At 42.1% G+C, this 57671-nt stretch carries 32 protein-coding genes, 2 tRNA genes, 3 rRNA genes and 2 pseudogenes (1 of these 39 running past the window's edge); 29 read left to right on the forward strand and 10 right to left on the reverse strand.

The genetic code is table 11. The annotated features are described in order from the left end of the window. From dnaA to ACFN7Z_RS00025, 5 genes are all read left to right on the forward strand, one after another. Positions 1-1380 carry a chromosomal replication initiator protein DnaA gene (gene dnaA / locus ACFN7Z_RS00005; RefSeq protein WP_004697428.1) on the forward strand — a complete coding sequence of 460 codons (1380 nt, stop codon included), beginning with the start codon at positions 1-3 and terminating at the stop codon, positions 1378-1380. A gap of 110 nt (positions 1381-1490) precedes the next feature. Next, positions 1491-2639, forward strand: coding sequence for a DNA polymerase III subunit beta (gene dnaN, locus ACFN7Z_RS00010; protein WP_395442313.1), 1149 nt, complete (start codon positions 1491-1493; stop codon positions 2637-2639). Between the two features lie 15 nt (positions 2640-2654). Then, positions 2655-3737, forward strand: coding sequence for a DNA replication/repair protein RecF (gene recF, locus ACFN7Z_RS00015; protein WP_279699878.1), 1083 nt, complete (start codon positions 2655-2657; stop codon positions 3735-3737). A 52-nt stretch (positions 3738-3789) separates the two neighbouring features. Beyond that, positions 3790-6261 carry a DNA topoisomerase (ATP-hydrolyzing) subunit B gene (gene gyrB, locus ACFN7Z_RS00020; RefSeq protein WP_178905112.1) on the forward strand — a complete coding sequence of 824 codons (2472 nt, stop codon included), beginning with the start codon at positions 3790-3792 and terminating at the stop codon, positions 6259-6261. Between the two features lie 169 nt (positions 6262-6430). After that, entirely contained in the window at positions 6431-6799 is a 369-nt protein-coding gene (locus ACFN7Z_RS00025) for a hypothetical protein (RefSeq protein WP_005401770.1), read from the forward strand. A 640-nt stretch (positions 6800-7439) separates the two neighbouring features. Here the strand turns inward: ACFN7Z_RS00025 and ACFN7Z_RS00030 are convergent. Then, entirely contained in the window at positions 7440-9380 is a 1941-nt protein-coding gene (locus tag ACFN7Z_RS00030; protein ID WP_279699881.1) for an ATP-binding cassette domain-containing protein, read from the reverse strand. A gap of 250 nt (positions 9381-9630) precedes the next feature. Here ACFN7Z_RS00030 and ACFN7Z_RS00035 point away from each other — a divergent pair. The 4 genes and pseudogenes from ACFN7Z_RS00035 (at position 9631) to erpA (ending at position 13537) form a co-directional block, all read left to right on the forward strand. Next, a pseudogene (locus ACFN7Z_RS00035) lies at positions 9631-10585 on the forward strand (putative solute-binding protein). 254 nt (positions 10586-10839) lie between these two features. Further along, positions 10840-11850, forward strand: coding sequence for a putative solute-binding protein (locus ACFN7Z_RS00040; protein ID WP_058870657.1), 1011 nt, complete (start codon positions 10840-10842; stop codon positions 11848-11850). Positions 11851-12081: 231 nt separating this feature from the next. Next, positions 12082-13083, forward strand: a complete 1002-nt coding sequence (locus ACFN7Z_RS00045; protein ID WP_373430799.1) for a putative solute-binding protein — start codon at positions 12082-12084, stop codon at positions 13081-13083. Positions 13084-13201: 118 nt separating this feature from the next. After that, entirely contained in the window at positions 13202-13537 is a 336-nt protein-coding gene (gene erpA, locus ACFN7Z_RS00050) for an iron-sulfur cluster insertion protein ErpA (RefSeq protein WP_004697409.1), read from the forward strand. Between the two features lie 61 nt (positions 13538-13598). Here erpA and ACFN7Z_RS00055 read toward each other — a convergent pair whose 3' ends face one another. The 5 genes from ACFN7Z_RS00055 to grpE form a co-directional block, all read right to left on the reverse strand. Next, positions 13599-13973, reverse strand: a complete 375-nt coding sequence (locus ACFN7Z_RS00055) for a hypothetical protein (protein ID WP_005401765.1) — start codon at positions 13971-13973, stop codon at positions 13599-13601. Positions 13974-14087: 114 nt separating this feature from the next. After that, positions 14088-14999, reverse strand: a complete 912-nt coding sequence (locus ACFN7Z_RS00060; RefSeq protein WP_395442318.1) for a matrixin family metalloprotease — start codon at positions 14997-14999, stop codon at positions 14088-14090. Between the two features lie 83 nt (positions 15000-15082). Continuing rightward, on the reverse strand, positions 15083-15907 hold the full coding sequence (locus tag ACFN7Z_RS00065; protein WP_058870660.1) for an OXA-211 family carbapenem-hydrolyzing class D beta-lactamase OXA-651: 825 nt from the start codon (positions 15905-15907) through the stop codon (positions 15083-15085). 113 nt (positions 15908-16020) lie between these two features. After that, positions 16021-17961: a molecular chaperone DnaK gene (dnaK, locus tag ACFN7Z_RS00070; protein ID WP_058870661.1), complete on the reverse strand. Its 1941-nt coding sequence runs from the start codon at positions 17959-17961 to the stop codon at positions 16021-16023. Between the two features lie 119 nt (positions 17962-18080). Further along, positions 18081-18629: a nucleotide exchange factor GrpE gene (gene grpE / locus ACFN7Z_RS00075; protein ID WP_058951459.1), complete on the reverse strand. Its 549-nt coding sequence runs from the start codon at positions 18627-18629 to the stop codon at positions 18081-18083. A 924-nt stretch (positions 18630-19553) separates the two neighbouring features. Between grpE and ACFN7Z_RS00080 the strand changes: the two genes are divergently transcribed. Further along, positions 19554-19781 carry a hypothetical protein gene (locus ACFN7Z_RS00080; RefSeq protein ID WP_114837304.1) on the forward strand — a complete coding sequence of 76 codons (228 nt, stop codon included), beginning with the start codon at positions 19554-19556 and terminating at the stop codon, positions 19779-19781. A gap of 135 nt (positions 19782-19916) precedes the next feature. Here the strand turns inward: ACFN7Z_RS00080 and ACFN7Z_RS00085 are convergent, their stop codons facing one another. Then, positions 19917-20465 carry a hypothetical protein gene (locus tag ACFN7Z_RS00085; RefSeq protein WP_333654461.1) on the reverse strand — a complete coding sequence of 183 codons (549 nt, stop codon included), beginning with the start codon at positions 20463-20465 and terminating at the stop codon, positions 19917-19919. 199 nt (positions 20466-20664) lie between these two features. Between ACFN7Z_RS00085 and ACFN7Z_RS00090 the strand changes: the two genes are divergently transcribed. Next, positions 20665-21738 (forward strand): alpha/beta hydrolase, encoded by a 1074-nt coding sequence (locus ACFN7Z_RS00090; protein ID WP_395442322.1) that lies wholly within the window; start codon positions 20665-20667, stop codon positions 21736-21738. A gap of 46 nt (positions 21739-21784) precedes the next feature. Here ACFN7Z_RS00090 and ACFN7Z_RS00095 read toward each other — a convergent pair. Further along, a pseudogene (locus ACFN7Z_RS00095) lies at positions 21785-22453 on the reverse strand (acetoacetate decarboxylase family protein). 96 nt (positions 22454-22549) lie between these two features. Between ACFN7Z_RS00095 and ACFN7Z_RS00100 the strand changes: the two are divergent. The 17 genes from ACFN7Z_RS00100 (at position 22550) to ACFN7Z_RS00180 (ending at position 53925) form a co-directional block, all read left to right on the forward strand. After that, positions 22550-23119 (forward strand): peptidylprolyl isomerase, encoded by a 570-nt coding sequence (locus ACFN7Z_RS00100; protein WP_004697389.1) that lies wholly within the window; start codon positions 22550-22552, stop codon positions 23117-23119. 426 nt (positions 23120-23545) lie between these two features. Then, positions 23546-25083 (forward strand): 16S ribosomal RNA (locus tag ACFN7Z_RS00105). A 61-nt stretch (positions 25084-25144) separates the two neighbouring features. Beyond that, positions 25145-25221 (forward strand) — tRNA-Ile (locus tag ACFN7Z_RS00110). Positions 25222-25289: 68 nt separating this feature from the next. Beyond that, positions 25290-25365: transfer RNA gene (locus ACFN7Z_RS00115), tRNA-Ala, on the forward strand. Positions 25366-25785: 420 nt separating this feature from the next. After that, positions 25786-28679, forward strand: a 23S ribosomal RNA gene (locus tag ACFN7Z_RS00120). Positions 28680-28856: 177 nt separating this feature from the next. Next, positions 28857-28971, forward strand: a 5S ribosomal RNA gene (gene rrf / locus ACFN7Z_RS00125). Together the 16S, 23S and 5S rRNA genes with 2 tRNA genes alongside form the textbook arrangement of a ribosomal RNA operon. Positions 28972-29340: 369 nt before the next feature. Then, positions 29341-30699 (forward strand): MFS transporter, encoded by a 1359-nt coding sequence (locus ACFN7Z_RS00130; RefSeq protein WP_004691886.1) that lies wholly within the window; start codon positions 29341-29343, stop codon positions 30697-30699. 140 nt (positions 30700-30839) lie between these two features. Beyond that, positions 30840-31400, forward strand: a complete 561-nt coding sequence (locus ACFN7Z_RS00135) for a DUF4256 domain-containing protein (RefSeq protein ID WP_395442666.1) — start codon at positions 30840-30842, stop codon at positions 31398-31400. A gap of 968 nt (positions 31401-32368) precedes the next feature. Then, on the forward strand, positions 32369-33847 hold the full coding sequence (locus tag ACFN7Z_RS00140) for a sodium-dependent transporter (protein WP_281964097.1): 1479 nt from the start codon (positions 32369-32371) through the stop codon (positions 33845-33847). A 10-nt stretch (positions 33848-33857) separates the two neighbouring features. Further along, entirely contained in the window at positions 33858-34001 is a 144-nt protein-coding gene (locus ACFN7Z_RS00145; RefSeq protein ID WP_081313279.1) for a methionine/alanine import family NSS transporter small subunit, read from the forward strand. A gap of 323 nt (positions 34002-34324) precedes the next feature. Beyond that, a complete protein-coding gene (locus ACFN7Z_RS00150) occupies positions 34325-36976 on the forward strand; it encodes an isopeptide-forming domain-containing fimbrial protein (RefSeq protein ID WP_395442325.1) in 2652 nt (883 codons plus the stop codon). A gap of 15 nt (positions 36977-36991) precedes the next feature. Then, entirely contained in the window at positions 36992-39655 is a 2664-nt protein-coding gene (locus ACFN7Z_RS00155; RefSeq protein ID WP_395442327.1) for a hypothetical protein, read from the forward strand. Continuing rightward, complete coding sequence (locus tag ACFN7Z_RS00160; protein ID WP_395442329.1) at positions 39642-43496, forward strand: hypothetical protein; 3855 nt, start codon at positions 39642-39644, stop codon at positions 43494-43496. The genes ACFN7Z_RS00155 and ACFN7Z_RS00160 overlap by 14 nt, the downstream gene beginning before the upstream one ends. Before the next feature lie 500 nt (positions 43497-43996). Then, positions 43997-44491 carry a hypothetical protein gene (locus ACFN7Z_RS00165; protein ID WP_395442331.1) on the forward strand — a complete coding sequence of 165 codons (495 nt, stop codon included), beginning with the start codon at positions 43997-43999 and terminating at the stop codon, positions 44489-44491. Between the two features lie 46 nt (positions 44492-44537). Further along, positions 44538-47267 carry a hypothetical protein gene (locus ACFN7Z_RS00170; protein ID WP_395442333.1) on the forward strand — a complete coding sequence of 910 codons (2730 nt, stop codon included), beginning with the start codon at positions 44538-44540 and terminating at the stop codon, positions 47265-47267. Between the two features lie 161 nt (positions 47268-47428). Next, positions 47429-53374 carry an SdrD B-like domain-containing protein gene (locus ACFN7Z_RS00175; protein ID WP_395442667.1) on the forward strand — a complete coding sequence of 1982 codons (5946 nt, stop codon included), beginning with the start codon at positions 47429-47431 and terminating at the stop codon, positions 53372-53374. Next, entirely contained in the window at positions 53374-53925 is a 552-nt protein-coding gene (locus tag ACFN7Z_RS00180; RefSeq protein WP_078425152.1) for a hypothetical protein, read from the forward strand. The genes ACFN7Z_RS00175 and ACFN7Z_RS00180 overlap by 1 nt, the downstream gene beginning before the upstream one ends. 86 nt (positions 53926-54011) lie before the next feature. On the opposite strand, the gene rsmB is transcribed toward ACFN7Z_RS00180, so the two are convergent. Further along, positions 54012-55316, reverse strand: a complete 1305-nt coding sequence (gene rsmB / locus ACFN7Z_RS00185) for a 16S rRNA (cytosine(967)-C(5))-methyltransferase RsmB (RefSeq protein ID WP_395442336.1) — start codon at positions 55314-55316, stop codon at positions 54012-54014. Continuing rightward, positions 55316-56275 carry a methionyl-tRNA formyltransferase gene (gene fmt, locus ACFN7Z_RS00190; protein ID WP_395442338.1) on the reverse strand — a complete coding sequence of 320 codons (960 nt, stop codon included), beginning with the start codon at positions 56273-56275 and terminating at the stop codon, positions 55316-55318. The genes rsmB and fmt overlap by 1 nt, the downstream gene beginning before the upstream one ends. A 470-nt stretch (positions 56276-56745) precedes the next feature. Between fmt and ilvD the strand changes: the two genes are divergently transcribed. Continuing rightward, a protein-coding gene (gene ilvD / locus ACFN7Z_RS00195) for a dihydroxy-acid dehydratase (protein ID WP_130235515.1) crosses the window boundary here: on the forward strand, positions 56746-57671 show its 5' portion. 904 nt of this gene lie beyond the right edge of the window; the window shows 926 of its 1830 coding nt (coding positions 1-926); the start codon lies at positions 56746-56748; its stop codon lies off the right edge, out of view.

Below are 57671 nucleotides of genomic sequence, written 5' to 3' on the forward strand. Positions count from 1 at the left end.
ATGCTTTGGACGGACTGCTTAACTCGCTTGCGACAAGAGCTATCTGGGAATGTCTTTACAATGTGGATACGCCCTTTAGTTGCAGAAGAGTTAAATGACACACTACGTCTTTATGCTCCGAATCCCTATTGGACACGTTACATTCAAGAACATCACCTAGAATTGATTACAATTTTAGTGGAGCAGCTCTCTGAAGGGCGTGTACGTAAAGTTGAAATTTTAGTCGATTCACGCCCGGGTGCAATTTTATCTGCGAGTGAGCAACCTGCAACGACGACTGCAGCTTTAGAGTCTGCTCCAGCACCTGTTGTGCGTCCGAAAAAAGAAAAAGAAGAAGGGAATTCTAAAAACAGCCGTAAACGCCAGTTAAATCCTTTATTTTCCTTCTCACTTTTTGTGGAAGGTCGTTCAAACCAAATGGCTGCTGAAACGTGTCGTAAGGTTTTAACCCAGTTAGGTGCTTCTCAGCACAATCCCTTATTTTTATATGGCCCGACTGGTTTAGGTAAAACACACTTAATGCAAGCAGTGGGCAATGCCTTGTTGCAAGCCAAACCGAATGCACGTGTCATGTATATGACGGCAGAAAGCTTTGTTCAAGATTTTGTTAGTTCTTTACAACAAGGCAAAGTGGAAGAATTTAAAAAAAATTGCCGATCTTTAGATCTATTGTTGGTCGATGATATTCATTTGTTGGCGGGTAAAGAGGCGAGTTTAGTAGAGTTTTTCTATACTTTTAACGCACTTTTGGATGAATCTAAGCAAATTATTCTGACTTCAGATCGCTATCCAAAAGAATTAACGGAATTAGATCCACGTTTGGTTTCACGTTTTTCATGGGGCTTGTCGGTTGGGGTTGAGCCACCTGATATTGAAACCCGTATTGAAATTTTGCTGAAAAAAGCAGAAAGCAATGATGTGGAATTACCGAGAAACTGTGCGTTATTTATTGCGCAACAAGTGGTTGCAAACGTACGTGAATTGGAAGGTGCGCTAAATAAAGTGGTGGCTATTTCGCGCTTTAAGGGCACAGCGATTGATTTGGATGTTGTGCGTGAGTCATTAAAAGACGTCTTGGCCATTCGTGCACGGACCATCAGTACTGAAAATATTCAACGTGTGGTGAGTGAGTACTTTAGAATCCCACTCAAAGAGTTGGTTGGGCCCAAACGGACCCGTATTTATGCTCGCCCACGCCAATTGGCAATGGGCTTGGCACGTGAGTTAACTGGCGACAGTTTCCCTGAAATTGGTATGGCCTTTGGCGGTCGAGATCACAGTACCGTCATGCATGCTTGTGAAAAAGTTTTAAGTCTGCGCGATGAAGATCCGATCTTCAATGAGGACTATAAAAACTTGCAACGCTTGCTGCAAAGTTAAGCAAAATTGCTCAAATTCTATTCTTGCAATGCGGCATGTTCTGCCGCATAGTACACTGCTAAAAACACATTTATTTATTATTTTATCTTCAGTTTTTCGAGGAATGTATCGTGCGTTTAAAAATCGCGAAAGAAAGCTTACTTAATGTTCTATCACATGTCGTAGGAGCGGTTGAACGTCGCCATACTTTAAACATTCTTTCAAATGTTAAAGTGCAAGTGAGCCAAGCGTCGTTGACGATTACAGGTTCAGACTTAGAAGTCGAATTGGTTGCAAGTACCCCTCTTGCAGAAGGGGCTTGTTTACAAGCGGGTGAAACCACGGTTCCTGCACGTAAGTTGATGGATATTTGCAAATCTTTACCGACTGCAGCACTGATAGACCTACAAATTACTGAAGATCAACGTTGTATCTTAAAGTCTGGTAATAGCCGTTTTGTGTTGGGGACTTTACCCGCTGAAGATTACCCGTTATTGACCACAGAGAACACGCAAGGCACGCAAGTTGCGGTGACACAGCGTGAATTAAAGCATTTATTTGAAAAAACTGCATTTGCTATGGCGGTGCAGGATGTGCGTTTTTATCTCACGGGAACCTTACTTGAAATTGATAATAATCAACTGCGTGCAGTGACAACAGACGGCCACCGTTTAGCGTTATGTGAAACTGTTGCTAGCTCAAATGCAACTCAGCTGATTCAAGCGATTGTTCCACGTAAAGCAGTGGGCGAATTACAGCGTTTATTGAGCATTGAAGATGAACAATTGGCGTTGTTGATTGGTCGTGAACTATTGAATGTGACCATTTCTATTGCCAGCCGTGACAAAGAACAAGGGGATACAACGGTTCGTTTCACCACTAAACTGATTGACGGTAAATTCCCTGATTATCGCCGTGTGATTCCACGTGGTGGGGATAAAAATGTGTTAATTGCACATGATGTTTTTAAGCAATCTTTACAACGTGTTTCGATTTTAAGTAATGAAAAACTACGTGGTGTGTTCTTAAATTTTGCCGCAGATACTTTGCAGCTACGTGCCAATAACCCAGAGCAAGATGAAGCTGTAGAAGATTTGGCGATTCAATATAATAATGCGCCAATGGAAATGTCGTTTAATGCCCAATACATCTTGGAAGTCCTAGGCGCATTGGATGGCGATGATGTGTCAATGACGATGACTGAAGCCAATCAATCGGTTCTGGTACAAGACCCCGCCCACCAAGATCAGACCTATGTGGTCATGCCAATGCGTGTTTAAGTCCTAGGTTCAGGCATGCAAATCACGCGTTTAAATATCGAACGTGTTCGAAATCTCAGAACGGTTGCTCTCCATGGATTGCAACCGTTTAATGTTTTTTATGGACAAAATGGTTCAGGTAAAACCTCAATTTTAGAAGCCATTCATCTGTTGGCGACTGGGCGTTCCTTTCGGACCCATATTCCGAAACACTATATTCAAACCGACACCCAAGACGCGATTGTCTTTGCCCAATCCAGTTCTGAAAAAATAGGGATGCAAAAGCTGTTGTCTGGTGAACAGCTCATCAAGGTCAATGGCGACAACATTGCCACTCAAGGTCAATTGGCTAAAATTCTTCCTTTGCAACTGATTGATCCGCAAAGTACCGATATTATTGATCATGGTGCCAAGCCTAGACGGCAACTATTAGATTGGCTGATGTTCCACGTGGAACCTGAGTTTTATCATGCATGGCAATATTATTCACGGGCATTAAAACAGCGTAATAGTTTACTTAAAACACGACGGAATCTAAGTCTGGCAGATTTGGAGCCGTGGAACAAAATGCTCAGTGATTATGGGGAAATGTTGCATTCGCAGCGCGTCAGCATTGTAGAGCAGTGGAAGGCCTTTTTTGAGCAAGATTTAAAACACCTGCTACCAGATATCGAGGTTCAGTTAGAATATAGCCCTGGCTTTCATACCGAGTTAGGGTTACTGAATGACCTGCAAAGTCACCATCAAAAAGACCTTGAACGGCGCTATACCGAGTATGGTCCACACAAGGCAGATTTACGTTTAAAAACAAGCCTTGGCGATGCCGATGTAGTGCTGTCACGAGGACAAAAAAAGCTGTTAATCATAGCCTTAAAACTGTCACAGATTGCAATGCTACATGCTTGTAATAAGGAAACTGTGGTATTATTAGATGATCTGACAGCAGAATTAGATTTAACAGCACAACAACGTTTAATTGAGCGATTGAGCCAACTGGGTAGTCAAGTTTTTATTACCACTTTAGAGTATGAATCAGTCAAAAATCACTTACATGATTTATCTATTTCTTATCAATTATTCTGTGTTGAAAACGGTCAAGTTCAAGTTGTCGCACAATGATTTTAGATTTTACCCATCACGGGATAGACCTATTTTTCGCTAGGGAGAAACCATGAGTTCAGAAGATCAACAAGCTGCTTCTCAAACGGAACAAACCACAGAAAAAGCTTATGATTCCTCTAGTATCAAAGTATTACGTGGATTGGACGCAGTACGTAAACGTCCGGGTATGTATATTGGTGATACGGATGATGGTTCAGGCTTACACCATATGGTGTTTGAGGTGGTGGATAATGCGATCGATGAGGCGCTTGCAGGTCACTGTGATGAAATTTTGGTGACGATTCACGAAGATGAATCTGTAAGTGTATCGGACAATGGGCGCGGTATTCCGACCGATATTCACCCTGAAGAAGGGGTTTCTGCCGCAGAAGTGATTTTGACCATTCTGCACGCGGGTGGTAAGTTTGATGACAATAGCTACAAGGTTTCAGGTGGTCTACATGGTGTAGGCGTATCAGTTGTGAATGCCTTGTCACGTAAGTTGGAATTGACCATTCATCGTGCAGGTCATATTCATCAACAAGAATATAAACACGGTGATCCTGTTTACCCACTGACTGTTGTGGGAGATACGGATACGACAGGAACAACTGTCCGTTTTTGGCCAAGTGCTGAAACTTTTAGCCAAACCATTTTCAATGTTGATATTTTGGCGCGTCGTTTACGTGAATTGTCTTTCTTAAACGCGGGCGTGCGCATTGTTTTGCGTGACGAGCGTATTCATGCAGAACATGTGTTTGACTACGAAGGCGGTCTGTCTGAGTTTGTGAAATATATTAACCAAGGCAAAACCCATCTGAACGACATTTTCCATTTCACCGTACAGGCTGAAAATGGCATTGGTGTTGAAGTGGCGTTGCAGTGGAATGATACCTATCAAGAAAATGTACGTTGCTTTACCAACAACATTCCACAAAAAGATGGTGGAACGCATTTAGCGGGTTTCCGTGCGGCATTAACGCGTGGTCTAAACAGCTACATGGAAAACGAAAACTTACTCAAAAAAGAGAAAGTAGCCGTTTCTGGTGATGATGCCCGTGAAGGTTTAACCGCGATTGTTTCAGTGAAAGTGCCTGATCCAAAATTCTCTTCACAAACCAAAGAAAAGTTGGTTTCAAGTGAGGTGAAACCTGCGGTTGAACAGGCAATGAATAAATCATTCTCTGAATATTTGCTTGAAAACCCGCAAGCTGCAAAATCAATTGCAGGCAAAATCATTGATGCGGCACGTGCCCGCGATGCGGCACGTAAAGCGCGTGAAATGACGCGTCGTAAAAGTGCGTTAGATATTGCAGGCTTACCAGGTAAGCTGGCTGATTGCCAAGAAAAAGATCCAGCATTGTCTGAATTGTATCTGGTCGAGGGTGATTCTGCGGGCGGTTCAGCTAAACAAGGCCGTAACCGTAAGATGCAAGCGATTTTACCGTTGAAAGGTAAAATCCTAAACGTGGAACGTGCGCGTTTTGACAAGATGATTTCATCTCAAGAAGTCGGCACCCTGATCACGGCATTGGGTTGTGGTATTGGTCGTGAAGAGTACAATCCGGACAAATTACGTTATCACAAAATCATCATCATGACCGATGCTGACGTGGATGGTTCGCACATTCGTACCCTATTGTTGACCTTCTTCTTCCGTCAAATGCCTGAACTGGTGGAACGTGGTTATATCTATATCGCTCAGCCACCACTGTATAAGCTGAAAAAAGGCAAGCAAGAGCAGTATCTTAAAGATAATGATGCGCTTGAAACCTATTTAATTTCAAACGCGATTGATGAGCTTGAATTGCATATCAGTGACGCTGCACCAGCAATCCGTGGTGAAGCTTTAGCGAATGTGATTGCAGACTATCAAACATCTCAGAAGAGCCTACAGCGTTTAACTGTACGTTATCCTGCCAGTGTCTTAGATGCGTTGATTTCGGTTGAAGGCTTTAAGCTTGATCAAAACCATGACCGAGCTTATGTTGAGCAGTGGGCTGAACAAGTGCGCAGTGCTGTGGCAGAGATTCAACCGAGCTTGCGTCCTGAGTTAAGCTTAGAAACGTTTGAAAAAGAACTGGCAGAGGGTCAAAAGATCGAGACTTACTTACCTCGTATCACCATCTATGTACACAATCTGCCGCACAGCTACTTATTAGATGCAGGCTTATTGGGTTCTGGTGAATATGCCCGTTTGTTGAAAAACTCCAAGAGTTGGTTCACGTTGTTGGAAGATGGCGCATACCTACAAAAAGGTGATCGCAAGATTGCAGTTACTAACTTCCATCAGGTATGGCAGCATATTTTATCTGATTCCCGTCGTGGCATGATGATTCAACGCTATAAAGGCTTGGGTGAGATGAATGCGGACCAGCTTTGGGAAACGACTATGGATCCTGAAAACCGCAACATGTTGCAAGTTACCATTCAGGATGCGATTGAAGCCGATCGTATGTTCTCTTGTTTGATGGGTGACGATGTGGAACCACGTCGTGCATTCATTGAAGAAAATGCATTGAATGCGGATATTGATGCCTAAGCGCTTTACAAAATAAGCCAAAAAAGCACCCTACGGGGTGCTTTTTTTTACAGCATTTCTTATGATTTTGAATAAAATATAAGCAATGCACACTGTTATTAAACTGACTTATAGCGATGTCATGATGTGAGTATCAAGTCTTTTGCACAGTGCAAAATGTGAGGTCATTATGATGGATAATCAACTAGAACAAGTACGTGACATTTGGGTGAATGCATTTTTTACGGGCAATTATGAAGTTTTAGCTCAATATGAAGATGAGCATTTTAAGGTGGTCTATGAGCAAGCTGATCGTGTGGAGAGTAACTATACGCGCTATGAAAAGATCGCACATGCTGTGAAAAATGGGGTTTGGAAACCTCAAAAACCCGATGTCGAATTTGAAGAATTTGAGTTTAACCGTGACCAAACACGCTGTCAGGTCTTGATCGGTTTGGTTGAAAATCGCCAACAAATCCAAGAAACATGGGTCTTCGATCAGGGATGGAAAATACAAGAATTACGGTTTTTAAAGGCGCAAAGAGCCGTATTAAATTAAGGAAAAAGAGCGCAAAAAAGAGTATGGATTTGCCTAAAACAACTGAATAAATAAACAACATTAGCCTGTGGATAAATAAAAATAGCACTTTATATCAGTTGCTAAAATACGTATAATTTTATCCACAGTTGCTTTAAGTATGGTTTTTAAATTTAAAACCATACGTTATTTTTTAAATTTAAATCGGATCTTTTAAATTTATTCCCTCTTTTTAAATTCAAAACTTATTGTGTTGAAAGGTGCATGTCTGAACATGATGGATATTCGCTGTCTGTTGTGAAGGTTGTATTTGGCTTTAAGCTGTGAAATGCATGGAAATAGGACTGTATATAATTGAATATTCAATTAATTAAGCTAAATTAAACAATCAAATTTTTTGCTTTTTAAGAATATCTAAACAATAAAAATCAATCAATTTATCGCTTTATTTATTAAGAAATAATTTTAATTTCAATCACTTATGATTTCTTAAAATGCTCAGACTATTTGGGTGCATTTCCTATTGAGTTATATGCATAGACCGAAAAGGCACGTTTTTCGAGATCGATTGGTGTTGCAGCAAAGTAAATCAATCAAAATGGTTAAGACATAAAAATGCCCGCCATGCATAAACAGAGCGGGCAGGGTGTATGAGGAAAGATTATTCGTTTTCGAATGAGCTTTCGAGCTCTTCAAGTTCCATCATTAGCTCTAGCATTTGTTCTTCAGCTTCACTGACTTGGTTTTTAAGTTCGGTTTGCTCATTCATCAGTTTCATGAGTTCATCTTTGCGTGCAGTGTCATATAGGCCAGCATCACCGAGTAAACTTTCAATGTCGAGTAAACGTGGCTGGTGTTTTGCCAGTAAGCTTTCACATTTTTCGATATTTTTACGAATCGGACGCGTTTGTTCACGGCGCTGTGCAGCTAATTTACGCTGCGCTTCTTTATCAACCTTTGAAACCATAGTTTTTTGAGTGCTGACTTTAGACACGATCGGCGCTACGATTCCACCTTGTTTAATCATTTCTAGGCGTGCTTGGCGTAACCAGTTGGCATAATCGTGAAGATCGCCTTCAAATTCGGTGGATTTTCCAGCATGGACTAAAATGAGGTCATCACACACGCTGGCAATCAGTTGGCGTTCATGCGAAACCAAGACCACAGCACCTTCATAGTCTTGTAAAGCCATGGTCAGGGCATGGCGCATATCTAAGTCTAAATGGTTGGTCGGTTCGTCTAGAATCAAGACATTGGGACGTAACCACACGATTAAAGCCAATGCCAAACGTGCACGTTCACCACCTGAAAAGCTCTCGCAAGGGGTATCCATTCGCTCGCCACTAAAGCCGAAGCTGCCTAAAAAGGCACGTAAGGTCGCTTCACTGATTTTTTTATCCGCAATGCGTGCCAATTGCAGCATTGGGCTGGCCGACTCATCCAGTGAATCCATTTGATGCTGTGCAAAATAGCCAATATTCAGCAGTTCTGAGGCTTTGCGTTGTCCTGCCAATAAAGGTAAATCACCGACCAAGGATTTGATTAAAGTTGATTTACCTGCACCATTCATCCCCAATAAGCCAATTCGGCTCGTCGGGGTGATTTGTATGTTGATATTGGTGGCAATCAGTTTATCACCATAACCAATATCAGCCTGTTCTAGAGTGAGCAGTGGTGAACTCATTTTGGTGGGTTCACGGAAGCTAAAGGTAAATGGGGTATCGACATGCGCGGGGGCAAGCAGCTGCATCCGTTCCAGTTGTTTAATTCGGCTTTGTGCCTGACGTGCTTTAGTAGCTTGGGCTTTAAAACGGTCAATATATTTTTGAATATGTGCTCGTGTTTCGAGCTGCTTTTCATAGGCTTGTTGTTGTTGTGCCAAACGTTCAGCACGAGTGGTTTCAAAGGTGGAATAGTTGCCGCTATAGAGGGTGAGTTCTTGATTTTCGATATGTAAAATACGGTTGGTAATGGCATCTAAGAAATCGCGGTCATGCGAAATTAAAATCAGGGTGCCCGTATAGGCATTTAACCAATCTTCTAACCATAAAATAGCATCGAGATCTAAGTGGTTGGTCGGTTCATCCAGTAATAATAGATCCGAACGGCTCATCAGGGTACGCGCTAAGTTTAAACGCATCCGCCATCCACCAGAGAAACTCGAAACCAAGAGTTGGTTTTGATGTTCCATAAAACCCAGACCCGCCATAAGCTGAGCGGCTTTAGCGGGCGCGGAATAACCGTTAATCTCATCGAATCGGCCATGTAAATCAGCCAGTTCAGTGTCAGTTAACTGTTCAGGATGGTTAAGCTGTTGCTGAATGTTCCAATATTCTTCATCACCAGTCAGGACGAAATCAATTGCAGCCATATCTAAGGCTTTTACTTCCTGCGCCATGTGCGCCACTGTCCATACGGCAGGGCGGCTTAGGGTGCCATCATCAGGACCTATCGAGCCTAAGAGCGCAGCAAACAGGGTTGATTTTCCAGCACCGTTGACACCGGTAAGACCAACTTTCCAACCCGGATGGATTTGCATGGAGGCTTTTTGAAATAACACTCGTCCACCACGGCGCAATGAAACTTGATCAAGCTGAATCATGGAACTATCAAATATCAGAAAAAGGTGAGTCTATTCTAATGGATGCGTCAGCAAAAGACTAAACATTCAAAATTTATCTGAACTGAAATCTTGAATAGCTGCTTTTAAGGGGAGGATGAAGCCATTTGACCTGTATTGAGGAATAGCACACAGATATATTTTCCCAGTAAAACAAAAAAATGAATGTATAATATTGAAAATAAAAGTATTTTTTATTTTATCGACGCTAGCACTGTGCGCTTTCTAAAGTATGGTGCAAGCGAAGCGGCAGGTGTGTGTCTTCGACGTACTGGGTAAAGCAGGGGAGTTTAATAAATTTTTAGAAGAATGGGCTTTGGTCAGTAAAAAATGGGGCGCACAGGTACAGTTGATTTCGTTTCAGGACGAAGACTTGGCCGATAAAGCCTTTCAAAATGATAAATGCGATGCGGTGTATATGACCTCGATGCGCGTGCGTACGTATAACAAGTTCGCTGGTTCGATTGATGCCTTAGGCGGAGTGCCAAGCAATAAAATTGCACAAAAGGCCGTGGAATATGTACTCGATCCTCGTAATACCAAGCGCATGACCACCACATTACAAGGTGAAAACTATGAAGTTGCAGGCATTGGCTTAATTGGTTCAGCTTATATTTTTGTCAAAGACCGAAATTTGAATACTATTGAGAAAGCACAAGGTAAAAAATTTGCCATCCTGCATTAGGACCGGGCCCAACGGGTGATGGTAGAGCGAGTGGGCGCTGTACCTGTGATGTCGGATATTTCCAATTTTATAAAAAAGTTTAATACAGGCGAAGTCGATGTGGTTGCTGCACCTGCATATGCCTATAAACCCTTAGAAATTGAAAAAAGGTCTAGGCTCTAAAGGGGCTATGCTTAACTTTCCCGTAGTCAATGTCACTGCAGATTTAATTGTCAGACCCGAGCGTTTTCCTGCTCAATTTGGCGTGCAATCGCGACAATGGTTTTTACAAAAAATCCCGCAATCCTTTGCCATGGTGCATCGACTAGAAGCGGCCATTCAAAGCAAAATCAAAATGCAACTGAGTAAAGAAGATAAAGAAAAATATCAGCGTATGCTACGCGAAGGGCGCATTGATTTAACCAAACAAGGAGTCTATGACTCAGGCATGATGCGCGTGTTGAAAAAAGCCCGTTGTACGGTTGAACGCACCAATTTTGAATGTTCATTAGGCGGTGAATAAGGCGAAAATCTGTATTTCTTTGTAATATTAAGCATCATTCATGTAAAACGGATGATGCAGGCTTTTTATTTTAATAGGATGAATTTCAAATACTTTTACTAATCCTGTGAAAATAAAAATGAGAGAAAAGAAAAAAATTTGCCCAATTGACAGTGATTTTTGAGTAAATGCTCTATTTTTTTAATTTTAACTTGCTTAATATTTTGCATGTGTATGGACACCTGTCAAACAACAAAACGAACAAGGACACAAGAATGAAAAAATTAACCCTCGCACTCGCTGCTTTTTCTGCTTTTGGTATGGCGTCAACAGCACAAGCGGCTAAAGTGGACATCTGTGTATTTGACTTGCTTGGCAAATCCGGTGAGTCGTATCAAATGGCGCAAGAATGGGCTTTGGCGGCAAAAGGCTGGGGGGCTGAAATTAATTTGATCCCTCGTCAAGATGAAGCAGTTGCCGACAATGACTTTAAAGCAGGCAAGTGTGATGGCGTGTTTATGACCGCTATGCGTGCGCGCCAGTACAATAAATTTGTCGGTTCTATTGATGCATTGGGTGGTGCTCCAAGCAATGCCATTGCACAACGTGCGATTACTTTTGCATTGGATCAGCGTAATGCGGCCAAAATGGTGACCAATCTTAGCGGTAAAAAATATGAAGTGGCAGGGATTGCACCTTTAGGTTCAGCTTTTATTTTTGTACGAGATAAAAGTATTAATTCCATTGAAAAAGCGGCAGGTAAAAAGTTTGCAGTCTTGGGCTATGACGATGCCCAAAAAATCATGGTACAACGCGTCGGTGCGCAAGCGGTGATTTCCGATGTGTCTAACTTTGTGGCGAAGTTTAATAATGGTCAAGTTGATATGGTCGGCGCACCGGCTTATGCTTATAAACCTTTAGAAATTTATAAAGGTTTAGGCACGAACGGCGCTATGTTTAACTTTCCTGTACTACAAGTGACAGCTGACTTTGTGATTCGCCCAGATCAATTTCCAGCAGGCTTTGGACAAAAATCGCGAGATTGGTTTGTGAAAAACCTACCGAAAAGCATCGCGATGATTGGTCGTTTAGAAGCAGGCATTCCTGCAAAATACAAAATGAATCTTACAGCAGAAGACAAAACCAAATATCAAAAAATGCTGCGCGATGGCCGGATGGATATGACCAAACGAGGCATCTATGATCCAGCAATGATGTCGGTCTTGAAAAAAGCCCGTTGCTCGGTGGATAAAGCCAACTTTGAATGCTCACTGGGCGGTGAGTAATTTGCCGAGTGTAATCAAAGAAAGCTCAGTTTAAATTGAGCTTTCTTTTTTGCTTTTAATCGACCGATTTAAATGGCCTTGAAGCGGCCAATTTGTATAGCGCGTAGGAAATGAGTGGTTTTGAACCGAATGAAGTGTCATTCGGGGCATTAAAAAATAACAAAGAGCACAAGTGAATGGCTCATCACAATAAACAACAATAAGTCAAAAGGAAGATGTATGAAACAGTGGATGAAAAGCCTCAGTGTCGGGACATTAGTCATTTCTGCAACAGCGATGGCGCAAGCCAAACAAGTGGTTTGTGTATTCGACTTGGTCGGTAAAAATGGTGATGTGTATAGCCTGATGAAAGATTATCAGTTGGCGGCTAAAAACTGGGGTGCGGATATTGAACTGCGGGTCGGACAAAACGAAGCGGTGATTGCTGAGGATTTTAAAGCAGGAAAATGCGATGCCATTAGTGTTACAGGCATGCGCGGGCGTCAATTTAATTCGTTTACAGGCTCACTCGACGCAATTGGTGCGATTCCCGATCTCAATTTAGCGGTTAAAGTGATGCAAGGCTTGGCCAGCCCAACTTTTGCTAAACATATGGTCAATGGTAAGTACGAGGTCGCAGGTGTGATTCCTGTGGGGGATGCCTTTTTATTGGTGAATGACCGTAGCATTAATACCGTGGCGAAAGCCGCAGGCAAGAAAATTGCGGTTTTAGACTATGACCAAGCGCAAAAAGTCATGGTTCAACAAATTGGTGCACAAGCTGTGAGTGCTGATGTCACGAACTTTGGTGCAAAGTTCAATAACGGTCAAGTCGATATTATTGGTGCACCTGCAGCGGTTTTTAAGCCCTTAGAGTTACATAAAGGCTTGGGGACGAAAGGGGCGATTGTAAATTATCCGATTTTACAGGTCACAGGCAATATCATTATTCGTCCAGATAAATTTCCTGCAGGTTATGGACAAAAATCACGAGAATGGGTCAAAGGCCAGCTGCCGCGTGCATTCGGTATCTTAGGTAAAATGAAAGCTGAAATTCCGCAAAAATATTGGATGCAGGTGCCTGCTGCAGATCAACCCGGTTATCAAAAGATGATGCGGGAAGCACGAATTGATCTCACCAACCGCGGTATTTACGATAAGCGAATGATGAAACTGTTATGGCAATTCCGTTGTAAGCAAGCGGCGAAAAACTTTGAATGTGGACTACAGGATGAAAATTACAAACAATCTTGAGAAAATTAGTCTGATTTGACTTTAAATATTCAAATAGGGACCATATATTGAGTATGCTATACTTGAAATATGGTCTTTTTGATTTGAAAGACAGCTGAACCGAACTGAGGAATCTAAGATGAATGCCCAAGCACTTGAACTAAGCGACAATGCCGCAAATAAAGTACGTCAATTACGTGACAGTGAAGGTAATCAAGATTTAATGCTTCGTGTATATGTCACGGGCGGCGGTTGTTCAGGTTTTTCTTATGGTTTTAACTTTGCTGAAAACCAAAATGAAGACGACGCAGAATTTATCAATGGTGATGTGAAAATGTTGGTTGACTCATTGAGTTATCAATATTTGGTCGGTTCAGTGGTGGATTATATTGAAGGTTTAGAAGGTTCACGTTTCATCGTGCAAAACCCAAATGCAACAACGACCTGTGGTTGTGGTTCATCTTTCTCGATCTAAACCTGATCTGATTAAAAAAGCCCTCATGATGAGGGCTTTTTTTATGTGCAATCATTCGCTTTCAATCGAGTTTAATCGCATCGAGTAAGTCAAAAATAATCGTGGTGACATCTTGGCTTAAGTCACGGTTATTAAAAACTTCATAGGCAGTAATGGTGACATCAGTGTCACTCGGTAACAGTTTCTGTTCTTCTTCAATCAAGTCATTGATTGGTAAAAGCGTCTGTTTCACTTCCAGATGTAAAACATCCTTAAACTCTAAATTTTCATCTTCAAGTTCTAACAGTTGCTCATTGAAATAGGGCAATAGAATAGAATGGAGATAAGGTTGAATCTCAACAATATCAAAGATTTCGATATCACGAGTTTCTTCAATCGTACTGATGTGGTCATTTACTTCGATTAAGATATGGTAGTAACTCACATTCGTCTCCAAAGCTTCTAGTGGATATTCAATTATTTACAATAACACGAACCCGAGTCAAGATGTGCTGTGATTGTATTTCATACACATATTAAAATTAGGGGATTTTTTTAGCAATTCATCATTTCAACGGGCATTAAACAATGCAATATCGGCACTTTGTAAACTAAAATGCTGCATATCTTGCTCTTCTAGCATTGGGTACATCAGGGCTTTCGGATCATTATGATGTTTCATGCCGAGGGCATGGCCAAATTCATGCGCTAAAGTCAGACGTAAGTCTTCTTTGGACTCAAACTCATAAATATGAATTTCACGCCCATTGAACAGTCCTTTATCGAATAATCGAGGTTGAAAGCGTTGGTTGAACTGGTCGATGGCCAGATTATGGCCTTGATCTAAACGATTCAGTTCATCCACCTTTTGATTGTAGGCATTTACTTGCAGGTTAAAGCTGGCAATTTGTTGGTCTAAAACGTGTTGCTGTTGACGCAGCTGTACCAAACTCTGTTGTACGGCCGCTTGCTGCGAAGCAGGGACTCCGCCGTGCTGGTTATACTGACGGATCATGGCATTATAGTTTTGGCTAAGTTCCTGTAGACTCTGTTTTTGCACATCTAGGGCCCCTGAGTGACGTGCCAGATTTTGTTGCATGGCTTTGAGTTCAGTATTTTTTTGACTCAGCCCTTGTTCATTTTGTGTCAGTTTAGACAGTTGATCGCGGCGTTGTACCGACTCATCTTGACGTTGGTCATAAATGAGTCGAATACTGAGCCGAGCATTGGGGTCATATACAAAGTAATCTTGGCCCAAACCCTGTTTCCAAATATCCGTGGCTTGCTGGCTAATCTGCTTTAACTCATGTTCATTAAGACCAAAACGCGGATCGACTTCCGCAATGCGATAGCGAATACGCTGATCGAAAGGATGGGTGAGTCGATCCAGCAGGGGATTGAGACGCAGCTGAGGCTGTTGCATATTTTGATACAGAATCAAACCTAAAAAGCCCAGCAAAGCAAACAAAAGACTTTGATGCATATTTCATTCATATATCTTTATTTTTAGCTACTTTAGCGTAAAAAATACCTTTGCAACATAAAAAATACGTCTTCTCTATGGGCTTAAATTATTCCCAGTGCTGTCAGACTTTGTTTGACCAGTTGCTCACGCACGCTGGCTGAAATTCCTGTTTTCATATGCATATTCAAAGCAAAATACACTTTTTCACCTGTTGCTGTTTCGACCCAGCCTGTCCACCAGCCCACTTGCGGTTCTAGGTCCATGCCCCAACCAGATTTGGCGTAGAGTTTATAATTCGGTTTTTGTTCAATCAGCAGCATGTCTTGTACGGTATGTTGCACATCTGGCTTAAAAGCGAGTTGCGTATTGGCCAGCTTCTCTACAAAAAGGACTTCTTGCACAGGCGTAATTTGCAGTGGACCGACTAACCAAAAATTATCGACAACGGTGCCAATCTGTTGATTGCCATATCCAATGCGCTGTACTTCTTTTTGCATCAGGTCTAGACCAATGCGCCGTGCAAGCTCCTGATAAACGGGAACAGCAGATGCTTGCATGGCTTGCCCTAAAGTCATGTCTTTTTCCCAGGCAGGGAAACTACGCTTTTGACCATCCCATTTAAACACCTCAGTGCTGGTTGCTTTACCATGTTCTAGTCCGATTAAGGCATTCAGCATTTTAAAGGTAGAGGCGGGTACATAGGCTGTCTGAGCACGGCTCAAGTCATTGCCGTAGCTGCGTAAGCCATGCTTATCCTTAATGACAATCACCCCAGTGGTTTGGAGTTGATCGAAGGCCTGTTGGATCTGCTGCTGCGCGCTTTGTTGCTGGTGATTTTTTGCTGTTTCTACTGAGGGGCTTATTGTGGTACATGCAGAACCGAAGGTTGTAATGAGGGCGATGAGTCCAAATTGTAAAGTTTTCATGGTGGCTAAGATCTAAATTTTTTATCAGCCTAATCTAAAAGTAGAAAGTGAAACAACAATATTTAGGTAATAAAAAACCGCGCTTTCGCGCGGTTTTTTATTAAAGAGACAAATTATTTTTTGTCATCTTTTACTTCAGTGAACTCAGCATCTACAACGCCATCGTCCGCTTTCTGTTGTTGACCAGCGTCACCACCGAATGCATTCGGGTCGAAACCTTCAGCACCGCCTTGACCTTGCGTAGCTTCATAAGCACGTTGCGTGATCGGCATGATGATGTTTTGAAGTGCTTCAGTTTTCGCTTTGATATCTTCTACATCATTTTCTTTAGTCGAAGTTTCAAGCTCAGCAACAGCAGTTTCAATGGCAGTTTTTTCATCGCTTGTTACTTGCTCGCCTAGATCTTTTACTGCTTTTTGAGCAGAAGATACCAATGCATCCGCTTCGTTACGTGCTTTCGCAAGTTCTTCGAACTTACGGTCTTCTTCAGCATTTGCTTCAGCATCTTTGATCATTGCTTCGATTTCAGCATCAGACAAACCTGAGTTTGCTTTAATCTGGATCGATTGCTCTTTACCAGTGCTCTTATCTTTCGCAGATACTTTCAAGATACCGTCAGCGTTAATGTCGAACGATACTTCAATTTGTGGCACACCACGTGGAGCAGGTGGAATGTCGCCTAATTGGAAGTTACCTAACAATTTGTTTTGCTGTGCCATTTTACGTTCACCTTGGAACACAGAAATGTCTACAGCAGGTTGGTTGTCCGCAGCAGTTGAGAACACTTGAGATTTCTTAGCAGGAATCGTGGTGTTTTTCTCAATAATTGCTGTTAACACGCCACCCATGGTTTCGATACCAAGTGTCAACGGAGTAACGTCAAGAAGAAGTACGTCAGTTTTGTCACCAGACAATACCGCACCTTGAATTGCAGCACCCATTGCTACTGCTTCGTCAGGGTTCACGTCTTTACGTGGTTCACGGCCGAAGAACTCTTGTACTTTTTGTTGTACAAGTGGCATACGAGATTGACCACCCACCAAGATTACGTCAGAGATGTCGCTTGTTGAAAGACCAGCATCTTTAAGCGCAATGCGGCAAGGTTCGATTGTACGTTCAACTAAATCAGCCACTAAACCTTCAAGTTTTGCACGTGTTACGTTAATCACTAAATGTTTAGGACCAGTCGCATCAGCCGTGATGTACGGAAGGTTAATTTCAGTTGCATTTGACGAAGAAAGCTCGATTTTTGCTTTTTCAGCTGCTTCTTTCAAACGTTGTAATGCAAGTGGATCTTGTTTCAAGTTGAAGTTTTGTTCTTTCTTGAACTCTTCAACCAAGAACTCGATTAAAGCGTTATCGAAGTCTTCACCGCCAAGGAAAGTATCACCATTGGTTGATAACACTTCAATTTGTTGGTCGCCATCAAGGTCAGCGATTTCAATGATAGATACGTCAAAAGTACCACCACCTAAGTCATAAACTGCAACTTTACGGTCGCCTTCTTTTTTGTCCATACCGAACGCAAGTGCAGCAGCCGTTGGTTCGTTGATGATACGTTTAACTTCTAAACCTGCGATTTTACCCGCATCTTTAGTTGCTTGACGCTGTGCATCGTTAAAGTAAGCAGGAACGGTAATCACCGCTTCAGTTACTGTCTCACCTAAGTAATCTTCTGCAGTTTTCTTCATCTTTTTCAAGATTTCAGCAGAGATTTGTTGTGGTGCAAGTTTCTTGTCGTTTACTTCAACCCAAGCATCACCATTGTCAGCTTTGATGATTTTGTAAGGGACAAGACCGATGTCCTTTTGAACTGCTTGGTCTTGATACTTACGACCGATCAAACGTTTGATTGCGAATAATGTGTTTTTAGGGTTAGTCACTGCTTGACGTTTTGCAGACTGACCCACCAAGATTTCGCCATCTTTATACGCAATAATCGATGGTGTTGTACGTGCACCTTCAGCGTTGTCGATCACTTTAACTTTGTCGCCTTCAAGTACAGCGACGCAAGAGTTTGTTGTACCTAAGTCAATACCAATGATTTTAGCCATTTGGATGATTCCTCAAAAATTTTTGCAATGTTTTTGCTTGTTATTCGATATGAGAGCCGTTCAATTTTTTTCAAGTGATAATCAAGAAAAAATTTTACAAACTCTCGAACTTATAGAGTTTATGCGCCAACCATGACCATTGCTGGACGAAGCAAACGACCATTTAAGGTATAACCTTTTTGTAATACCGTTCCGATCTCGTTGGCTTTCGCATTTGGATCAATCCCGACTGCTTGATGCAAGTCCGCATTGAAACCATTTGCTGTATCAACTGCGACGACACCAAATTTTTCCAGTGCAGTCAGTAGCGATTTCAACGTTAGTTCCACACCTTCAAACATTGGTGTTTTTTCCTCACCCGATGCGCTAAGGGCACGCTCTAAATTATCCACTGAGTCCAGTAACTCTTTTGCGAATTTTTCGAGAACGGTGTCTTTATGCTTATCGGATTCACGTTGAATACGCTCTACACTTTTTTGTGCTTCGTATACAGCATTTGCAGTGCGTGCTTTTTCAAGCTTTAGGCTTTCTTCAAGATTGGTAATTTGAGCTTGTAAATCCTCAACTGAAACTTCAGCTTGCTCCGTTTCAGCTTGAGTTTGCGCTGTTTGTGAATCCGCTTGCTCTTGCCCTAGATCTTGAGCTTCTTGATTGTGCTCAGTCGCCATTGATTTACTCCGTTTAAATGGGTTCTTAAACATGTACAGTCCTTCAGGCATCAGTGTTAACTGGGTTAATCTGAACTGCCATGCGTCATTGAATTCAGGATTACTACAAAAGGTCGGGGCAACAGCCAAAAATTCAAGCGGCTTCAGTGATTAATTCATTTATTTTTGGTAAAAATTTGCTGAAATCAGGCTTTCTAGGTGCTTATTCTGTGCAAAGGTCCATTTCCAATCCTGCTTGAGTTTTTTATGTTGACAAAGGCTAATCGTTACATTGAATTATTTTAATTAAATTTATCTGTTTTACTAATTTTTCGCTTGACCACATAATGAGTTCATCAGCGGTGATCATACTTTGTGGAGAGAGTAAAGTATGGTGACTGCGACCTATTTGCATAGCTTGGGGAAACCCTCTTAATTTAGAGATTTAGGTTTTTGAATAGTACGTCTCCCAAAAGTACTCTATTCGGTGCAAAGGTATAATGCTGTCAGAGTGATTCGAGCTTTGCACTCAAAATTCGATTTTAAGGCTGTGGTTTCTTTATTTTTGTATGCTTTCTCGAGCTTAATCTACCTTGGATTAAGCTTTTTTTTTTGCTTCAACTTTAAAAATAACATTATTTAATCGTGTATCAGCATACAAGAGTTCTGCAATACTGAAGAGTTGATGGTGTAAGCATAGAGTTCCTATTTATGCTGCTCACCGAAGAAAGAAATAATGCAGAATCAGCATATTAACTTGAGCTGCTGTGGAGATGTAGTCCTAAGGCGGTATTTGTACCCAATTAATAAAAAATTGCACAAGTTGTACTCGAGTCTGCAAAAACTACAACTCAGAACGTGTGTAAAAGTTTTCAGATTTGACAAAGATAGGCAGGGCAAAGTTTGGCTTTGCTATTTTTGTATGATGTAAAAGGAAATGAAAGAATGTTAAATAAGAAAACTGCATTATTGTCTCTAGCGCTTTTAGGTTCAGCATTTGCCATCGTGGGCTGTAGCTCAAGTGAAACCAGTACTGCACCAGAGTCCGCTCAAGTGACCACTGCACCAGATGCAACTGCAACCGTTGAGGGAAGTGCTGGAGTCGAGGTTCAAGCAGATCCTGCGGCTCAGATTGAACCCATCCAATCTACACCTGCGACAACACAACAATAAAGCTTAAAAGAGAACTTCTCTTACATTCGCTTTGTTAAAGACCTTCACAGGATGCCGTGAAGGTCTTTTTTATAGAATAAATCACTAAAGCTGTTCAGTCGTGTTATTTCATCAGTCTGATGTGCGATGACGATTTTATCGTTCCTGACGTGAGTTATCCCAACCTTTGTTTTGATCGCGGCGTTGATCATCAGTACGTTGCTTACGATCGCTATTGGAGTGTTTGCGTCGATCTTCAGTCCGTTGACGCTCTTGCTCACGACGTTGGCGTTCGGCATTTTGTCGTTGCTGACGTTCAGTATCATAACGTTTACGTTCTTGGTTTAATCGCTCTTGATCACGCTTTTTCTGTTGCCAGTCTTGATGACGTTGATTGGCGATACGTTTGCGCTCAGCTTCAATACGTTGCCGTTCTTGTTCACGCTTTTGGCGTTCCCACTCAGCATGTCTTTGGCGGTTTCGGTCTGCCTCGCGACGTTCACGCTCGATGCGGTTTTGTCGTTGTTGGTATTCCCAACGTTGGCGGTCTCGTTCACGTTCATAGCGATCATGCTGGTCGTAGCGTCGATCATCATAATCATAGCGGTGGTCGTAGCGTCCGTCATAATAGCCATCCTCAGGAAAAGCCACACAACCAACAAATAAGGTGCTGATGAGTGAGAGGAATATTATTTTTTTAGTCATGGCAGGTCTCCTTCATAAAAACGGAGTAGCAAAACACTCCTAAATCGGCATAAAAATTGTCAATGACAAGCTCTTAAAAGAAGATTAGCGTATAGGACGTATTGCTATGTATCTTGATGTGAAGACTTATATAAGAGAATGGTCACGTAAGTGCTGATCATGTAGAGAATATGAAGAACGATAAAAGGATATTATTGACATGGGCGTGTTGAATCAAACTTTACAACAATGGATGGAACAAGGCCAAGGCAGTGCGGCACGAGTGATTGATCGCTTACCGACAGTAGCACAAGAAGGCTTGGTGAAAGCACTGGGTTATCCTTACCAGTTTGAACAATTAGATCCCTTTATCAAATGCTTAATGGCAGCTCAATATAAGCAAGGCAAATCGGGCTTTATTTTTGAAGACTACCATCGTTCGCGTAAATTGTTTGATCATCAAATTCAAATGTTGACCGCGAAACCCAGCGCGGTAAAACAAGTGGAAGATTTACGTCTACCTTTACAAAGTGGAACTGTGTTTGCACGGCATTATCATCCTGCACCGAATAAGAAACTTCCGATGCTGGTGTTTTATCATGGCGGCGGCTTTGTGGTTGGCAGTCTCGACAGCCATGATGAAGTCTGTCGCTTACTGGCGATCCATGCCAAAGTGCAGGTGCTCAGTATTGATTATCCTTTGGCACCTGAAGTTGGCCCAAATGTATTGATTCAATCTTGTGAAGATGCTTTGGCTTGGGTCTATCAAAACCGTCGTCAGTTCAAAATTTTGAAAAACCGAATTGCGGTTGCAGGCGATAGTGCAGGTGGTAATATCAGTGCCGTAGTGGCGCAGCGAACTGCTGCAAAAGCTTATGCGCCAAGTGCACAACTGTTAATTTATCCTGTAGTCGATTTCAAAAGTCGCCATCCATCGTTCTTTGCTTATAAAGATGGACTGACCTTAACTGGACAAGATGTCGATAGGGTGACGTCATTGTATGCTGAACAACATCAAGTAGCTCTGGATGATCCTATTGTTTCGCCAACCTATGGCGTATTAAAAAGTGTCGCCCCCGCTTTTGTCATCACCGTAGGTCATGATTTATTGCATGATGAAGGTGAAATTTATGCCATTAAATTAAAGCAACAGGGCAATAAGGTTTATTATCAGAATTATCTAGATCAACCGCATGGCTTTGTGAACTTCACCATCATTTCTCGTCGAGCAAAAAAAATCACCATAGAAATGGCAAAGAACTTTAGAAAATTTTGGGATAAGAATGCCAAATAAAAAAGCATGAATTTTCAAAAGAATGTTTCACGTGGAACATTCTTTTTTATTTAGAGCGGATTTTGGCTTCTGGAAAAACGAGCTGAAAGCTCGGGACATAAAAACTTTGTAGAGCCTTGGCTTGGCCAAAGTCTGGAAAGAGAGTGGTATGGTTTTGCCATTCAAATTTTTTCAGCTTCATTAGCTTTGCGCGGAACTGGGGAGAAAACTCATAACGTTGACCTTGCCATGCTTGCTGTATTTTGAGCATAGAACGTGGAATGTGATGACTATTAAAATAAAACGGACGTGCCTTTTTACATTGGGTGAGTGTTAAACACAGCGTTTGGTTTTGAGTACTAAGCTGGCATTGTGTAGTTTCATTCTGCGTATGCCAATCAAACTGAGCAAACTCTTTCGGAATGCCCTAAAGTTGTTGACCATGTTCAACTGAAATCTGTGTAGACACATAAATTTTAGGAATCGAGCTTAAACGCCGTTTGCTCAGTAAAGGATGGTCAAGCAAAAGCAGTTCATCATAAGGTCCAACAGGGGATTGATGATAACGAACCAACATGATTTGAACCACACGACCAATCGGGGAAGGCGCGATACGAAACGCTTTATATTGTCGGATAAATTGCGGACTGATCCAATAATTCAAAATAAAGGCTTCACCTTGTAAATGCCAAGGTGGAAATTGACTCAATTGAGACAGGGCTAAAGCTTCATTCATCGTTATTCTCGTTTTCTTAGAAGAAGTAGTGTTTTATTTATACTGAACGATTAATATACCGAAATCTAATAACATCTGAATGCTGTGAGTAACGAAATGTTAAAGAAGAGTTTAGTTGCAGTGGCGGCTACATGTATGAGTATGGCGGTCATGGCAAATAACACGATTGTTGAAATGAAAACATCAATGGGCAACATCGAAATTGAACTGTTTAATGATAAAGCACCAATCTCAGCAAAAAACTTTGAAGACTATACGAAAGCTAAGTTTTATAACGGCACGATCTTTCATCGCGTCATTCCGGGTTTTATGGTGCAAGGTGGGGGCATGACTGCTGACCTGATAGAAAAACCAACACGACCAGCCATTCAAAATGAATCAAGTAATGGTCTATCGAATAAACGTGGCACTTTGGCGATGGCACGAACCAACCTACCGCATTCTGCAACCAGTCAGTTCTTTATTAATGTGGTGGATAATAACTTTCTAGATAGAAGTACCAATAACGCAGGTTATGCGGTTTTTGGTCAGGTCACTAAAGGTATGGATGTGGTGGATAAGATTACTAAAGTACCGACAGGACGTGCAGGGCCACATCAAGATGTACCAAAACAACCTATTAAAATTCTCAGTGTGAATATTAAAGCAGCAGCAGTGCAAAAGTAATGAAAAAAGAAAGCAGAAATATTAAATCTATATTTCTGCTTTAAAATTATTAGGTTAAGTGCGTGGCTGTATATTTTTAAACCTTTTTAGTGCATAAAAATACAACGCCCGATAAAACAACCAGTTAAAAGCACTTGCAAAGATTTCGTAATGGTCTAGAATGCACCCCATACCGACGAGATAGACGGAAACGAACGAAGCACGAAGTGCTGAGTTGTTAAGTATATTGAGTCTAGCTTCTAGCACTGACGAGGTGTTAGAAAGATCATTAAGAGATTATGAAGAACAACTTGTGTGGATTTTTACTGATTGATCGATCGAAAATATTTCATTGATTGATGGTAGAAATTACTCGAAGTTTATTTGAGAAATATTTGTCAGAAAATTGATGAGCCAAGATTTGTAGCCATAAGCTACTAATGATTTTAACTGAAGAGTTTGATCATGGCTCAGATTGAACGCTGGCGGCAGGCTTAACACATGCAAGTCGAGCGGGGTGATGTAGCTTGCTACATTACCTAGCGGCGGACGGGTGAGTAATGCTTAGGAATCTGCCTATTAGTGGGGGACAACATTCCGAAAGGAATGCTAATACCGCATACGCCCTACGGGGGAAAGCAGGGGATCTTCGGACCTTGCGCTAATAGATGAGCCTAAGTCAGATTAGCTAGTTGGTGGGGTAAAGGCCTACCAAGGCGACGATCTGTAGCGGGTCTGAGAGGATGATCCGCCACACTGGGACTGAGACACGGCCCAGACTCCTACGGGAGGCAGCAGTGGGGAATATTGGACAATGGGCGAAAGCCTGATCCAGCCATGCCGCGTGTGTGAAGAAGGCCTTTTGGTTGTAAAGCACTTTAAGCGAGGAGGAGGCTACTTGGATTAATACTCTGGGATAGTGGACGTTACTCGCAGAATAAGCACCGGCTAACTCTGTGCCAGCAGCCGCGGTAATACAGAGGGTGCGAGCGTTAATCGGATTTACTGGGCGTAAAGCGTGCGTAGGCGGCTTTTTAAGTCGGATGTGAAATCCCTGAGCTTAACTTAGGAATTGCATTCGATACTGGGAAGCTAGAGTATGGGAGAGGATGGTAGAATTCCAGGTGTAGCGGTGAAATGCGTAGAGATCTGGAGGAATACCGATGGCGAAGGCAGCCATCTGGCCTAATACTGACGCTGAGGTACGAAAGCATGGGGAGCAAACAGGATTAGATACCCTGGTAGTCCATGCCGTAAACGATGTCTACTAGCCGTTGGGGCCTTTGAGGCTTTAGTGGCGCAGCTAACGCGATAAGTAGACCGCCTGGGGAGTACGGTCGCAAGACTAAAACTCAAATGAATTGACGGGGGCCCGCACAAGCGGTGGAGCATGTGGTTTAATTCGATGCAACGCGAAGAACCTTACCTGGTCTTGACATAGTAAGAACTTTCCAGAGATGGATTGGTGCCTTCGGGAACTTACATACAGGTGCTGCATGGCTGTCGTCAGCTCGTGTCGTGAGATGTTGGGTTAAGTCCCGCAACGAGCGCAACCCTTTTCCTTATTTGCCAGCGGGTTAAGCCGGGAACTTTAAGGATACTGCCAGTGACAAACTGGAGGAAGGCGGGGACGACGTCAAGTCATCATGGCCCTTACGACCAGGGCTACACACGTGCTACAATGGTCGGTACAAAGGGTTGCTACCTAGCGATAGGATGCTAATCTCAAAAAGCCGATCGTAGTCCGGATTGGAGTCTGCAACTCGACTCCATGAAGTCGGAATCGCTAGTAATCGCGGATCAGAATGCCGCGGTGAATACGTTCCCGGGCCTTGTACACACCGCCCGTCACACCATGGGAATTTGTTGCACCAGAAGTAGGTAGTCTAACCGCAAGGAGGACGCTTACCACGGTGTGGCCGATGACTGGGGTGAAGTCGTAACAAGGTAGCCGTAGGGGAACCTGCGGCTGGATCACCTCCTTAACGAAAGATTGACGATTGGTAAGAATCCACAACAAGTTGTTCTTCATGACGATGTATCTGAGGGTCTGTAGCTCAGTTGGTTAGAGCACACGCTTGATAAGCGTGGGGTCACAAGTTCAAGTCTTGTCAGACCCACCAAATCTGACTAACAAGCATTGTTAAATGCTGAATACAGAAAAACAGAGACATTGACTTATTGATAAGCTGGGGACTTAGCTTAGTTGGTAGAGCGCCTGCTTTGCACGCAGGAGGTCAGGAGTTCGACTCTCCTAGTCTCCACCAAATTTCAAGACAAGAAAAGCATGCTTTTCCTTGAAATTTAAGCAAGAAGCTATGCTTCGCGCAGATAGGTTGGATTACAGAAATTAGTAAGTAGATAACTTATTAACTTCTGTGATTTATCACAGTTTCCTGACCTGACGAAGGCTGGAAAAATCATTAACAGAATATATTTGAGTTGAAATAATTTGTTCATACTCGTTTTTAAGATCGACATTAACAGTGATTTATTACTGATTGATGAAGATTGAAGAAATGAGTTACTAGCGAAATTAACTGAATCAAGCGTTTTGGTATGTGAATTGAATTGAAGCTGTACAGTGTTTAAGTACACAGAGCAACAAACTGTAAGGAAGTGATGAGAAATCATCATAGACTGTCTTAATCCTACTTGTAGGGATTAACGACTGTTTGGGGTTGTATAGTCAAGTAATTAAGTGCATGTGGTGGATGCCTTGGCAGTCAGAGGCGATGAAAGACGTAATAGCCTGCGATAAGCTCCGGGGAGGCGGCAAATATCCTGTGATCCGGAGATTTCTGAATGGGGAAACCCACCTGTCATAAGGCAGGTATCGTATGATGAATACATAGTCATACGAGGCGAACGAGGGGAAGTGAAACATCTCAGTACCCTTAGGAAAAGAAATCAATTGAGATTCCCTCAGTAGCGGCGAGCGAACGGGGAAAAGCCCATTAAGTCATATCAGTTTTAGTGGAATGCTCTGGGAAGTGCAACCATAGTGGGTGATAGTCCTGTACACGAAAGGGCTGATATGATGATGTCGAGTAGGGCGGGGCACGTGAAACCTTGTCTGAATATGGGGGGACCATCCTCCAAGGCTAAATACTCCTGACTGACCGATAGTGAACCAGTACCGTGAGGGAAAGGCGAAAAGAACCCCTGTGAGGGGAGTGAAATAGATCCTGAAACCGCATGCATACAAGCAGTGGGAGCCGACTTGTTCGGTGACTGCGTACCTTTTGTATAATGGGTCAGCGACTTACATTCAGTAGCGAGGTTAACCGCATAGGGGAGCCGTAGAGAAATCGAGTCTTAATAGGGCGTTTAGTTGCTGGGTGTAGACCCGAAACCGGGTGATCTATCCATGAGCAGGTTGAAGGTTGGGTAACACTAACTGGAGGACCGAACCCACTGTCGTTGAAAAGCCAGGGGATGACTTGTGGATAGGGGTGAAAGGCTAATCAAACTCGGTGATAGCTGGTTCTCCCCGAAAGCTATTTAGGTAGCGCCTCGGACGAATACCATTGGGGGTAGAGCACTGTTTCGGCTAGGGGGTCATCCCGACTTACCAAACCGATGCAAACTCCGAATACCAATGAGTACTATCCGGGAGACAGACTGCGGGTGCTAACGTCCGTAGTCAAGAGGAAAACAATCCAGACCGCCAGCTAAGGCCCCAAAATTATAGTTAAGTGGGAAACGATGTGGGAAGGCATAGACAGCTAGGAGGTTGGCTTAGAAGCAGCCACCCTTTAAAGAAAGCGTAATAGCTCACTAGTCGAGTCGGCCTGCGCGGAAGATGTAACGGGGCTAAAACTATATGCCGAAGCTGCGGATTTGCAATTTATTGCAAGTGGTAGGGGAGCGTTCTGTAAGCCGATGAAGGTGTATTGAGAAGTATGCTGGAGGTATCAGAAGTGCGAATGCTGACGTGAGTAACGACAATGCGAGTGAAAAACTCGCACGCTGAAAGACCAAGGGTTCCAGTCCAACGTTAATCGGGGCTGGGTGAGTCGACCCCTAAGGCGAGGCCGAGAGGCGTAGTCGATGGGAAATTGGTTAATATTCCAATACTTCTATGTAATGCGATGAGAGGACGGAGAAGGTTAAGTCAGCCTGGCGTTGGTTGTCCAGGTGGAAGGTTGTAGGCATGTATCTTAGGCAAATCCGGGGTACTCTATGCTGAGAACTGATAGCAAGCTGTACTTGTACAGTGAAGTGGCTGATACCATGCTTCCAGGAAAAGTCTCTAAGCTTCAGTTACATAGGAATCGTACCCGAAACCGACACAGGTGGTCAGGTCGAGTAGACCAAAGCGCTTGAGAGAACTCTGCTGAAGGAACTAGGCAAAATGGTACCGTAACTTCGGGAGAAGGTACGCTGCCGACGGTGATAGGATTTACTCCTTGAGCTATTGGCAGCCACAGAAACCAGGCCCCTGCAACTGTTTATTAAAAACATAGCACTCTGCAAACACGAAAGTGGACGTATAGGGTGTGATGCCTGCCCGGTGCTGGAAGGTTAATTGATGGGGTTAGCGTAAGCGAAGCTCTTGATCGAAGCCCCAGTAAACGGCGGCCGTAACTATAACGGTCCTAAGGTAGCGAAATTCCTTGTCGGGTAAGTTCCGACCTGCACGAATGGCATAATGATGGGGGCGCTGTCTCCAGCAGAGACTCAGTGAAATCGAATTCGCCGTGAAGATGCGGTGTACCCGCGGCTAGACGGAAAGACCCCGTGAACCTTTACTGCAGCTTGACATTGAACTTTGATCTTACTTGTGTAGGATAGGTGGGAGGCTTTGAAACCGAGACGCTAGTTTCGGTGGAGCCAATCTTGAAATACCACCCTGGTAATATTGAGGTTCTAACTCTGTCCCGTTATCCGGGACGAGGACCATGTCTGGTGGGTAGTTTGACTGGGGCGGTCTCCTCCTAAAGAGTAACGGAGGAGTACGAAGGTGCGCTCAGCGTGGTCGGAAATCACGCGTAGAGTATAAAGGCAAAAGCGCGCTTAACTGCGAGACCCACAAGTCGAGCAGGTACGAAAGTAGGTCTTAGTGATCCGGTGGTTCTGTATGGAAGGGCCATCGCTCAACGGATAAAAGGTACTCTGGGGATAACAGGCTGATACCGCCCAAGAGTTCATATCGACGGCGGTGTTTGGCACCTCGATGTCGGCTCATCTCATCCTGGGGCTGAAGCAGGTCCCAAGGGTATGGCTGTTCGCCATTTAAAGAGGTACGCGAGCTGGGTTTAGAACGTCGTGAGACAGTTCGGTCCCTATCTACCGTGGGCGTTGGAAATTTGAGAGGATCTGCTCCTAGTACGAGAGGACCAGAGTGGACGAACCTCTGGTGTACCGGTTGTGACGCCAGTCGCATCGCCGGGTAGCTATGTTCGGAAGGGATAACCGCTGAAAGCATCTAAGCGGGAAGCCTACCTCAAGATAAGATTTCCCTAGGACTTTATGTCCTCTAAAGAGCCGTTGAAGACTACGACGTTGATAGGTTGGATGTGGAAGCATAGTGATATGTGAAGCTGACCAATACTAATTGCTCGTGAGGCTTGACTATACAACACCCAAACAGTTGGTGTTGTGGTTCAAATCACTGCAAACAACTTGATTTAGTTATAAAGCTAGATAAAATATCCAACTCAAATATACCTGTTAATAACTCATTTGATGAAAGTTAGGCACGAAGAGCACTGCTCTCTGAGGTTAGACCCAACGAATAGTCATAAACAGTTGTGCTGGCGACAATAGCAAGAGTGAACCACCTGATCCCTTCCCGAACTCAGAAGTGAAACCTCTTAGCGCTGATGGTAGTGTGGAGTTATCCATGTGAGAGTAAGTCATCGCCAGCTCATTAATTCTAAATCCCCCTCCGCTAATCGCTGAGGGGGATTTTTTTATGCTGAATATATTAAATAATAAACGAAAAGCGAAATATTAAGTGGGAATGAAGAGAATTAGAGCGGAGAATACACGCTAAATTATACATAAATACATTTATATAAATTAAAATTATGTGAAACATCTACTATTTATCAAAGAATTCGATGGAGTGCAAATTATTTTGCGTAATTTTTATACAACTTTAGTCTAGTTTTTCCAAAAAAAGCTGTTTCAATTGTTTTATTTATAGACAAAAACTGAATTATGATTCATTTTATTTAAAAGTGAATTTGGATTCACTTTTTATAATAAAGCTCACAATTGGAGGTGAGGGAAAAATGACAGCGACAACAATGAATGTAAATGCTGTAATCGATCAGGCTAAGTTTAAGCCTTTTCATTTAACGGTTGTTTTGTGGTGCTTATTCGTCGTCTTGTTTGATGGTTATGATTTAGCAATTAACGGTGTGGCTTTACCGCTTTTAATGAAAGAGTGGGGTATGACGGCTGTTCAAGCGGGAATGCTAGCCAGTACTGCCCTAGCAGGTATGATGTTTGGTGCAATGCTATTTGGGATGCTGGCCGATAAAATTGGCCGTAAAAAAGTCATTATTATCTGTGTTACGTTGTTCAGTGGGTTCACTTTTGCGGGTGGCTTTGCATCAAACCCGACTGAATTTGGTATTTTACGCTTTATCGCAGGTCTTGGAATTGGTGGTGTATTACCGAACTTGGTCGCTTTAACTTCGGAATATGCGCCTCAGAAGTTTCGTAGTACTTTGGTGACCGCGATGTTTAGTGGCTATGCAATGGGTGGGATTATGGCAGCACTACTAGGTGTTGCGTTTACGCCAACCTTTGGCTGGAAGATCATGTTTTTCATTGCGGGTATTCCATTACTGTTTATTCCGATTTTATGGAAATTCTTACCTGAATCAGTCACTTTTTTAGTGAAAGACCAGCAAACAGAAAAGGCTCGCAGCATTATTCAACGTCTGGTCCCTGAAGAGACTGTAACTTCAGATACTGTTCTAGTGCTGAACGAAGCTAAAGTCCCTGATGCATCTGTCGCTGCCTTGTTTAAAAATGGTCGTGGTATGGGTACAGTTTTATTTTGGTGCTGCTTCTTCATGTGCTTATTGATGGTTTATGCCTTAGGAAGCTGGTTACCAAAACTGATGATGGCTGCGGGTTATTCGATGGGCAGCAGTTTAATGTTCCTCCTTTCCTTGAACATTGGTGCGGTGATTGGCACTGCTGGTGGTGGTGTGCTCGCGGATCGTTTCCACTTGAAACCTGTCATTATTAGCATGTTGACTGTCGGGGCATTTGCATTGGTGGGTTTAGGCTTTAATTCGCCGCAACCTGTAATTTATTTATTGGTTGCACTTGCAGGAGCCGCTTCGATCGGTTGTAGTATTTTACTATATAGCTATGTGGCGCAATATTATCCGCTAGCTGTTCGTTCAACTGGGTTAGGTTGGGCATCTGGCATTGGCCGTGTGGGTGCAATCGTGGGTCCAATTGTCATCGGGGTATTGTTGGGCATGGAATTACCACATAAGTTGAATTTTATTGCTGTGGCGATTCCTGCGGTGCTTGCTGCGATAGCGGTTTCTTTTATCCGTTTAAATAGTGCTGAAGAAGCAGTTAAAACTCAGGTGAAAGTTTCGAGTTCAATCAAAGCATCTTCTTAATCAAACCCTAAAAATAAAGGCTCTCATTTTGAGGGCCTTTATTTTTGCAAAATGGGTGTACCTTTGGGTGATATTTGGTCGTGTTTGAAGGAGAGTGCTATGCTAAAGGTAGCATTAAATAGGGCAATACAATAACAATGATTAAACAGCAGAAAAAACTCGAACCTGAGCAAACTAAACATTTATTCAATACCTTAGAACAACGGTTTCAACAGCATACTGAACGTCGTATGCAAATTAGTTGGGCATTTGTCCGAGAAAAACTTTTGCAGTCTCCGGAAAAATTATACGCCTTACAACAAATGGAAATGAGCGGTGGTGAGCCCGATGTCGTGGCTTTACCGAATACACAAGATGTGTATTTTTTTGATTGTTCAATTGAGTCCCCAAAAGGGCGACGGAGCATGTGTTATGACCGAGAGGCACTATTGAGTCGTAAAAACCATCCGCCTGAAAATACAGTACTCGATTGGGTACAGGCTTATGACTTAAGCTTAATGACGGAACAACAATATTATCTTTTACAGCAGATTTTTAATTTTGACTTGAAAACATCCAGTTGGGTTGAAACTCCAGCTGAATTACGTCAGCAAGGCGGGGCAATTTTTTGTGATCAGTGCTATGGTCGTACGTTTACCTATCATAATGGCGCTGCTTCGTACTATGCGAGTCGAGGATTTCGGACCTATATTCAGCTTTAACTGTGGAATAGAGATAAAAAGAAACCCCGACATCCTGTCGAGGTTTCTTTGTATTTCAGTGCTTAGATACAACTCCTGTCATATCTCACATCCTGATGCTCAAACTGATTATTGTTGTTTTAAGTTTGGGAAACGTCCTGTTTCCTGATGATTTAAATATACATGGCGGTGGCTGTTGTTCATACAGCATTTTAACCACGCTATTTGTAAGCCTAAGCTGACAAAAGTGAATGGCTTATAATTTTTGCTTAGTGCTTTAGATCAGCATCTTTTAAATAGTCTGATGAAGGCTGGATTGATCTAGTGAAACTGATGATGTTCTACGCAATGACTGGCTTTGGTGGTTTCTCTTTTAAATATAGAGCATCACTGGTATCGTGCAGTTTTAAATACGACTGCGCTATAAATACAGAACAATATTAAAAAGTTGTATGCATGCATGCATGTGATGTTCATCAGAAAGATGATCAATCTTTCCAGATGGAGTGAATATTTGAATGAAAATGTGAAAAGTAATGTTTTTTATGCGGGGGATTAATACTTTTAGCGTTATTTACATTGATTTTTTCAGTAGGTTGAGTATCGATGCCCGATCTTCAAATTTTATGCAGGAAAATAGGTGTAATAAATCATTCCAAAAAGTTTGTTAATTTATAACTAATTTTGTACAATAAATAAGCTGATTAATTGAACGGTTGAATCAGTACACATTATAAAAATGGAATATTTGAAGCAGAAATTACAGAATATTTTTATAAAAGTGAGTATTGTTGAACCATATAAAAGGGAAGTTTAATCGACACACTTTAACCAAGGTTTTGTGAAAACTCCTCTGTTTGTCATTTAGAACCTTGTACCCAAAAGGTCGAAGCTAAATCAAACACTCAAGATTAATATTAAATGGTTCTTTTTTGTTGCGGGATAACCAAATAAAAAGCAATTAAAAGGGACCTAGGTTTAGGTGTTTTATGTCAGGAACTCGTGAAAACTGGACATCACGATCTGGTTTTATTATTGCAGCTGTAGGTTCGGCTGTAGGTTTAGGTAATATTTGGCGTTTCCCTTATGTTGCTTATGAAAATGGTGGCGGTGCCTTTCTTATTCCTTATTTATTGGCATTAATTACTGCTGGTTTACCCCTATTATTTTTGGATTATGCAACAGGACACCGTAGTTCGGGGTCACCACCTAAAGCCTATCGGGCTTTGTTTAAAGGCGGTGAAACGCTAGGTTGGTGGCAAGTCTGTGTGTGTATCATCATTGGTTTGTACTATGCCAGCGTACTGACGTGGGCGGGAAGCTATGTTTACTTCTCGATTGGTCAGGCCTGGGGCAGTGACCCTGAAAGTTTCTTCTTTAATACCTACTTACAAACTTCGAAAGCAACAGGTTTCGATTTTCAGTTTGTGAGCCATTTATTTTGGCCAATCGTGGGAATTTGGGCACTGACCTTAATTATTCTGTTTGGTGGGGTTAAAAAAGGTGTTGAATTATCGAATAAGATTTTCATGCCTTTATTATTCGTTTTATTCACCATTTTAGTAGTGCAATCACTTCGTTTACCCGGTGCAGCAGAAGGCTTAAATGCATTCTTTACACCGAACTGGTCTGCGATGATGGACTATAAAGTGTGGTTGGCGGCGTATGGTCATACCTTCTTCTCGCTTTCCGTGGGTTTCGGGATCATGGTGACTTATGCATCTTACCTAAAGCCAAAGACCAACTTGACTGGTTCGGGGCTGATCGTTGGTTTTGCCAATGCTTCAACTGAAATTTTGGCGGGTATTGGTATTTTTGCTGCATTGGGCTTTATGGCGCATACCGCAGGCAAAGAAGTTCAAGATGTAGTGAGTGGTGGTATCGGTCTGGCATTTATTGCTTTCCCGAAAATCATTTCAAGTCTTGGAGCGGGTGCTGATTTATTCGGTTTATTGTTCTTCTCGTCATTATTCGTTGCAGGTATTTCTTCCATGGTCAGTATCTTGGAAGTGCCAATTGCAGCGATGCAGGATAAGTTAAAGTGGAGCCGTAAAAAAGCCGTTACCATTATTGGTGGTGGTAGTGCACTGGTTTCAGTGATCTTATTCTCCAGTGTGAATGCGATTAAACTGGTAGATATCGTGGATCACTTTATCAATAACATCGGGATTATCGGTGGTGCATTATTGTCGATTATCAGTGTGGCGTGGTTTAAGCGTTCTGCATTGATTGAGCTTCGTGATCACGTGAACCGTATTTCTACCATTCAACTCGGTAAGGGGTGGGCATTTACTTTAACTGTCATCACGTCATTGATCTTGTTAACGACATTGAGCATGACCGTATTTAACTTACTGAAAAACGGTTACGATAGTTATAGCATGAGTCTACAGGGCGTATTTGGATGGGGCAGCGTGATTTTCTGTGCTGTCGTTGCAATCATACTCAGCAAAATGAAAGATCGCTAGGAGAGCATAAATGAATACTTCAGCAATCGTGATGATGATCATTTCAATGGTGTTTTTATGGGGGGGACTTGTGTTGTCTATTCTCCACTTGATGAAAAACCCTGAAGAACTCGATGAGGTTCTTGAAGAAGTGAAAGACCAGCATACGTTGTAATACTTGATTTAAAGTTTAGTAGCCCTGAAATAGGTATCTACTTATTAAAAAACGCTCGATGAACTTCATTGGGCGTTATTTTTTCTATGAGAGTGTATGAGTTAGTGTCATCAACAGTTTCGATAAGCCTTTTTTTGATGAGTTGATTTGGAGCTTAGTGTTCACGACAATTTGGCTTGAAATAAATAAGAATTTAAATGACCAGAAAGCATAAAAAATATCCTGTACAAATTTTATCTAATAAATATGCAATCACAATAACAACTATGATACAAAATAGTATAGAATTGTGACACAGTTTGTACTTTTGCTGGCTAATTCATATGAAAATTAACAAAAAGAAATTTTCTGCTCTGTCGTTTTTATTTTTTTTTTCATTAGAAGCACATGCATTTCCACAACCGGGAAGCTATATTTCTAACGTTGCATCTGGGGACTATACCGATGAGATGGGGAATGTTTTATTGGTCAATTCCAATCCCGTGGCATTGGAAGTGCAAAAAACGTACTCACTGACTTTAGTACAAAATCAAAACCAATATGGTGTGGTCGGTGGGGCTGTGAATCTGCCACATGTGTTAACCAATACAGGTAATACGGCTGATCGATATACATTGGGCCTAGTACAAAGTAGCACGGATAATTTTGATTTAAGTAATGTGAAAGTCTATGCAGACCGCGATCAAAATGGTTTACCAGATAATACTGAAGACTTATTGGTAGGTTCAATTGAGCTCAATGCGGGTCAATCTTTAGCAGTTGTGATTGTGGGTAGTATCCCGACCAATGTTTCTTTTAATCAGCTCAGTAGTTTAGACCTCAAAGCTGTGAGCCAGCAAAATACGACACTTTCTGCACAAGTCACAGATACGATTCGCGTTGTCGATGATGCTGTGATTTCTCTCGTTAAAGCGCAAAGTACAAGTGAAGGCAATATTGGTGATTTGATTACCTATACTTTGACCTATCGAAATACAGGGACAGCAACACGTCGTGTCGTGCTGCAAGATGTGTTGGATGATTCTTTAGAATACGTATCTGGGTCGGCAGTTTGGAATCAGAATAGCACAGCACTCACCGATGCAAATGATACAGAAGGATCTGCCAATACGGGAATTTCCTATCAACTTAAACCTGATGGGAAGAGTCTAGAAGCCAGTATTACGGCTGTTGCACCGCTCACATCAGGCACACTGGCTTTTAAAGCCAAAGTGAAACAAGGTGCGACCAATAAAATTCCAAACACGGCAGGTTTTGTACAATACGATACAGATAGTACCACGGTAAAACTGAGCAGTTTCTCCAATACAGTCATTTACAACTTGGCTGCTGTCTATGGGGTGGTTTTAAATAATGAATCCAGTTCAGCAACGAACCTTGGTAACCCGAATAGCAGTCCCGATAACCTAGTGGTTCAAGCCAGTTTGAAACCAGGGCAAGAAGTTTTCTTTAATAACTATGTTTGGAACATCGGCAATACCACAGATACTTATAATTTAAGTTATAGCTCAAACAATAACAATCTACCTAGCTGTGCCACAGTTAATTTTTACACGCAGGATGGAAAAACTTTACTTACGGATACCAATGGTGACGGTAAAGTCGATACAGGCTCGATTTCAAATGCGGCGGTAAAACAAATTCAGGTTGGAGTATCGGCCTCTACAGGCTGTAGCAGCAGTGTCAGCAATATCAATATTGATGTGGTTGCGACATCCATTGCTTCAAGTGCAGTCTCTGACCCGATTCGTAACCAAATTACAGCTTTAACTGCTGAATCCAGCAGTAGTGATTTATATAATGCTGACCAATCGGGTTTAGGCGTGGGGATCGTGGATAATGCCGGTCAACCCTTACGTACGGTTAAAGTTACTTCGGGTAAAGCGGTTTTTCCTTTGGTGGCAAAGAATAATTCAACCCAAGCCAATAACTATAATTTGTATGCATCCTTTAGCGCGATCGATGTGGCCAATATTGCGCTTACCGCTAAAATGGGTTTTAGCGTCAAATTTTATGAAGGTGATGCAAGCTGTCAAACGGTGGGTAAGCAAATTACCAATACGGGAACCTTAGGTGCAGGAGCAAGCAAGACATATTGTGCAGTGATTGATGTTGACGCAAGCCAACAGAATTTTACAACACCGATTTGGTTTGCGATTCAATCACCGGTTAATCAACAAGCGGACTCGATTAAGAACCAAATTGAAAGTAATGTCGCGCGCTTACTCACCCTGACCAATGATCAGCAGGGGCAGGTAAGTGTGGGCGGCACGATTGTCTACGCGCATACTTTAAAGAATTTGGGCAATATGGCAGAAGGTGCAAACGCAGGTTCTCAAGTGAATTTGAAAGTTGTACCACTTAGAAATGATGGCTTTGTTTATACCCTTTATTATGATGCGAATAAAAATGGTCAGATTGATAGTGCAGACCAAATTATTAGCGCAACAACCAGTTTAAATCAGCTTTTGGGCAGTGCGGGCTTATTGGCGCAGGCTGACATTCAACTTTTACTTAAAGTTCAGGCGGCTCCTTCTGCAACAGAAGGTGTGGTGAGTCAGGCAGATATCGTGGTTGAAGTATCTGACTTTAACGGCATTCATTTAGATAACTTAAAAAATACAGATGTGACCACGGTTGCAACGGGGCATTTACAATTAGTTAAAACACAAGCAGCGAATAGTAGCTGCGCAACCACTAATTTAGCAGCTTTGAGCTATTCCACCCAGTTGGTTTCAGTCAAGCCAAATCAGTGTGTGGTGTATAAGCTGACACTTAAAAATGATGGTGGTTCAGTGGTGAAGAATGTGCAGTTTAATGATGTTGTTCCAGCTTATACCAGCCTAGTAGGAACGCCTGTAATTGTTCCGTCAGGTACAAACTTATCTTCTGGTGACAAAGTTTCTGCTTTGGTGAGTAGTTTAGATCCAAACCAAGAAGCCAATTTCTACTTTGTTATTCGTGTTAACCCTTAAGAGTAGGCTCGGAAAATGTTTGCAGAAAAGAAAATGATTCGAAATATGCGTATTGCCATGCTGAGCTTGTTGGGGGCAACAGCATCGACTTGGGTTTTTGCTGATGCTCTGGTCATCAGTAACATGGCTGTGGGTGAATACAAAGAAGAAGGCTCTACCGTAATTCAAGTGGCACGTTCCAACTTGGTTCAAACAACTGTTATTCCTCGGTATGAATTTCTTTTAAACAGTGATCGGACGGAATATGTGCGTCCAGGTCAGACGGTTTATTATCATCACGTTTTAACCAATACCGGGAATGAACGTGATCTTTATAATTTGGTGAGCAGTCAAGTTGCAGGTGACAGTTTTAGCCATAGTAATATTGAGATTTACTTGGATGCCGATCGAAATGGTGTTCCAGACAATAATACTCCCATTAATCAATATAGTTTAAATGCTGGAGAGGCGGTTGCACTGATTATTAAAGCAGTCATCCCTTCAACAGCTACAGTGAATGGACTAAGCCGGATTCGACTTACCGCAACTTCCATACAATTGCCAGCTGCTCCTCTGAGCAATACAGATACATCACGAATCACAGATCAGGCAGCTTTAAACTTAACCAAGAGCTTTGATAAATCAACAGTGGTGAATGGGGATATCGCAACAGTCCGTTTAACTTATACCAATAATGGTAATAACAGTGGTGTAGTGAATATCAGCGACCTGTTGGATACCGCGCAGTTGACGTATGTGAAGGGGGGAGAAAATTGGAATGGACAAGCACTTAATTCTGATATAGCAGGTAGTGATCCAGTAGGAATCAATTATTACCTCGATACGGATGCTAAAACCATTCGTGCGCAAATCACCAATGTACCTGCCAACGCCCAAGGTTATATTGAGTTCCGTGTTCGTGTGACACGTACTGCACCCGGTGACATTCCAAACTTAGCCAATATGGACTATGACCATGACAGTTCGACTACCACGCCTAACTTAGTCACGCAGTCTAACACTGCTATGTTAAGCATTAAGCCGATTTATGGGGTGGTCATTAATGCTGATGCAAATAGTGTAAGTGGTAGTGATTTATTAGAAAAATTAGGGGCAAGTAGTGGTAGTACGGTTCTTTTTGAAAACTATGTGTGGAATACAGGAACGGTAGCAGATCGGTTCAATTTAACTTTTAACAGCCATAATTTACCGACAGGTAGTGTATTGGAATTCTATCGTGCAGATGGTGTTACACCATTATTTGATAGCAATAATGACGGTATTATCGATACGGGGACTATAGATGCGGGAACGAATAATAAACTTCCGATTATTGTGAAGGCTACATTCCCCGTCGATTATGTAGATACAGCCAATACCACTTATACCATTGTGCCTAAAGCACAGTCGATTTCAGACAGCAGTAAAACGGATACAGTACAAGATCGAACATCTTTGGCACAGGGTGTTGCTGCTCGTTCTGTAGATTTGATCAATAGTCCTGAAACTACAGCTAATGGTACGGGAAATGGCAATGTGTCGAGTGGGAGTTCGCCGTGGAAAACTTTAGCTGGGGTGAATAATCAAACGGTGGTGTTCCCACTCACTGTACGTCATACAGGTCAAGCGACGGTATATAGTTTTAGTGCCGATGCCGATAATAATTTTGCGACGGTTGCATTGCCTACTGAAATTAGTTCAGTTCGCTATTTTTCTACAACGACGGCAAATTGTTCAGTGCTTGGAGTGGAAATTGCTTCAACGCGACTGTTGAATAATGGCGAATCACAGCTCTATTGCGCTGTGGTCGAAATTCGGGCGGATGCCAAGACCACAACCCAACCGATTCCAATTTATTTTAAAGTGGCTTCGTCTAATTTGATGACCTCAGCGCCAAGTAATGGTTATGACGTTATTCAAAATGCAATTACGATTAACTCAAATGCGAGTCAAGGTGGGGTGAGTTTAGAACCTGATTTACGTGGGCAAATTGCACCAGGTGGCAGTATTGTGTATAGCCATATCTTAAAGCCGTGGGGAACGTCTGTATTGTCTGCAACGGATAATTTAAGCGTTGCCAATGATCGAACAGGTTTTACGACTACCCTTTATTATGATGCTAATAATGATGGGCAGTTAGATGCTTCTGATCCAATAATTCAGAATTTATCGATTGTGAATAGCTCTATTTTAAGCAGCAAAGCACCGATTCGTATCTTTAATAAAGTTGAAAATACCGCGTATAACACTGTTGGAGTCGTGAATACTACCATCATTAGCCTAAAAAATAGTGCTGGGACTGTATTGGATACGGCGACTGATGTTACCACCATCACCAATGCACCAGTCCGTTTGAGCAAGTTACAAGCCAAAGATAATAATTGTGATGGCGTGGCAGATGGCGTGTATACCTCAAATATCTTGCCGATTACACGTAATTCAGATGGGTCTGGGCAATGTGTTCTGTATCAATTAACCGTGAATAATTTGGGAGCTTCGGCCATTGGTCGATTTAATTTTTATGATTATACGCCTGAAGCGATGGTGATGAGTAAAGCACCAACGTGTACAAGCTGTGAGTCTGGCTCGCTTAGTGCGCCTGCACTCGGGCAAACAGGTGCCATTAAAGGGTCAGTTGCAGCAATCAAAAGCAATGAGAGTCATAGCTTAGAGTTTGGGGTGAAATATGTGGGGAACTAAGTCAATGAAGCGCATTATTGCATTCTCAGCAAGCCTAGGTTTTGGGTTGATGTTAAATTCGGTAGCAATTGCTGCTGTTCCTACTTTAGAAATTGTTGGAGCAAGTGGAAATACATCTACAACTGGGCCGAGTACCACCCCACAAACAAATACTTATTCATTTAACCCTGATAACCCAACGGCAAATACATTTAGTTCTAATTATTTCCCTCAAACTACTGTTACATACTCAATAGAAAATCGAGTGTATTCTAATGGCTTAGTTTTTGGAGGAACCGGGTCCACCATTTTTATTCCATTAAATGGGCAAGGTGAGCCAGATAGTTCTGATTTCACCTCAAGCCGCCTAAATCCTAATCGGGGGACAGGGATTGATGCTAGTAGAAACTATGGTACACGTGTGTTATTGCAAGCTGGTAATTTAGGTGTGAGACATAGTAATACATCTTCACAAAATAATGGTTTAGGCTATTACTTTGGAGATGTTGTAGTTAATTTTAGCCGCGATGTTAAAAACCCTGTGATCAATTTATCAGGTATGGGCGGGGTTGCGGTTGGTTATTATGGTTATGACAGTTTTGGTATTACTACAAATTTTGTTTTAGACACTCCTCCGAGTGGCACAACACTAACCTTACTGTCTGGTCGAAATTTAGATGTATCGGGCATGAGTATTACAAATACAGCAATACTATATGGTCCAAATACAGGAGGGTCAAATAACTCAAGCCATAGTGGTACGAGTGGAGGGGCAAGCGGCAGTGTTCAAGTCTTTAATAATAATCCAATTCGTACCTTAAGATTTAAAGTTTATCTTGCATCTGACTATACAAGTTCCTCGAATATTGGATGGAGTTCAACTTCTGGAGATGCTTTTGTTTTCAGTGCCTCAAGTGTTGATTCTATGGTTGGAGACCTTGAGGTGTCAAAAACCAATAATACGACTCAAGTGTATTCTGGTGGAACAACAACCTATACGGTACGTGTAACCAACAATGGGCCCGATACTTATACGGGTACATTACTTAAGGATGTGGTGGGCACAGGGTTAACAGCTACAGCTGTTACCTGTAGTACAGAGCCCAATAATAAATGTACCACAGCGCCAAATCTAAGCAATCTAACTTCTACTACAGGTATAGATACAGGAAGTTTGGCTGCAGGTGAATTTTACGAAATTTTAGTCACAGCACGTGTAGATGCTGTGGCAGGCAGTACAGTAACGAACACGGCTACGGTGGATGTGCCCACCTTGGGTTCATCTACAGGGGCAAGTTGTACAACTTTAAATAGTGATGGCATCACCCGTTCATTTAACTCAACCACAGGTGCATGTACGACAGCAGACCAAGATACTGTCCTTGCCGCAGCAGATCTAGAGCTGGCTAAAACTTCGGATAAAACTAGCTATAATGTAGGTGAGGTTGTTAAATATACGATAAAAGCATGGAATAATGGTGCAACTGGAGTTACAGATGCGGTATTAGCTGATAATGTTCCAAATAATATTGCCAGTTTATATTGGTCATGTAAAAGTTATGGAACGGCTGTTTGCCCAAGTAGTGTAACCAATGAAAATGAAACAAACAGTCTAACAGCAACAGGATTAACATTACCTGCAAATGGCAAAGATGTTAATTATTTGGAATTTACAATAACCGGTTTAGCTTACAAAAGTGGTTCAGTAACGAATACGGCATCGGTAAAGACGAGTACTTTTGAGAATAATTTAACCAATAACTCGTCATCGGTGGATATTATTATTAATTCAAATTCACCGATTACCAGCGGCAGCTCACAAAACCAATGTTTATCTGGTCAATCGGCTAATTTGGTTTCAGATACAACTTTTAAGGCATATTTAGTCGATAATGCGAGCACTGCTTATGATAATGCTTTAAAAACGGCAGGGGCTAACCCGACTATTGTGCCAAATTCAGTCATGTATGGTACGGGCGCAAATGGTGCATTGCAGTTAAAAGGACGTTTAAATTGGTCAAATGGTAGCCCTAAAACAAGTACCAGTGGGGCAACTTTAAAAATTATGGTCGATGGCGTTGTCTATGCCACGCTTGTCACGCCTGCGAAAAGTTCAAATACTCGAGCTTCATTTACGGCGTTTAATGGTGCGCAAGTGGACACTACGGATTATGCGATTGGATCGTATGGTACTGACCCAGTGGCTATCAATTTTACGATTACTTTGCCTACAACAGTAACAATGGCCAAAATAGTACGGACCGAATTCCAAAATGTTCGGCCAAATACCAGCACTTATGTGGGGGATGATATTGGAATTGGGTTTAATGAACTTAATGTTTGTCTTAAGCCGACTTTTGAAATGAATAAAGTGTCCGAGGGGGGCGTTGATAGTTTCAACTTTAGTTCTTTTTCAAATTTGACCGACAGCAATGCTGAAACCATTACCAGTGGTGAGGTCGTGACAACAGTGGTTGGAACGGCACAATCGGTACGCTTAAAGAAAAGTACCTCTCCTGTTGAGCAAGGTTCTTTATTGGCTTATGCGACTCCGAATACCGCCATTAGTTTTGCTGAATCTGCCTCAACGCTATATTCGCTCAAGACCGTAGAGTGTACGGATACGAATACAGATGTTTCGGGCAATAGTACAGGTAATTTGGGTAGTTTAAGTGGGTTGACTCAAACGATTCCAGCAGCGAATGTGAAATTTGCGTCCAAGTTTGTTTGTCGTGTGACCAACAGCAAAAATGCTGGCTATGTATTCTCTGGACGAGTGTTTAATGACAATAGCGGAACGACCTCAGACACCTCTAAGGCTTATAACGCTGTTGTAGATACAGGTGAAGTGGGTATAGCAGGCAGTGTTATTGAATTGCAAGATTGTAGTAGCAAAGCCGTTTTGGCCTCTGCTACAAGCAATGCCAATGGTGAGTTTAAAATCCAAACATTACAAGATGTCTTTTCTGGACGCAGTAATGTCTGTCTCGTGCAACGGAACCTGACGGGGTTTGATTCAGTAAGTTCTGCAAAAGCAAGTAATGTCACAGCGACAGCAGATAGCACAAATGATCAGTTTACGATTCCAAAAGCAAATAATGTCACCAGTTATGAAGGCTTTTTATTTGGGGATGCTGAGTTGCAGTTAGTTCTCACCCAAAATGGACAAAAAACTATCGTGGCGGGAGATGGGGTGGATTATCCACACGAGTTAACTGCTAAGAGTGTGATGAATGTTCAAACGCTAACGGAAACTAAAGAACAACAGCCTGCAAATAATCAGCCTTGGCAGAGTTTAGTTTACGTGGACAGCAACTGTAATGCGCAGTTAGATCAAGGTGAGAGCTTACTGTCGACTCGCACCATCAAAGCCAATGAAAAAGTTTGTTTGATTCAGCGAGTGATTTCACCAACCACAGCGCAAGGTGGCGATCGGTTTATTGCGAGTTTTAAAGTCAATGGAAAAGCCACTTATAGCAATGCTACGGCAAAAGAAAGTAATAGTGTGAATGACATTACGACGATTGGGACTGCAGGTTTAAACATCACTAAGTTGGTTCGAAAAACATCTACATGTCCTGCACCTAGCAATAATTCCACGCCATTTACTGTGTCAAACCAAGCTGCGAAAGGGGATTATTTGGAATATCAAATGACCTATACCAATAATTCAAACAAAAACTTAGTTGATGTTGTTTTAAAAGATAGTGTTCCCATTGGTACTGTATATGGAGCAATGTCGTGTACCGCTACAGGTTGTCAAACTGAAGCAAATGCAGGGCAGTTGAAATGGACAATTCCTGGTGTCTTGGCACCGAAACAAAAGGGACAAGTGGGTTTCTGTGTACGCATTCCCGATTAGTTAATTTGTGATACAGCAAGCCCCTTCTGGGATCTACATGAAGGGGTTTTTTATTGCTCATTTTTATAAATGGGAGATATAGTTTTTTATGTATTTACTTGAAAAATATATTAAATGATAAGCGTGGGTTGAATAATTTAAAGACAGTTATAGCGTCTATTTTGTTCAGATGGTTCTCTCAGAAAAATAACATTTAGGACTCTTACAGAGCATTAAAATTTTTACTAGCAGCTGTCATTTTTTGTATCTTTTACAAATGTTTCACTATGTAATTTGGTTTTAAAATAAAAATATAATAAATATCAGTAACTTGATTGTTATTTTTGATTTTTTGTATTCACTAAAAAAAACACAAGGTGAACTGGTTAACATTTTTTTTAAATAATGTATGGTTGTTTGTGTGATTTTTGTTTAACATTGCTTTGGAATTTGTTGCATTAATTTATAAAAAAGTGATTAGTGTCACAAAAATTTCGCATTGGTTCTCAGTGGATAAAATCATGTTAAACAAAAACTCTATGCTGAAAAAAATGACAATTAGTTTGATGTTTGTTGGGGTTGCTGCCAGTGCAATGGTGGCAACTGCAGCGACCAATAATGAGCCTGTCTCTGTTCAGCTTAAAGCGTTTAAAAAAGTTGTAGACAATAAGGGGAATGCACAATTTAAAGCTGCAGACTCAATTAAACCGCAGGATGTGATTGAGTATCGTGCGACTTATACCAACAACACGACAGGTAATATCAAAAGCTTAAAGGCGACATTACCGATTCCAGCAGATACCCAATATTTGGGTGCAAGTTTGCCTTCAGGTGCACTCGCGAGCACGGATGGTGTCAACTTTGCTGCAATGCCATTAAAGAAAAAAGTTGATGGAAAATTGGTCAACACTCCATTGAAAGAATACCGCGCTTTACAGTGGCAAATTGCAGAGTTACCAGCAAAGAAAGCAGTAACGGTTAGTGCACAAGCCAAAGTAAATACTTCAAACGATTAATTTCTAAATTTTACACACATCATTCCGATGGAATCGGGGAACTTTCATGTCTATGAATTTGAAAACAACAAAGCGAAATAACCTTTATTTGTCAATTGCGACAGTTTTAGGTGGGTTTGCTTTTTTTGCTACAGGCACAACACATGCAGCTGCGCCAGCTGCGGGTACGAACATTAGTAACATTGCAACAGCATCGTATGTGGATGGTACTTCGACTACACGTACTGTCACTTCGAATGAAGTCAAAACGACTGTTTTACAAGTGGGCAGTTTCACACTTGAACAAGACCGTAGTGCGACTGCGAACCCGAATGGTGTGGTGACTCTATCACACGTCTTGACCAATACGGGTAATGGCACAGATGAGTTCGAACTGGATTTACTAAACGTTGCAGGCGATGATTTTGATTTTTCAAATATTGCGATTTATTTAGATGCCAACAAAGATGGTGTACCTGATAACAATACCAATTTGGCAGGTCAAAAAGTTACCTTAAATGCAAATGAATCAGTCGGCTTGGTGGTTGTGGGTACAACTGCTGCAACAGCTACAGCAGATAAGTCTGGCCAATTGGAACTTTCTGCAAAGAGTACCTATATTACTGTTCCAGCAGATAAAACAAAAACCAATACCGATACAGTGAAAATCGTGGGTGGCGCAGTGATTCAAGTCACGAAGTCTGCCAATGTTACTGCTGTAACTCGTGGCGATACAGTGACTTATGAGTTGACCTATAAAAACACAGGTAATGCCGACGCAACTAATTTAACCATTGAAGATATCCTGCCAGCAGGTGTGACTTACGTTGCTGAATCGGCACGTTGGAGTGGTCAGACTGCTGCATTGACAGATGCAGCGAATGATGAAACTGCTGCGAAATACAAGTATGAGAGTGGTATATTAACGTTAGTATTGGCATCAGTGCCACGTAATAGCACCGGCAAGTTAACGTTCCAAGTCACAGTCAACGCAAGTGCACCAGCGGGTAAAATTACCAACGTTGCAACCTTTGACCCAGATGGTCCAGGTACAGAAAGTCGTCAACCTACTAACCCGTATGATGTCACAGTTCAGTCGACTTATATTGGTACGATCAATGATAATAAAACAGATACCTATTCGGATACACAAAAAGATATAAGTGTTTCTACTAAGGATGACTTGATCACAACAACAGCGGTTCAAGGTTCACCGATCTTATTTGGTGCGTCAAGCTTAACTGAAGATATCTGGATTCATAATTTAGGTAATGTGACTGAGACATATAATATTGAAGTCGACAAATCTAAGCTACCACCAGGTTCTATCGTTGAATTGTTAAAGTCAGATGGTAATACACCATTAACGGATACCAATGGTGATGCAAGTGTAGATAGTGGTCCATTGGTATCTGGTGGTCATCTTGAAATTTCGGCACGTATTACCTTGCCAAATGGTTATACAGGTCCGATTCCATCTAGTGGTTTAGATACGATTTTAATCATTACTCCAGTGCATGGAACACTAACGGATAAGATTACTTTACGTATTACTGACATCACTGCTTCTAAAGTCGATTTGAGTAATGGTAAGGGTAATAAAGATTATATTGAAAATGACGCGGCACTTACGGGTGAAGGCGCATATGTTGCAGGTAATATTGTAACGACCGTAACGACCAAACCTGGTGTTGCAGGAACATTCCCGATAGCTGTGACCAATGGTGGTTCAACTGCAGACAATTATAACTTTGGTACAGATCAACCATTACCATCAGGTTGGACTGTTGAGTACTTTGTTGCTGACTCAACTGGTGTATGTTCTTCAACTAAAGTGACCAACACAGGTGCAATTCAGCCAAATGCAACGGCTTATTTCTGTGCCAAAGTGACGCCATCAACCGATGCAACACCTGCAAATAGCCAAGATATTGTCTTCACGATTAACTCTCCTGCAACTGGCTTAACTGACAAGATGAAAGATCGTCTTGTTGTAGAAGCTGTTCGTGGACTGTCGTTCTTAGCTGATCAACAAGGTCAGGTCGCTCCAGGCGGTACGATTGTTTATAAGCATACTTTGACCAACAACGGTAACGTTGTAGAAGGGGTGTCTGGCGGTAGTACGCTTCCTTTTGCAATTACGCATGATCCATCCACATCTGGTTTTGTGACGTCTGTTTATGTAGACAAGAACAATGACGGTATTGCGGACTCAACTGAACTAGTTACTGGAAATGATCTAACAGCTTGGTTAGAAAAAACGGGTGGAACAACATCTGCGTTTGATGGACTTTCTCCAAATGAAAGCGTCAGTATTTTGGTGAAGGTTGAAGCGCCAAGTAATGCTACAGCGGGTCAGGCCGATCTATCTATTGTAACCATCACTCCGACAGGTGAGTTGAACAGTATTGCTGCCCCAGCTGCTGTCACTGTAACTGATAAAACTACAGTGAACATTGGTCAAGTCCGTTTGGAAAAATTACAAGCGCTAGACGCTGATTGTAATGGCGCTGAAGAAGGCAATTTCGGAACATCGACGCTTCAAGCAAAACCAGGTGCTTGTATCATTTACCAAATTAAGGCGGTGAATGATGGTAACCAAGCAGTAACTAAAGTTGTGATTACAGATGCGGTACCAAGTTATACCACTTTAGGGTCAACACCAGCAGCTGCTTTAGATCCTGTATCAAAAGGTTCAGTGTCAAATACAGCAAACAACTTGAAGTCAACTGAGTTTGCTTTAGCACCTTCTGAAACGGTCACAATGAAGTTCAGTGTTAAGGTCGATGGACAATAATTAAGTCATAACATTAATAACTATTTTTGTGGATAGGCATTGTCAAAATGCCTATCCCTTAACCTTGTTTTACTTGGTATTGGGGTATTTTCGTGATTAAACGAGTTCAGCCGCTATATAATCATAAGATCAAGCTCATTTTCTCAAGCTTAGCGACAGCTATGGCTTTGGTAAATCACGCTTATGCTGTGATGCCTGCTGCTGGGCAAAATATCACCAATACTGCGTATGCAAGTTTTGTACAAAAGGATGGTTTGATTGGTCAGGCCGTTTCCAATACTGTTCAAGTCACGATTAATCCCCAATATGTAATTAGTTTGACTTCACCAGCTCGTCAAGAGATTAATGCGGGTGCAAAAGTCATTTGGTTAAACACTCTAACCAATCACAGTAATACACAAGCCGATATTTCAATTGATAAAAATTCGGTTCCAGAATTATCCAATATAAAAATTTATGTCGACAGTAACCAAAATGGTGAATTTGATCGTTCAGACTTATTGGTGACGGGGCATTTGAGTTTAGAAAGTGGTCAACAAGTTGACCTATGGGTCGTGGCCGACTCATCGAGCTCTTTAAATGATAGTCAACAAGTTGATTTACCACTGCGTGCATATGTCATTCAAGATCCAACAGCTATTGCAGATGCTGTTAACGGCTTAATTAGTTTTTTACCTCAGTTAACGGCAACCAAAGCTGTCGATAAAAGTAGTTTCGAACCAAAAGCGGGTCAGTCTTACGATTTAACTTATACCTTAAACGTAAAAAATACCTCTACGCGTAATTCGGGTACTAAGCCGATTGAGGTCGATGGACAAACCATTAATGCTGTGGTGTTATTGGACGAGTTACCAGCCAACACCACGTTTAAATCAGCAAAAGCAAATAACACAAAAGCTTTGGTGCTATATCCATTAGGTCAAGATAAATTTACCCAGCAGATCCCGAATGATAAATCACTCATCAATACTTTAGTGGTGGCTTATCCGCAAGCGCTAGCAGCCAATGCGACTGAAACGGTCGAACTGGTTGTGACGATGAATTCTAATATTAGTCGTACATCGATTTCGAACATCTTTAATGTTGAGCATGGCCTAGTCTCAAGTATTAAAAAGACTCTGTCGAATGAAGTGGTCACCACAGTGGGTGGAAGCTCTTCCATCACCAATAACAGCAAAGATTATTCTAATATTTTAGCGACTGGCAGTTTAACTAAGCCGTTGTATATTGCTGCAAATAGTGCCATGTGTAATGCCACGCGTAGCAGTGTAGACAAAGTTAAAATCAAAGTTCAATCGACGAAAACTGGTGATATTGAATATGTACAGGGTGTTGAAACAGGCATCAACACAGGCATATTCCGGTTTTCATTACCTACGCAGGAGTCTGCGACAGCACAGCAGAATGATCAAATTCTACAAACGGTTAAGCGTGATCAAGTGGTTGTTAGCTTAACGGATTGCTTGGATGAAAATGGTAACTCCACAAACAGTATTAGTGATGTAGATACCAATGTACTCATTGATCCATATGGTGTGGTTTTTGATGCCAAAACCAATCAACCTGTTGCGGGTGCAACCGTTACTTTATTGGATGCGAATGGCAAACCTGCTGAAAATGTTGCTTATAAACTAGATGAAACGACAGGGGACAAAGTTGCTATTCCTGCAAAGCAGGTAACCAATAGTGATGGTGAGTTTATTTACCCTTATGTTGAAAATGGTACTTATAGCTTATATATCGACACCTCAACGATTGCGGGTGGAACCCACTATAAATTTACCAGTGACAAAACCATTTATAATAATTTTGATCAGCGTGTGGTCGATGCATCATGGTCTTATGGCGGAAACTTCACTTTAAAAACAGGTGATGCTGCACTCAATATTGATATCCCAATCGACCCAGTTGATATTGTGACGCCAATTAATGACAAATTGGTCATTAAAAAAGAAGTGGTGGGCGATAAAACAGCTGAGATTGGTGACTTTAAAGATTATATGGTGACGGTTGCCAATATGGGTGACTCAACATTGTATGACGTCAATATGAAAGATACTTTGCCACGTGGCTTTGTGTATGTATCAGGCACTACGCGTGTCAATGGTCAAAAAAGTAATGACCCACAGGGTGGTAAAGGTCCTTATTTAACTTTAGGCTTAGGGACACTGACACCGAAACAAGAAGCGAAAGTTCAATACCGTGTGTATGTCGGGCCAAATGCTTTAAGTGGCGATGGGATTAACCGTGTTTACGCGCAGGATAATAAAAATACGACTTCAAATGAAGCACAAGCGGCAGTCAAAGTGACACCAGGGGTATTTAGTCCAGATGGTTTCGTGGTGGGTAAAGTATTTACTGACTGTAACCGTAATGGGGTGCAAGATGCGGGCGAGCTTGGTGTTCCAGGTGTTCGTATTTATATGGAAGATGGTAACTTTGTGGTCACTGACCGTGAAGGGAAATATAACTTCTATGGCATTAAACCAATTACCCATGTCCTCAAAGTCGACAATACCACTTTACCGAATAATGCTGAGTTGGTACTAATCAGTAACCGTCAAGCGGGTGATCCAGCCAGCCGATTTGTGGACTTAAAACGCGGTGAATTGCACCGCGCCGATTTCGCGATTGCAGATACCGCAGGCGAATGTAGTCAGGCATTGGTAACACAAATTGAAGCCCGTCGTAGCAAAATTGATGCGCAACTTGATGCACTTGAGCAAACCTTACGCCAAGATTTAAACGTAGATGCACAGAGCAGTTATGTGACTGATGTTCAAGGTCAGCCTGCAAGTGGTTGTATTAGTGCTTCAGGGGCTTCGGCAAACTGTAATATTGAATATAAAAAAGAACAGATTAAAGACGTTAAAACGGTTCAAGTTGAACCCGTTAAAACACCAACGATTTTAGATTTAGAGCAAGAACTACAACGTTCTGAGTCGAACCAACTTGCAATTTTGAACTTAAATGAACAGCAAGTACTACCTGCTCAACAAGCAACCATTCAGGTGAAAGGTGCTTTAGGAACTGACATCCGTTTATTTGTGAATGACGAGCAAATTTCGGAAAAACGTATTGGTAAAAAAGCAGCTTATCAAGAGTATGGAGTTGCTGGTTTAGACTTTATTGGTGTGCCGCTGCTTGCAGGTAAAAACACAGTTGCAGTTCGCCAGTACGATAGCTTTGGCAATCTACGTGACCAACAGCAAGTGACAGTAATCGCACCAGATGCGATGAGCCAACTGGCTGCGCAGCCTGTAGAGCAAGTGGTTTATGCCAATGGCAAAGACGTTTATCAAGTTGTTGTTAAGGTGCTTGATCGCAATGGCACGGCTGTTGCAACACGTACCCCAATTACGATAGAAACATCGGTGGGAACGGTTCAACTCAAAGATTTAGATCCAGATAAACCGGGTATTCAAGTTTTTGCTGAAGGTGGCTCACTGGTTATCCCAGTTCTTGCGCCATTAGAAGCGGGTTCAGGTGTACTGCGTATTCGTAGTGGTATTTATGAGCAGACAGTTCCTGTTCGCTTTTTAGCAGAATTGCGCCCAATGTTGGTTGCGGGGATTATCGAAGGTTCATTTGCACTGAATAAATTTGACCCAAAAAATTTATCACAGAGTTCGACTCAAGATGGGTTTGAAGAAGAACTGAATGATTTATCCAGTTCAGGGGATGGTGAAACCGCCATTCGTGGTCGTGCGGCTTTATTCTTAAAAGGAAAGGTGCGCGGAGATTATTTACTGACTTTGGCTTATGACTCGAGCAAAGAAAATAATCAGCGCCTATTCCGTGATATCCGTCCAGATGAATATTACCCCGTGTATGGCGATGCATCAGCGAAAGGCTTCGATGCACAATCCACCAGTAAACTTTATGTCCGTGTGGATAAAGGCCGTTCTTATGCCATGTATGGGGACTATGTTACACGTACAGAAAATGACGAAGGGCTTTCACTGGGTCAATACAGCCGTTCATTGACAGGTCTGAAGTCAACTGTTGAAGGGGATCGTTACCAAGTTTCGGGCTTCGCAGCACGAACCAATGCAACGCAAATCGTAAATGAATTACGTGCAATGGGGGTTTCTGGTCCATATTCTTTAGGTATTGATACCGACGATATTTTAGAAAATAGTGAAAAGGTGGAAGTGATTGTTCGTGATCGTAACAATCCTGGTCTGATTATTGCGCAGCGTACTTTAAATCGCTTCAGCGACTATCAAGTAGATACCTATACCAACAGTATTTACCTGACCTCACCGTTAAGCAGTATTGATGAAAACCTGAATCCTGTTTATCTACGGATTACTGTAGAGTCGGATCAAGGGGGGCAGGAATATACCGTTGCTGGCGTGAATGGCCGTTATAAACTCAATGACAAAGTGACGGTGGGTGGCTCTTATATTCAAAATGATGATCCTATGGATCAAGAGAAAATTGCCAGTGCCAATACCGTCATTCATTGGAATGATAAGACCAAACTGATTGCGGAATATGCATATTCTGACCACGATGCCCTAAACCTTGACCAATTGACAGATGTGAATGCATCAAATAGTAAAGACACATCTGGTGATGGCACAGCGGCACGCGTTGAATTGGAATACAAAAATGACAAGGTCGATTTACGTGCTTACCATCAACAAGCAGATGAAGGTTTCCGTAATGCGGCGTCTTCAATCAGTTCAGGGCGCAAAGAAAGTGCAGTCAAACTTAATGCACGTTTAGATCAGTTTGGTATTTTACGTGTTGAAGCGGTACGGACTGAAGATAGCGTGAATGAAGGTGTTCGTCATGGCGTGAGTGCTTCGATTGAGAAAGCGATTAACCGTATTGTAAGTTTAGAGCTGGGTGCACGTTATTATAATGAGTCAGCCAATGCAGCCAGTGCTTCAACCCAAAATGTTGAAACGCCATATGACGGTACCACTGTGCGCGCTAAATTAAAAACAGCACTCCCTTTTGATGGTTCAAGTGCTTTCCTAGAATATGAGCAAGACATCGCGGATAGTGACCGCCGTGTATTTGCTGTAGGTGGTGATGCACAAGTTTATAAAAATATTCATGCCTATGCGCGCCATGAGTTCATTTCAAGTATAGGCGGATTATACGAGCTCAATGACACGCAAAAACGTAATACCACCGTTTTTGGTTTAGACAGTGAATATATGCGTGATGGCTCTGTGTTTAGTGAATATCGTGTACGTGATGGTATGAGCGCACGTGAAGCTGAAGCCGCGATGGGTGTGCGTAATCGTTGGCAGCTTAAAGAAGGGCTATTCTTTAATACCAGTTTTGAAAAAGTAAAAGTCTTTGAAGGTGAAAATAAAGATTCACTAGAGTCTACCGCTGCGACTTTGGGCTTTGAACACCTTTCCAATCCACGCTGGAAAAATGTGGCACGTATAGAAGGGCGTTGGTCTAATCAAAGTGATAGCTATTTAAATACTTTAGGTACCGCGTACAAGTATTCAGACGAAGTGACCTTATTGGCTAAAAATGTCTTGAATATTACCGACAATAAGTCTGCAGATTCTGGCGATCGCGTGATTGACCGTGTTCAGGTCGGTGCTGCATATCGTGATTTGGCAACCAATCGTTTTGACTCATTGAGCAAAATAGAATATCGCTACGAGAAAAATGAAACAACGCTGAATGATCCATATGAGCGCAATGTTTATATTATGTCTCATCATATGAATTATCATCCAACACGTTCGGTGCATGTATCTGGGCAATATGCGGTTAAATATTTGGATGAAACTTATGATCTACTGCAAACCAGTGGTATGACTCAAATGCTCAACAGTCGTTTTATGTACGACATTAATGAGCGTTGGGATGCAGGAGTGAATGCTGGCGTGATGTGGAACAGTGTTTCGGATGGAACCAAGTTGATGGCAGGGGTTGAAGTGGGTTATCTACTAGCATCGAACCTTTGGGTTTCAGGTGGATATAACTTTGTGGGCTATCAAGATAAAGATCTGATTGATAGTGATACAACGATGGATGGAGCATATTTCCGTTTCCGCTTCAAATTTGACGAAAACTTATTTAACAAAAATAAGCCTTCAGTCAATAAAGCCTTGGAGCCTAAATAATGTTGAAACATCATGCTAAACATGTGTTGTGGCTTCTAGCTTTGGGTACTGTGGTGGCGCATGCTGCAGAGGTCCCTGTCAGCTCAAATTATCCAGTTTCGCAGCAGCAGGTGCATGAGCAATTGCACACTGCAATTGAGCAAGCGATGGACGTACGAGACAAGTACCAGTTAGAAAAAGCACGAACATGGCTGAGTTATGCTGACCATGAATATAGTGAAAAAGCGAAGCGTCAAAATATTGATCTGATCTATCAGCAGGTTTTAGAGATTGTATATGCAGATCAGCGTGCAACGTTAAGTGTAGAAACAGCAATGCTAGCGTTTTCCCAACTGATGCGCCGTGATTTATGGACGCGTGCCGCAACCCTAAAAACACAGACTGGGTTTCAATGTGCCTATAAAGAACTTGCACAAGCTGAAGTGAATTTGGTTTGGGCAGCTGCTGAGTACCGTGAATTAGGTTGGCATCATTCGCGTGAGATTTTTGCTTCAGCAGAACGTTTGATGGATCAAGCCACTTATTTATCTGAAAACTGTGGCACACTTTAACTTAACGCAGTTCGCTTTTTAGAAAAATTGCAGCAACTGCAATCAGTACACACATGAAAAAAGGAGCCTTTCAGCTCCTTTTATTTTTAAATCTTTTCAATGCGACAATAATAAAAACCATCGCCACGCCCTACTTGTGGGAGTAGTTGGCGACCATAAATCTGCTCAATACCCCAATCGGCATCAATTTTAATTTCTTTCGCATCCGTATGTTCAGCAAAGAAGTCGACCATTTGCTGTTCATTTTCGGCTTTCAAAATCGAGCAGGTGATGTATAACAATGTACCGCCCACTTTGAGCTGTTGCCACATATTTTCAAGAATCTGCTTTTGCAGCTGTACCGTTTTGGCAATATCCCCTGACTGACGCAGCAAACGGATATCGGGATGGCGACGGATCACCCCAATGGCAGAGCAAGGTGCATCCAGTACGATACAATCTGCAAGCTCAGGCGATGTCCATTTCACCGCATCTGCCGAGATAATGTCGACATACTTTTCATTTAAAGCCAAACGCTCTAAGTTTTCAGAGACACGTTTTAAGCGCTTTTCATCTTGGTCGAGTGCAATCAATTTTTTCGGCTGATACATCTCTAAAATATGCGCTGTCTTGCCGCCAGGTGCTGCACAGGCATCAATTACAAATTTGCCATTCAAGTCGGGTAACAAAGTTGCACAGAGTTGTGCATGTTCATCTTGGACTGAAAAACCACCTACTTCAAAACCTGGTAGGCTTGGGATATGCAGACTGTCATCCAGCACAATGCCGACATTTGAAAGTTCACAGGCATGGGCTTCAATGCCTTCATCTTCTAAAATTTCAAGATATTCGTCACGGCTGACTTGTAAGGTGTTCACTCTTAAGGTTAAGGGTGCAACTTGTTTCAGCTCATAGCTGATTTCAGCCAGTTGCTCGCCCCAGTCCTTTTTCAAACGCTTTGCTAACCAACTTGGCAGATTCGAGGCTTGTTCCAAAACATCGTAGAATTGTTCCGTTTCACGTGTTGCACGGCGCAAAATAGCATTCACCACACCACTTAAGCTTTCCATACCCAATTGTTTAGCTGCTTCTACCGTTTCAGAAATCGCGGCATGCGCTGCAACGCGGGTACACAGCAATTGGTATAAACCCACATATAAACAGGTTTCAACGACTTGGTTTTCCAGTGGCTTAGTCAACAACGGTAAAGTCACTTGTTTAAGCGCATGCCATTGGCGTAAACAGCCAAGAACTAATTCATGGTACAAGGCACGGTCTTTGTCAGACACAATTGCCATGTGTTGCTGAAGCACCGATGCCAGTGATTGACCATTTTGGACAGCCAATAACGTTTTAACAACCTGAGCACGTAAGTTTAGGGTCTTACCTGAGGCGTGGGGAGATTGTTTCATTATAAAATTTGTCCAATATTCAGTTTTTGGGTTTGTAAAATTTGTACGGCATTTAGGGGTTTACCCCCCGGCCATTGCAGAGAGCTTAAACACACCGCGTGTTCATCGCCACAAGCGACATGAACACCTTGTTTATCGATGGCTAAAATGGTGCCTGCCGCTTGAGCTTGGGCATTTTCTTGAGACAACATCGAACCCCAAACGCGCAGATTATTGCTTTCATCCAGTGCGATAAATGCGACAGGCCATGGGTTAAATGCGCGAATATTACGGTCAATTTGCACCGCTGTTGAAGTCCAATCAATTTGCGCTTCAGCCTTAGAGAGTTTGTGTGCATAGACTGTCAAAGCTTCATCTTGCACTTCGCGGTTGTCTAAATAGTGCTGCAATGTACTTTCAGAGGCTAACACTTTGACCGTCGCTTCAGCCCCTTGGAGTGCCAGTTTGTCATGCAAGCTTGCAGAGGTATCTGTAGCTTCAATCGGGCAGTAGGTTTTATACATCATATCGCCCGTATCCAAACCTGCGGCCATTTTCATAATGGTGACCCCAGTTTCGGTATCTCCAGTAGAAATTGCGCGTTGAATAGGCGCTGCACCTCGCCAGCGTGGCAACAGTGAACCGTGAATGTTCAAACAGCCATATTTAGGTGTATCCAAAACCACTTGTGGCAAAATAAGGCCATAAGCAGCCACCACCATCACATCTGCATTTAAGGCTTTGAGCTCAGTTTGAGCAGCTAAACCTTCTTCAGTTGAGGATTTAAAATGTAGCGGTTGATACACAGGAATATCATGCGCTAAAGCCAACTGCTTCACGGCTGAAGCGGTAAGTTTCTGCCCACGACCTGCTTTACGGTCAGGTTGTGTATAGACTGCTACAATTTCGTGTTCTGTTTTTAGGAGAGCGTCTAATGCCACAGCCGCAAATTCGGGCGTGCCTGCAAAGATGATTTTCAAGAAATACTCGGAAAAAGGAGAAGATTAAAACAATTATAGCAAAACTCGAGCAGCTACAGATTTATCCTGCATAAAAAGCTGATAGAGCGGTTCTAACTGAATGATGTACGAGAGTTTTATTCAAAAAATAGCGCAATGCTCCTTGATAGCGTATCGCTCAAAATCTGTATTTCATATAAATAAAACTCATGCAAAATTTAAAAATTATTCATAGAAGTTTTGTATTGCAAGGCGATTGAACGGGTTATAGTAGTTTCCATATGCAATTGAATGTCAGCTCATCGGTTAAAATGTAGCACGCAAACTTACTGCCTTCGATAATTTAGGTCGAGATGCCTAAAAACGAGATTTACGCAGAATGTGAATATGTTATGTTTAAATTTTTGACAGTTTGACACTCTCAGAACTCAGATTTTAGCCAGAGTGAATGTGGACATTCATCTCAAGCACAACTATGTTGGAAAAGTACAATGCCTGACTATCGTTCAAAAACATCAACACACGGAAGAAACATGGCGGGTGCGCGTGGCTTATGGCGCGCAACGGGGATGAAAGATGAAGACTTTGGTAAGCCGATTATTGCGGTAGTCAACTCATTCACTCAATTTGTACCGGGTCACGTTCATTTAAAAGACTTAGGTCAACTTGTAGCACGCCAAATTGAGAAAGCAGGTGGCGTAGCTAAAGAGTTTAATACCATTGCCGTTGATGATGGTATTGCGATGGGCCACGATGGCATGCTGTATTCATTGCCTTCACGTGACTTGATTGCGGACTCGGTGGAATACATGGTCAATGCACACTGTGCTGATGCGATGGTGTGTATTTCAAACTGTGACAAAATTACCCCGGGCATGTTGATGGCATCTATGCGTCTGAACATTCCTGTGGTGTTCGTCTCTGGTGGGCCGATGGAAGCGGGTAAAGTGAAAATCCGTGGCAATGAACACGCGATTGACCTTGTTGATGCCATGATCGTCGCAGCAGATGACAGCTTCACTGATGAAGAAGTGGCTGAATACGAACGTTCAGCTTGTCCAACCTGTGGTTCATGTTCAGGCATGTTCACTGCAAACTCAATGAACTGTTTAACCGAAGCGTTGGGACTATCGCTTCCGGGCAATGGTTCAACTTTAGCGACACATGCGAATCGTAAAAAACTATTCGAGCGCGCTGGTCAGTTGATTGTTGAAATTACCAAACGTCATTACGAACAAAATGATTACAGTTTGTTGCCACGCTCAATTGCCACCAAAGCAGCCTTTGAAAATGCCATGACGCTTGATATTTCAATGGGCGGTTCAACCAATACCGTTCTACACTTGTTGGCAGCGGCGCATGAAGCAGAAGTTGACTTTACCATGACCGACATTGACCGTTTGTCACGTAAAGTGCC

It is taken from the genome of Acinetobacter sp. P1332 (assembly GCF_044057475.1).
Classification (GTDB): Bacteria; Pseudomonadota; Gammaproteobacteria; order Pseudomonadales; family Moraxellaceae; genus Acinetobacter; species Acinetobacter johnsonii.

Coding starts and splice junctions, on each gene's coding strand:
- ACFN7Z_RS00180 (WP_078425152.1), top strand. CDS start 53,374: ATGTTGAAACATCATGCTAAACATGTGTTGTGGCTTCTAGCTTTGGGT.
- ACFN7Z_RS00040 (WP_058870657.1), top strand. CDS start 10,840: ATGAAAAAATTAACCCTCGCACTCGCTGCTTTTTCTGCTTTTGGTATG.
- ACFN7Z_RS00085 (WP_333654461.1), bottom strand. CDS start 20,465: ATGACTAAAAAAATAATATTCCTCTCACTCATCAGCACCTTATTTGTT.
- dnaA (WP_004697428.1), top strand. CDS start 1: ATGCTTTGGACGGACTGCTTAACTCGCTTGCGACAAGAGCTATCTGGG.
- ACFN7Z_RS00150 (WP_395442325.1), top strand. CDS start 34,325: ATGAAAATTAACAAAAAGAAATTTTCTGCTCTGTCGTTTTTATTTTTT.
- ACFN7Z_RS00140 (WP_281964097.1), top strand. CDS start 32,369: ATGTCAGGAACTCGTGAAAACTGGACATCACGATCTGGTTTTATTATT.
- ACFN7Z_RS00170 (WP_395442333.1), top strand. CDS start 44,538: ATGTCTATGAATTTGAAAACAACAAAGCGAAATAACCTTTATTTGTCA.
- ACFN7Z_RS00130 (WP_004691886.1), top strand. CDS start 29,341: ATGACAGCGACAACAATGAATGTAAATGCTGTAATCGATCAGGCTAAG.
- ACFN7Z_RS00060 (WP_395442318.1), bottom strand. CDS start 14,999: ATGCATCAAAGTCTTTTGTTTGCTTTGCTGGGCTTTTTAGGTTTGATT.
- ACFN7Z_RS00155 (WP_395442327.1), top strand. CDS start 36,992: ATGTTTGCAGAAAAGAAAATGATTCGAAATATGCGTATTGCCATGCTG.
- ACFN7Z_RS00080 (WP_114837304.1), top strand. CDS start 19,554: ATGTTAAATAAGAAAACTGCATTATTGTCTCTAGCGCTTTTAGGTTCA.
- rsmB (WP_395442336.1), bottom strand. CDS start 55,316: ATGAAACAATCTCCCCACGCCTCAGGTAAGACCCTAAACTTACGTGCT.
- ACFN7Z_RS00175 (WP_395442667.1), top strand. CDS start 47,429: ATGGCTTTGGTAAATCACGCTTATGCTGTGATGCCTGCTGCTGGGCAA.
- ACFN7Z_RS00165 (WP_395442331.1), top strand. CDS start 43,997: ATGTTAAACAAAAACTCTATGCTGAAAAAAATGACAATTAGTTTGATG.
- erpA (WP_004697409.1), top strand. CDS start 13,202: ATGAATGCCCAAGCACTTGAACTAAGCGACAATGCCGCAAATAAAGTA.
- gyrB (WP_178905112.1), top strand. CDS start 3,790: ATGAGTTCAGAAGATCAACAAGCTGCTTCTCAAACGGAACAAACCACA.
- ACFN7Z_RS00045 (WP_373430799.1), top strand. CDS start 12,082: ATGAAAAGCCTCAGTGTCGGGACATTAGTCATTTCTGCAACAGCGATG.
- ACFN7Z_RS00100 (WP_004697389.1), top strand. CDS start 22,550: ATGTTAAAGAAGAGTTTAGTTGCAGTGGCGGCTACATGTATGAGTATG.
- ACFN7Z_RS00160 (WP_395442329.1), top strand. CDS start 39,642: ATGTGGGGAACTAAGTCAATGAAGCGCATTATTGCATTCTCAGCAAGC.
- dnaK (WP_058870661.1), bottom strand. CDS start 17,961: ATGGCTAAAATCATTGGTATTGACTTAGGTACAACAAACTCTTGCGTC.
- ACFN7Z_RS00090 (WP_395442322.1), top strand. CDS start 20,665: ATGGGCGTGTTGAATCAAACTTTACAACAATGGATGGAACAAGGCCAA.
- ACFN7Z_RS00145 (WP_081313279.1), top strand. CDS start 33,858: ATGAATACTTCAGCAATCGTGATGATGATCATTTCAATGGTGTTTTTA.
- ACFN7Z_RS00065 (WP_058870660.1), bottom strand. CDS start 15,907: ATGAAAACTTTACAATTTGGACTCATCGCCCTCATTACAACCTTCGGT.
- ACFN7Z_RS00030 (WP_279699881.1), bottom strand. CDS start 9,380: ATGATTCAGCTTGATCAAGTTTCATTGCGCCGTGGTGGACGAGTGTTA.
- ACFN7Z_RS00025 (WP_005401770.1), top strand. CDS start 6,431: ATGATGGATAATCAACTAGAACAAGTACGTGACATTTGGGTGAATGCA.
- grpE (WP_058951459.1), bottom strand. CDS start 18,629: ATGGCGACTGAGCACAATCAAGAAGCTCAAGATCTAGGGCAAGAGCAA.
- recF (WP_279699878.1), top strand. CDS start 2,655: ATGCAAATCACGCGTTTAAATATCGAACGTGTTCGAAATCTCAGAACG.